The organism is Brevundimonas diminuta (assembly GCF_050310045.1).
Taxonomy (GTDB): domain Bacteria; phylum Pseudomonadota; class Alphaproteobacteria; order Caulobacterales; family Caulobacteraceae; genus Brevundimonas; species Brevundimonas diminuta_F.
Genome location: NZ_CP190005.1, coordinates 2434069 through 2487611, shown reverse-complemented (window position 1 = coordinate 2487611; position 53543 = coordinate 2434069). Strand labels below are relative to the sequence as shown.

At 68.7% G+C, this 53543-nt stretch carries 57 protein-coding genes and 1 riboswitch (2 of these 58 only partly in view); of the genes, 38 read left to right on the top strand and 19 right to left on the bottom strand.

Annotated features, from left to right (window positions below; translation table 11 throughout):
- From ACORJG_RS11945 to lspA, 5 genes are all read right to left on the bottom strand, one after another.
- A protein-coding gene (locus tag ACORJG_RS11945; RefSeq protein WP_427789282.1) for an ABC transporter permease crosses the window boundary here: on the bottom strand, window positions 1-361 show its beginning. 1943 nt of this gene lie to the left of the window's left edge; only the first 361 of its 2304 coding nucleotides appear in the window; the start codon lies at window positions 359-361; the stop codon falls past the left edge of the window.
- On the bottom strand, window positions 358-1413 hold the full coding sequence (locus tag ACORJG_RS11940; RefSeq protein WP_427789281.1) for an HlyD family secretion protein: 1056 nt from the start codon (window positions 1411-1413) through the stop codon (window positions 358-360). The genes ACORJG_RS11945 and ACORJG_RS11940 overlap by 4 nt, the downstream gene beginning before the upstream one ends.
- Entirely contained in the window at window positions 1410-2912 is a 1503-nt protein-coding gene (locus tag ACORJG_RS11935; RefSeq protein ID WP_427789279.1) for a TolC family protein, read from the bottom strand. The genes ACORJG_RS11940 and ACORJG_RS11935 overlap by 4 nt, the downstream gene beginning before the upstream one ends.
- Window positions 2913-3069: 157 nt before the next feature.
- Entirely contained in the window at window positions 3070-3636 is a 567-nt protein-coding gene (locus ACORJG_RS11930) for a DUF3035 domain-containing protein (RefSeq protein ID WP_427789277.1), read from the bottom strand.
- 70 nt (window positions 3637-3706) lie between these two features.
- Window positions 3707-4234, bottom strand: a complete 528-nt coding sequence (gene lspA / locus ACORJG_RS11925; RefSeq protein ID WP_427789275.1) for a signal peptidase II — start codon at window positions 4232-4234, stop codon at window positions 3707-3709.
- 107 nt (window positions 4235-4341) lie between these two features.
- Here lspA and ACORJG_RS11920 point away from each other — a divergent pair, with 107 nt between their 5' ends.
- From ACORJG_RS11920 to ACORJG_RS11910, 3 genes are read left to right on the top strand one after another with little or no spacing between them, the layout of a single operon-like run.
- A complete protein-coding gene (locus ACORJG_RS11920; protein WP_427789273.1) occupies window positions 4342-5211 on the top strand; it encodes a TIGR01459 family HAD-type hydrolase in 870 nt (289 codons plus the stop codon).
- A 38-nt stretch (window positions 5212-5249) separates the two neighbouring features.
- Entirely contained in the window at window positions 5250-5711 is a 462-nt protein-coding gene (locus ACORJG_RS11915) for a MaoC family dehydratase (protein ID WP_087141755.1), read from the top strand.
- Between the two features lie 14 nt (window positions 5712-5725).
- Window positions 5726-6655: a bifunctional riboflavin kinase/FAD synthetase gene (locus ACORJG_RS11910; protein WP_427789271.1), complete on the top strand. Its 930-nt coding sequence runs from the start codon at window positions 5726-5728 to the stop codon at window positions 6653-6655.
- 4 nt (window positions 6656-6659) lie between these two features.
- Here the strand turns inward: ACORJG_RS11910 and ACORJG_RS11905 are convergent, their stop codons facing one another.
- Window positions 6660-7226 (bottom strand): DUF3828 domain-containing protein, encoded by a 567-nt coding sequence (locus ACORJG_RS11905; RefSeq protein ID WP_427789269.1) that lies wholly within the window; start codon window positions 7224-7226, stop codon window positions 6660-6662.
- Window positions 7227-7513: 287 nt separating this feature from the next.
- Here ACORJG_RS11905 and ileS point away from each other — a divergent pair, with 287 nt between their 5' ends.
- Window positions 7514-10435: an isoleucine--tRNA ligase gene (gene ileS, locus ACORJG_RS11900; RefSeq protein WP_427789267.1), complete on the top strand. Its 2922-nt coding sequence runs from the start codon at window positions 7514-7516 to the stop codon at window positions 10433-10435.
- A 219-nt stretch (window positions 10436-10654) separates the two neighbouring features.
- On the opposite strand, the gene ACORJG_RS11895 is transcribed toward ileS, so the two are convergent.
- Window positions 10655-11923: an EAL domain-containing protein gene (locus ACORJG_RS11895; protein ID WP_427789265.1), complete on the bottom strand. Its 1269-nt coding sequence runs from the start codon at window positions 11921-11923 to the stop codon at window positions 10655-10657.
- Window positions 11924-12032: 109 nt separating this feature from the next.
- Here ACORJG_RS11895 and ACORJG_RS11890 point away from each other — a divergent pair, with 109 nt between their 5' ends.
- Window positions 12033-12803 (top strand): SDR family NAD(P)-dependent oxidoreductase, encoded by a 771-nt coding sequence (locus tag ACORJG_RS11890; RefSeq protein WP_427789263.1) that lies wholly within the window; start codon window positions 12033-12035, stop codon window positions 12801-12803.
- Window positions 12793-13755: a lysophospholipid acyltransferase family protein gene (locus ACORJG_RS11885; RefSeq protein ID WP_427789261.1), complete on the top strand. Its 963-nt coding sequence runs from the start codon at window positions 12793-12795 to the stop codon at window positions 13753-13755. The genes ACORJG_RS11890 and ACORJG_RS11885 overlap by 11 nt, the downstream gene beginning before the upstream one ends.
- On the opposite strand, the gene ACORJG_RS11880 is transcribed toward ACORJG_RS11885, so the two are convergent.
- Window positions 13752-14249, bottom strand: a complete 498-nt coding sequence (locus ACORJG_RS11880) for a response regulator (protein WP_427789259.1) — start codon at window positions 14247-14249, stop codon at window positions 13752-13754. The genes ACORJG_RS11885 and ACORJG_RS11880 overlap by 4 nt on opposite strands.
- A 51-nt stretch (window positions 14250-14300) precedes the next feature.
- On the bottom strand, window positions 14301-14504 hold the full coding sequence (locus ACORJG_RS11875) for a DUF2093 domain-containing protein (RefSeq protein WP_427789257.1): 204 nt from the start codon (window positions 14502-14504) through the stop codon (window positions 14301-14303).
- Between the two features lie 86 nt (window positions 14505-14590).
- On the opposite strand from ACORJG_RS11875, the gene ACORJG_RS11870 reads away from it, so the two are divergent.
- The gene (locus ACORJG_RS11870) at window positions 14591-15766 is read left to right on the top strand and encodes a P1 family peptidase (RefSeq protein ID WP_427789255.1); all 1176 of its coding nucleotides are present in this window, start codon (window positions 14591-14593) and stop codon (window positions 15764-15766) included.
- A 63-nt stretch (window positions 15767-15829) separates the two neighbouring features.
- Here ACORJG_RS11870 and xseA read toward each other — a convergent pair whose 3' ends face one another.
- Entirely contained in the window at window positions 15830-17434 is a 1605-nt protein-coding gene (xseA, locus tag ACORJG_RS11865; protein WP_427789253.1) for an exodeoxyribonuclease VII large subunit, read from the bottom strand.
- A gap of 278 nt (window positions 17435-17712) precedes the next feature.
- Between xseA and ACORJG_RS11860 the strand changes: the two genes are divergently transcribed.
- On the top strand, window positions 17713-18102 hold the full coding sequence (locus ACORJG_RS11860; protein ID WP_427789251.1) for a PRC-barrel domain-containing protein: 390 nt from the start codon (window positions 17713-17715) through the stop codon (window positions 18100-18102).
- A 61-nt stretch (window positions 18103-18163) separates the two neighbouring features.
- Window positions 18164-19441, top strand: coding sequence for a phosphoribosylamine--glycine ligase (gene purD, locus ACORJG_RS11855; protein ID WP_427789249.1), 1278 nt, complete (start codon window positions 18164-18166; stop codon window positions 19439-19441).
- A gap of 28 nt (window positions 19442-19469) precedes the next feature.
- Here the strand turns inward: purD and ACORJG_RS11850 are convergent, their stop codons facing one another.
- Window positions 19470-20168: a murein L,D-transpeptidase catalytic domain-containing protein gene (locus ACORJG_RS11850; RefSeq protein ID WP_427789247.1), complete on the bottom strand. Its 699-nt coding sequence runs from the start codon at window positions 20166-20168 to the stop codon at window positions 19470-19472.
- A 127-nt stretch (window positions 20169-20295) separates the two neighbouring features.
- Between ACORJG_RS11850 and ACORJG_RS11845 the strand changes: the two genes are divergently transcribed.
- Entirely contained in the window at window positions 20296-21612 is a 1317-nt protein-coding gene (locus ACORJG_RS11845) for an amidohydrolase family protein (RefSeq protein ID WP_427789245.1), read from the top strand.
- Between the two features lie 29 nt (window positions 21613-21641).
- Here the strand turns inward: ACORJG_RS11845 and ACORJG_RS11840 are convergent, their stop codons facing one another.
- Window positions 21642-22094 carry a DUF983 domain-containing protein gene (locus tag ACORJG_RS11840; protein WP_427789243.1) on the bottom strand — a complete coding sequence of 151 codons (453 nt, stop codon included), beginning with the start codon at window positions 22092-22094 and terminating at the stop codon, window positions 21642-21644.
- A 159-nt stretch (window positions 22095-22253) separates the two neighbouring features.
- Between ACORJG_RS11840 and ACORJG_RS11835 the strand changes: the two genes are divergently transcribed.
- Window positions 22254-25097, top strand: coding sequence for a tetratricopeptide repeat protein (locus tag ACORJG_RS11835; protein WP_427789241.1), 2844 nt, complete (start codon window positions 22254-22256; stop codon window positions 25095-25097).
- Between the two features lie 73 nt (window positions 25098-25170).
- Here ACORJG_RS11835 and ACORJG_RS11830 read toward each other — a convergent pair whose 3' ends face one another.
- From ACORJG_RS11830 to ACORJG_RS11820, 3 genes are all read right to left on the bottom strand, one after another.
- Window positions 25171-25449, bottom strand: a complete 279-nt coding sequence (locus ACORJG_RS11830) for an HU family DNA-binding protein (protein ID WP_003170475.1) — start codon at window positions 25447-25449, stop codon at window positions 25171-25173.
- Between the two features lie 122 nt (window positions 25450-25571).
- Window positions 25572-26378, bottom strand: a complete 807-nt coding sequence (fliP, locus tag ACORJG_RS11825; RefSeq protein WP_427793035.1) for a flagellar type III secretion system pore protein FliP — start codon at window positions 26376-26378, stop codon at window positions 25572-25574.
- A gap of 194 nt (window positions 26379-26572) precedes the next feature.
- Entirely contained in the window at window positions 26573-26851 is a 279-nt protein-coding gene (locus ACORJG_RS11820; RefSeq protein WP_427793034.1) for a FliO/MopB family protein, read from the bottom strand.
- Window positions 26852-27003: 152 nt separating this feature from the next.
- Between ACORJG_RS11820 and flgB the strand changes: the two genes are divergently transcribed.
- The 3 genes from flgB to fliE are packed head-to-tail and all read left to right on the top strand — an operon-like array spanning window position 27004 to window position 28193.
- On the top strand, window positions 27004-27408 hold the full coding sequence (gene flgB, locus ACORJG_RS11815; protein ID WP_427789238.1) for a flagellar basal body rod protein FlgB: 405 nt from the start codon (window positions 27004-27006) through the stop codon (window positions 27406-27408).
- Between the two features lie 13 nt (window positions 27409-27421).
- Window positions 27422-27856, top strand: a complete 435-nt coding sequence (flgC, locus tag ACORJG_RS11810; RefSeq protein WP_427789236.1) for a flagellar basal body rod protein FlgC — start codon at window positions 27422-27424, stop codon at window positions 27854-27856.
- A gap of 13 nt (window positions 27857-27869) precedes the next feature.
- Complete coding sequence (gene fliE, locus ACORJG_RS11805) at window positions 27870-28193, top strand: flagellar hook-basal body complex protein FliE (RefSeq protein WP_427789235.1); 324 nt, start codon at window positions 27870-27872, stop codon at window positions 28191-28193.
- Between the two features lie 13 nt (window positions 28194-28206).
- Here the strand turns inward: fliE and gluQRS are convergent, their stop codons facing one another.
- On the bottom strand, window positions 28207-29055 hold the full coding sequence (gluQRS, locus tag ACORJG_RS11800) for a tRNA glutamyl-Q(34) synthetase GluQRS (protein ID WP_427789233.1): 849 nt from the start codon (window positions 29053-29055) through the stop codon (window positions 28207-28209).
- A gap of 89 nt (window positions 29056-29144) precedes the next feature.
- Between gluQRS and ACORJG_RS11795 the strand changes: the two genes are divergently transcribed.
- From ACORJG_RS11795 to ACORJG_RS11780, 4 genes are all read left to right on the top strand, one after another.
- Window positions 29145-29798 carry a DNA-3-methyladenine glycosylase family protein gene (locus ACORJG_RS11795; RefSeq protein ID WP_427789231.1) on the top strand — a complete coding sequence of 218 codons (654 nt, stop codon included), beginning with the start codon at window positions 29145-29147 and terminating at the stop codon, window positions 29796-29798.
- 61 nt (window positions 29799-29859) lie between these two features.
- Window positions 29860-30522 (top strand): trimeric intracellular cation channel family protein, encoded by a 663-nt coding sequence (locus ACORJG_RS11790; RefSeq protein ID WP_427789229.1) that lies wholly within the window; start codon window positions 29860-29862, stop codon window positions 30520-30522.
- Window positions 30523-30530: 8 nt separating this feature from the next.
- The gene (locus ACORJG_RS11785; protein WP_427789228.1) at window positions 30531-30929 is read left to right on the top strand and encodes an ASCH domain-containing protein; all 399 of its coding nucleotides are present in this window, start codon (window positions 30531-30533) and stop codon (window positions 30927-30929) included.
- A 136-nt stretch (window positions 30930-31065) separates the two neighbouring features.
- On the top strand, window positions 31066-31638 hold the full coding sequence (locus ACORJG_RS11780) for an HNH endonuclease (RefSeq protein WP_427793032.1): 573 nt from the start codon (window positions 31066-31068) through the stop codon (window positions 31636-31638).
- A gap of 11 nt (window positions 31639-31649) precedes the next feature.
- On the opposite strand, the gene cobU is transcribed toward ACORJG_RS11780, so the two are convergent.
- Entirely contained in the window at window positions 31650-32171 is a 522-nt protein-coding gene (gene cobU / locus ACORJG_RS11775; protein ID WP_427789226.1) for a bifunctional adenosylcobinamide kinase/adenosylcobinamide-phosphate guanylyltransferase, read from the bottom strand.
- A 39-nt stretch (window positions 32172-32210) separates the two neighbouring features.
- A riboswitch (cobalamin riboswitch) is annotated at window positions 32211-32419 on the top strand.
- Between the two features lie 131 nt (window positions 32420-32550).
- Here cobU and ACORJG_RS11770 point away from each other — a divergent pair.
- The 14 genes from ACORJG_RS11770 to ACORJG_RS11705 all read left to right on the top strand — a co-directional run bounded on the left by ACORJG_RS11770 (window position 32551) and on the right by ACORJG_RS11705 (window position 46537).
- Window positions 32551-34548: a TonB-dependent receptor plug domain-containing protein gene (locus ACORJG_RS11770; RefSeq protein WP_427789224.1), complete on the top strand. Its 1998-nt coding sequence runs from the start codon at window positions 32551-32553 to the stop codon at window positions 34546-34548.
- Window positions 34549-34552: 4 nt separating this feature from the next.
- On the top strand, window positions 34553-35563 hold the full coding sequence (gene cobD / locus ACORJG_RS11765) for a threonine-phosphate decarboxylase CobD (RefSeq protein WP_427789222.1): 1011 nt from the start codon (window positions 34553-34555) through the stop codon (window positions 35561-35563).
- A complete protein-coding gene (locus ACORJG_RS11760) occupies window positions 35560-36423 on the top strand; it encodes an ABC transporter substrate-binding protein (protein WP_427789220.1) in 864 nt (287 codons plus the stop codon). The genes cobD and ACORJG_RS11760 overlap by 4 nt, the downstream gene beginning before the upstream one ends.
- Window positions 36420-37403, top strand: coding sequence for a FecCD family ABC transporter permease (locus ACORJG_RS11755; RefSeq protein WP_427789218.1), 984 nt, complete (start codon window positions 36420-36422; stop codon window positions 37401-37403). Before ACORJG_RS11760 ends, ACORJG_RS11755 begins: the two co-directional genes overlap by 4 nt.
- Window positions 37400-38191 carry an ABC transporter ATP-binding protein gene (locus tag ACORJG_RS11750; RefSeq protein WP_427789216.1) on the top strand — a complete coding sequence of 264 codons (792 nt, stop codon included), beginning with the start codon at window positions 37400-37402 and terminating at the stop codon, window positions 38189-38191. The genes ACORJG_RS11755 and ACORJG_RS11750 overlap by 4 nt, the downstream gene beginning before the upstream one ends.
- Window positions 38154-39128, top strand: a complete 975-nt coding sequence (cbiB, locus tag ACORJG_RS11745; RefSeq protein WP_427789214.1) for an adenosylcobinamide-phosphate synthase CbiB — start codon at window positions 38154-38156, stop codon at window positions 39126-39128. Before ACORJG_RS11750 ends, cbiB begins: the two co-directional genes overlap by 38 nt.
- Window positions 39116-40588 (top strand): cobyric acid synthase, encoded by a 1473-nt coding sequence (locus ACORJG_RS11740; RefSeq protein ID WP_427789212.1) that lies wholly within the window; start codon window positions 39116-39118, stop codon window positions 40586-40588. The genes cbiB and ACORJG_RS11740 overlap by 13 nt, the downstream gene beginning before the upstream one ends.
- Window positions 40585-41628, top strand: coding sequence for a nicotinate-nucleotide--dimethylbenzimidazole phosphoribosyltransferase (gene cobT / locus ACORJG_RS11735; RefSeq protein ID WP_427789210.1), 1044 nt, complete (start codon window positions 40585-40587; stop codon window positions 41626-41628). The genes ACORJG_RS11740 and cobT overlap by 4 nt, the downstream gene beginning before the upstream one ends.
- A complete protein-coding gene (gene cobS, locus ACORJG_RS11730) occupies window positions 41625-42392 on the top strand; it encodes an adenosylcobinamide-GDP ribazoletransferase (protein ID WP_427789208.1) in 768 nt (255 codons plus the stop codon). The genes cobT and cobS overlap by 4 nt, the downstream gene beginning before the upstream one ends.
- Complete coding sequence (locus ACORJG_RS11725; RefSeq protein WP_427789207.1) at window positions 42389-42901, top strand: tyrosine phosphatase family protein; 513 nt, start codon at window positions 42389-42391, stop codon at window positions 42899-42901. The genes cobS and ACORJG_RS11725 overlap by 4 nt, the downstream gene beginning before the upstream one ends.
- On the top strand, window positions 42901-43296 hold the full coding sequence (locus ACORJG_RS11720) for a DUF1636 domain-containing protein (protein ID WP_427789205.1): 396 nt from the start codon (window positions 42901-42903) through the stop codon (window positions 43294-43296). The genes ACORJG_RS11725 and ACORJG_RS11720 overlap by 1 nt, the downstream gene beginning before the upstream one ends.
- A 68-nt stretch (window positions 43297-43364) precedes the next feature.
- Entirely contained in the window at window positions 43365-45860 is a 2496-nt protein-coding gene (locus ACORJG_RS11715) for a heavy metal translocating P-type ATPase (protein ID WP_427789203.1), read from the top strand.
- Window positions 45860-46279 carry a Cu(I)-responsive transcriptional regulator gene (gene cueR / locus ACORJG_RS11710; RefSeq protein WP_427789202.1) on the top strand — a complete coding sequence of 140 codons (420 nt, stop codon included), beginning with the start codon at window positions 45860-45862 and terminating at the stop codon, window positions 46277-46279. The genes ACORJG_RS11715 and cueR overlap by 1 nt, the downstream gene beginning before the upstream one ends.
- Window positions 46280-46339: 60 nt before the next feature.
- Complete coding sequence (locus ACORJG_RS11705) at window positions 46340-46537, top strand: heavy-metal-associated domain-containing protein (protein WP_427789200.1); 198 nt, start codon at window positions 46340-46342, stop codon at window positions 46535-46537.
- 84 nt (window positions 46538-46621) lie between these two features.
- Here ACORJG_RS11705 and ACORJG_RS11700 read toward each other — a convergent pair whose 3' ends face one another.
- Window positions 46622-47191: an OmpA family protein gene (locus ACORJG_RS11700; protein WP_427789198.1), complete on the bottom strand. Its 570-nt coding sequence runs from the start codon at window positions 47189-47191 to the stop codon at window positions 46622-46624.
- Window positions 47192-47483: 292 nt separating this feature from the next.
- Between ACORJG_RS11700 and ACORJG_RS11695 the strand changes: the two genes are divergently transcribed.
- The gene (locus ACORJG_RS11695) at window positions 47484-48464 is read left to right on the top strand and encodes a hypothetical protein (RefSeq protein WP_427789196.1); all 981 of its coding nucleotides are present in this window, start codon (window positions 47484-47486) and stop codon (window positions 48462-48464) included.
- Here the strand turns inward: ACORJG_RS11695 and ACORJG_RS11690 are convergent.
- Complete coding sequence (locus ACORJG_RS11690) at window positions 48461-49243, bottom strand: prepilin peptidase (RefSeq protein ID WP_427789194.1); 783 nt, start codon at window positions 49241-49243, stop codon at window positions 48461-48463. The genes ACORJG_RS11695 and ACORJG_RS11690 overlap by 4 nt on opposite strands.
- 59 nt (window positions 49244-49302) lie before the next feature.
- Between ACORJG_RS11690 and ACORJG_RS11685 the strand changes: the two genes are divergently transcribed.
- The 5 genes from ACORJG_RS11685 to ACORJG_RS11665 form a co-directional block, all read left to right on the top strand.
- Window positions 49303-49929, top strand: coding sequence for a helix-turn-helix domain-containing protein (locus ACORJG_RS11685; RefSeq protein WP_427789193.1), 627 nt, complete (start codon window positions 49303-49305; stop codon window positions 49927-49929).
- Between the two features lie 67 nt (window positions 49930-49996).
- On the top strand, window positions 49997-50485 hold the full coding sequence (locus tag ACORJG_RS11680) for a hypothetical protein (RefSeq protein ID WP_427789191.1): 489 nt from the start codon (window positions 49997-49999) through the stop codon (window positions 50483-50485).
- Complete coding sequence (locus ACORJG_RS11675) at window positions 50418-50744, top strand: hypothetical protein (RefSeq protein WP_427789189.1); 327 nt, start codon at window positions 50418-50420, stop codon at window positions 50742-50744. The genes ACORJG_RS11680 and ACORJG_RS11675 overlap by 68 nt, the downstream gene beginning before the upstream one ends.
- Window positions 50745-50862: 118 nt before the next feature.
- Window positions 50863-53238, top strand: coding sequence for a TonB-dependent receptor (locus ACORJG_RS11670; RefSeq protein WP_427789187.1), 2376 nt, complete (start codon window positions 50863-50865; stop codon window positions 53236-53238).
- A gap of 214 nt (window positions 53239-53452) precedes the next feature.
- Window positions 53453-53543: the 5' end (the start) of a DMT family transporter gene (locus tag ACORJG_RS11665; protein ID WP_427789185.1), read on the top strand. It continues 230 nt past the right edge of the window; the window shows 91 of its 321 coding nt (coding positions 1-91); its start codon is at window positions 53453-53455; its stop codon lies beyond the right edge, outside the window.

Sequence of the window (53543 nt, the reverse complement as noted above, 5' to 3'; positions counted from 1 at the left end):
GGCGAAAGGCGCTTTCGGTGAAGCCCGAGGGGAAGTGGGCGATGCTGTAGACCTCGCCGCGCCGCATCAGGGCCACAGCCTCGTCCATCGTGGCGGGGGCGGCGACGATGCGCACGCCGGGGCTGGCCTCCATGTTGCGGATGGCGGCGCGGCTGAAGGTCGAGTTGTCCTGATCCACCACGGCGACCGGCGCCTGTCGGATCACGCCGGGCGCCAGCATGGCCGCGATCACCGCCAGCAGGATCAGCGGCAGGCCGAAGGCGACGAAGGCGTCCCACGGCCGGGTCGCAAGCCGCCGCGTCTCGTCCTGAACGGCCGTGAGGAAGGCGGCCGCATGGGAGACGGCCGCGCCGCGCGTCATCGCGACGACCAGTCGAACAGGACGCTCATGCCCGGCCGCAGACCCTCGATCGGGCTGGCGGGCTTGGCCTTCACCTGGAAGCTGCGCACGTCATAGCCGCTGGACTGGCGGGTCGAGCGCCAGGTGGCGAACTCGCCCTGGGGGCTGATGGCGGTGACGCGGAAGGCGGCGCCCCTGACCCCCAGCGCCGGCACGTCGCCGCGCACGGTCGAGCCGATCTTCAGGTCGCGATACTGGTCCTCGCGCACGCTGAAGGCGACCCAGGGATCGGCGATGTCGACGATGGTGAAGACCGGCGCCCCCGTCAGCACCAGTTCGCCGACGTTAGAGAATCGCTCGGACACCTCGCCGCCGTGCGGGGCGGTCAGGCGGGTCTCGCCCTGCAGGCTTTCGACCTCGGCGACGGCGGCGCGGGCGCCGCTGACGTTGGCGTCGGCGACGGACTTCTCCTGCGGGCGGGTTCCGGCCAGCGCCTTCAGATACTGCTGGCGGGCGGCCTCGGTCTGGGAGGCGGTGGCGGCGCGGGCGGCGACAGCCTCGTCGCGGCGCTGGGCCGAGATGACGCCCTCGGCGAACAGGTTCTCGGCGCGGCGGGCGGTCTGGTCGGCCAGTCGGGCCGTGGCCTGCGAGGCGCGCCAGATGGATTCGACCGACTGCACGTCCTCGGTGCGGGCGCCTTCGCGGCTCAGGGACTGGATGGCCTCAGTCGACTGCAGCAGGGCGCGGGCCTGGGCGTCCTTGGCCTCGACCTCGGGGCTGCTCATCAGGGCCAGTTCCTGCCCGGCCTTCACCTGATCGCCCTCGGCCGCCAGAAAACGTTCGACGCGGCTGGGCACCTTGGTGGTGACGGTGAAGGTCTCGGCCTCGACCATGCCCTGCACCTGATCCGGCGCCGGGCGGGCGGCCAGGAACAGGCCCACGACGATGAAGGCGATCAGCAGCGCCACCACCGCCGCGACGATCAGCGTCACGGGCGAGCGGCGCGCCGGTTTGGGCGGCGGCGCCACGGCGGGTTTGGGCGGGGTATAGGCCGAGGAAGGCGTCTCGCTCATGGGGCGCTGATCCGGTCTTCGCGTTGCAGATAGTCGTTCAGGGTCTGACCGTTGCCAGACGCCGCCAGAAGGGCGGCCAGGCTCAGGTCGTATTCATAGGCGGCGGCCGCGCGTTGCAGGCGCGCGTTTCCCAGCAGATTGCGCGCGTCGATGACCGAGGCGGCGGTCGCCTCGCCCTCGCGGAAGCCGACTTCCTGCACGCGCAGATTCTCGCGCGCGGCCTCAAGGCTGCTGTCCATGCTCAGGAACTGGCGCCGCGCCAGCTCGACCTGATTATAGGCGCGCGTGACCATCAGGCGGGCGTCGTCGCGGGCCTTGCGCTCCAGTTCCGACGCGGCAGAGGCTTGAGAGCGCGCGGCGCCCAGCAGGCGGCGCCGGTCCACCGAGGACATCAGGGTGTAGCGGGCGCCCAGACCGAAGGCCCAGTCCGGGTCCGTCGGCAGGGCATTGTCCGGGTTCAGGTTGTAGGTTCCGAAGGCGAAGACCGACGGCTTCAGCCGCGAGGCCGCCAGATCGGCGCCCGCCTCGGCCAGATCGCGTCCGGCCTGCGCCTGGGCCACGCGGGCGTTCGACTGGCCCGCGCTGTCCAGAAACAGGTCTGCCGGACCGACCGGGCCGCGATTGACGAACAGGGGGGTGGTCGGCGTCACCCCGCCCTCCAGATCCGCCACGCGCGCCAGGGAGGCGATGGCGTTGTCATGCTCCAGTTCGGCGCGGTTGACCTGACGCTGGGCGGTGTCGCGCGCCACCTCGACCTGAAGGGTCTGGGCGCGACTGAGCATCCCCTCGGCCTCCATGCGGCGGGCGTTGGTCAGATGCAGGTCGAAGCCGTCGCGGGTGTCGGTCGCGATCTTCAGCGCCTCGGCCGCCAGCACCTGACCGAAATAGGCCTGGGCCAGGCCGACGCCTTCCATGTCGACGGCTTCCTTGCGACGGGCCTCGGCCAGGTCGAGATTGGCGGCCGCAGCGCGTTGCAGGGCCGGAATGGCGCCCCCGGTGTAGATGGGCTGAAGCGCCGTCACCGTCGGGCGGAAGGTGGTGTCGTCCACCTGCAGCCGGATGTCGTGCGGCAGGGCGGCGAAGATTTCCGGCAGGGCGGCCTGGAGCCTCTGCTCCACGGCGCCCACCACATTGCCCGGCAAGCCGGGAATGCCGGATATCAGGCCCGGAATGGCGGCGCTGATGTCGGACTGGGCATGATCCAGCGTCTCGCCCAGCGAGATGTCGAAGGTCTTGCGATAGCGGATCAGCTGGGCGTCCAGCGACACCGTGGGCCGGTTCAGGCCGTCGGCGGCGCGGGCCTGGGCCTCGGCCGCCTCGACGCCATGCCCCGCCGCGCGGCCGAGGCTGGAGGTCGAGCGCAGACGGGCTTCGGCGTCGCTGAAACTCAGCGGGGTGCGGGGGGCCTCGATGGCGCGCGCGGCTTCAACCGGCGCCGAGCCCGCGGCGGCTTCGGGGGACAGGGCGCCGGAAACAAGGACGGCCGACAGTCCGATCATGCTGATTGTCATGGCTTCATCCCCGCAGTCCGCAGCTCCTAACGAACCTGAAGCACGGCCGTTGCGTCAAGCAAGGGGCCGGTCGGCAGGCGCAAAAGCAAAGGGCGCGCCCGCAGCAACGGACGCGCCCTTATAAAGGCCTGCGAATGCTTAAGACTTACAGACCGGGCAGTTTGAAGCGGCCATCCTTGCGCGGGGCGATGGTGATGCCTTCGCGGCCGCCAGTCAGGGCTTCCAGACGGGCGTGTTCGCTGTTGGCGTCGATGACCCTGCCGCCTTCGGATGTCGCGCTGTTGGTCGCGGCCTGGCTGGCTGGATCGTCCTTGCGCCAGAACATGATGCGGTTGGCCCAGCTTTCTTCCTTGTGCGCCAGGCTGCCGAACTCGTCGTCGACGACATAGCGGGCCAGCGGATCGGCGCGGTCGGCGCCGGCCTCGGCGGCCAGAACCTGTTCGCCGGGGGTGCGGGTCACAGCTTGACGCTGGCCCAGCAGAATCTGGCGGGCGGCGCTTTCAGGGGCCAGTTCCTGCGGACGCGGCGCGCCGGGCGAAGGCGGCGTCAGGCCGTATTCCGGCGGCACCACCAGCGGCGCGCTGGCCACGGTGACGAACTCATCCGGGACGACCTTGGACAGGCCGATGCTCTGCTTCATCGATCCGCAGGCGCTCAGGCTCAGAGCGGCGCCGGCGGCCAGGGTCACGGTCAGGGCGGTGCGAATACGCATGTGTCGTTCGGCTCCGGGAGGCGCGCCGCGGCGCGGCGCTGGCTCGGGTCGATAAGTTAAGAGGACGTGATTACGACTTTTCGTGGGCCGCGCCAACTGTCGAACGGCGCTCGGACAGGAAGCTGTCCAGGATCAACAGCAAGACGCCGACGGTGATTCCGCTGTCGGCGATGTTGAATATCCACGGAAACAGGCCCGTGCCGGAAAAGTCGAGGAAATCGACTACGCCGCCGAAACGGATGCGATCGATGACATTGCCGATCGCCCCTCCCATGACCAGGCCGACGGCCGCGACCAGCAGGCGCCGGTTCGCCCGCGTCGCCCACCAGGCCAGCAGCCCGGCGACGATGACGGAGAAGGCGCTCAGGATCCAGCGCCCTGCGCCGCCGCCGAACAGGCCGAAGCTGACGCCCGTGTTCAGCACATAGGTCAGGTTGAATACGGGGGGCGCGACCTCGGCGATGCGATAGCCGTCAGGGATGTTGGAGATATGAGAGGCGTCGATGGCCCCCAGCACCCAGGCCTTGGTCAGCTGGTCCAGGATGATGACGGCCAGGGCGATGCCGTAGGCGACGAGCGCGAGACGGGAAATCTTCATGTCCAGCCGGTTAGCAGGAAGACGTTCGGCGGCGAAGAGGGAAAGCGCAGGAGCGCCGATCGCCGCATGGCCTTCCCCCGCAGTTTTCCCCCGCTATAAGCGGCGGCATGACCCTGCCTCATCCGCTGCCCCGCCTGTCTTCGGTCGCTGACGACTATGACATCCTGCTCTGCGACGTATGGGGCGTGATCCACAACGGCCGCGAAAGCTGGCCGGCGGCCTGCGACGCCCTGACGAAGTTCAATGAGAAGGGCGGCCATGTCGTCCTGATCTCCAACTCGCCGCGTCCGTCGCAGGACGTGATGGCGCAGCTGGATTCGCTGGGCGTGCCGCGCAGCGCCTGGAAGGCCTTCGTCACCTCGGGCGACGCCACCCGCATGGAGCTGGCGCGTCGGGCGCCCGGACCGGCCTGGATCATCGGGCCGGATCGCGACTTCGTCCTCTATGAAGGTCTGGGCCTGACCAGCGCCCATGATGCGCAGGGCGCCGCCTTCATCTCCGTCACCGGCCCCTATGACGACACGACCGAGACGCCTGAGGATTATCGCGAACGCCTGACGCCTGCTGTCGAACGCGGGCTGGAGCTGATCTGCGCCAACCCCGACCGGGTGGTCCAGCGCGGCGATACGATCATCTATTGCGGCGGCGCTATCGCTGACCTGTATGAGCAGATGGGCGGCCGCGTGGTCATGGCGGGCAAGCCGTTCGCCCCCATCTACGCCCTGGCGCTGAAGGAGGCCGAGGCCCTGTTGGGCCGCCCGGTCGACCGCTCGCGCGTGCTGTGCATCGGCGACGGGGTCATCACCGATGTTCTGGGCGCCGCCGAGCAAGCGCTGGACTGCCTGTTTATCGCACAGGGCATCCACGGCGATGTCGCCAAGGGCGCCGACGGCGCGCTGGATCCGGCCCGTGCAGGCGAACTGTTGCGGGCGGAAACAACCTTTGCGCGGTATGCTGCGCTGGAACTGACCTGGTAAGTCTCGCCATTTCGTCGCACCTGCCTTAAAGGCGGCTCATGGTTGATCTGGTCCAAGCGCACCCGTCGGGCGGTTATATCCTCGACGAACTCCACGTCGGCATGGCCGCCGAGAAGACGGTTCACGTCACTGAAGAGCGGATTCGCCTGTTCGCCGAGGCGTCGGACGACTTCAATCCGGTGCATCTGGACGAAGCCTTCGCGGCCAAGACGGCCTATCGCGGCCGGATCGCCCACGGCCTGCTGTCGGCGGCTTTCGGTTCGGCGGTGGTGGGGACCATCCTGCCGGGCGCAGGCTCGATCTACATCTCCCAGACCCTGTCGTTCCACTTCCCCGTGCGGATCGGCGACACGGTGCGCATCGTCATCACCGTCATCGCCCTGGACCATGACAGCGCGCGCGGCGAGCTGCGTTGCGAGGGCTTTGTCGAGGACAAGCTGATCATGGACGGCGTGGCCGTCGTGCGCGTGCCGCGCCGCCGCAAGCCCTCGGCGCGCTGAGAGAGCCGCCCGAAGTGGTCGAAGTCATTCGCGACTGGCGGGGTCTGACCGACGCGCAGCAGGGGGCGGCCGTGGCCGTGGGCGCCTTCGACGGCGTGCACCGCGGCCATCAGGCGGTCATCGCCTCCGCGCGGGATGCAGCCCGGCGTATGGGCGTGCCGCTGGGCGTCGTCAGCTTCGACCCTCATCCGCGCCGCCTGTTCCAGCCCGATGCAGCGCCCTTCCGCCTGATGACCCCGGAACAGATCGCCGCCGCCCTGGCGCCGTTGGGCGTCGACCGCCTTTATCTGCTGCCGTTCGACCGCGAGATGGCGGGCATGACGGACGAGGAATTCGCCCGCCGCGTCCTGTCCGAAGGCCTTGGGATCAAGCACGCCGCCGTCGGCTTCGACTTCACCTTCGGCAAGGGGCGCTCCGGCTCGCCCGCCCTGCTGCAGACCTATGGCGAGGCGCTGGGCTTTACGGTCTCCGTCACCGACCGCATCGACGATGCTTCCGGTCTGAAACTGTCGTCCAGCGCGGTGCGTGAGGCGCTGAAGGCGGGCGACATGGACCGCGCCGCCGCCATCCTTGGCCGCCCCTTCGCCATTCGCGGCGAGGTCATCCACGGCGACAAGCGCGGCCGCACCATCGGCGTTCCCACCGCCAACATCGCCATGGGCGAGTATATGCGCCCGGCCTATGGGATCTATGCGACCCGCACCCGCCTGCCCGACGGCCGGGTGGTCAAGGGCGTCGCCAATCTGGGCGTGCGCCCGATGTTCGAGATCGAAGAGCCGCTGCTGGAAATCTGGCTGCTGGATTTCGACGAGAGCCTTTATGGTCAGGTTCTGGAGACCGAACTGATCGCCTTCCTGCGGGGCGAGATGAAGTTCGACGGTCTTGATGCGCTCAAGACCCAGATCGACGCGGATGCAGAAGCGGCGAGGGCTGTTCTGGGCTGACGCCTCAGCCCGGCGCCTTTTCAGCGATGGCCATCAGGTCGTCGTGCAGCGACTTGCCCTTGTCGTCGATGATGTCGGCGATGCGCCACATCGGGCCTTCTTTCAGCAGTTTCAGCGTTCGGCGCTGATCCTGACCGTGGTTGGTGAAGACGACATCAGCCGTGGCCGCGCGCGGACCGTCGGGCGTCATCGTCACTGTTTTCAGCGCAAAGCCGTTGATGTCCTGACAGGCGCAGATCGGATCGTGGTCGAGGTAGGGGGCGCTGTTCGTGCGCTCGGCCTCGCGGTCGTCGACGCCGATCAGGGCGTTCATCGTGCGCGAATACAGCGGGTCGCGGCCGGGGGTGATGGTCGCCTCGGCCGGGTCGGGCGTATCGCGCGGCTCGGTCACGCGGGCGTAGAGGGCGCGCACGAAGGCCTCTGCGTCCTTTTCGCCAGCCGCATAGACGGCGGCGCGGCCGGTCAGGGCAGGGGCGGCCGTCTCAGCCGCCGCAGGGGCGCTGTTCTGTTCAGAGCAGGCGGCCGCCGTCAGGGCCAGCACCGCCGCCGTCGCCAGAGCTTGAACACGCATCCGATCCGTCTCCCTGTCTGTTGATCTGGACTATGGCGCATGGGGCCGCGGGTCTGCTAGAGCTTTCGCATCATGACCGTTTGCGTGATCCGCTCGATTTCGATTAGCCGCCCGGCGTAGCGCTGCAGGGCTGACAGCCCCGCGCACGTCGGGATTTCTCGAAACATTTCGCCGGCAAGACGCCGCCTTGAGCCATCAGGGCATGGGCCGTCCGGCGCCTTCACGCTAGACTGACGCCCGACGCCGTTTTCAAGACGGCTGTGCGCGCAAAGACGAAAAGACATTCCATGGCCGACGCCGACACCCAGACCCCTTCCGGCCGCGACTATCGCGACACCGTCTTCCTGCCAGAGACGCCGTTCCCGATGCGCGGCGGCCTGCCCAAGAAGGAGCCGGAAATCCTGGAGCAGTGGGGCGACCTCTATGGCCGTCTGCGCGCCATCCGTCAGGAGCAGAAGGCGCCGCTCTATGTGCTGCACGACGGCCCGCCCTACGCCAACGGCGACATCCACATCGGCCACGCGTTGAACAAGACGCTGAAGGACTTCGTGGTCCGCTCGCGTTTCCTGCTGGGCTATGACGTCGACTACGTGCCGGGCTGGGACTGCCACGGCCTGCCGATCGAGTGGAAGATCGAGGAGGAATTCCGCAAGAAGGGCCGCCGCAAGGACGAGGTGTCGAAGGAAGAGTTCCGCACCGCCTGCCGCGAATACGCCGGCAAATACATCGAGACGCAGCGTGATCAGTTCCTGCGTCTGGGCATCACCGGCGACTTCGCCAACCGCTACGCCACCATGGACTTCACGTCCGAGGCGACCATTGTGGCGGAGTTCCACAAGTTCAAGAACTCGGGCCAGCTGTATCGCGGCTCCAAGCCGGTGATGTGGTCGCCGGTCGAGCGCACGGCCCTGGCCGACGCTGAGGTCGAGTATCACGATCACGTCTCGCCCACGATCTGGGTCAAGTTCCCGGTGGTCGGCGCGACCGACAGCCACCCGGACGACCTGCTGACCTTCCGCGCGGCGACGCCCTCCATCGTCATCTGGACGACGACGCCGTGGACCATCCCGGCCAACCGCGCCATCAGCTACGGTCCGGAGATCAACTACGGCCTGTATGAGATCACGGCCCTGGAGGAAGGGCTGGACTATGAGCCGTGGGCCAAGCCGGGCGACCGCTTCATCCTCGCCGACAAACTGGCCGAGGACGTGTTCAAGGCCGCCAAGATCGCTGCCTGGACGCGCGTCTACGACATAGACCCGTCGGGTCTGGAGTGTGCCCATCCGCTGGCGGCGCTGGACAGCGGCTATGGCTTCTCGGTGCCGCTGCTGGCGGGCGACCACGTCACCGACGACGCCGGGACCGGCTTCGTCCACACGGCGCCGGGCCACGGCGCGGACGACTTCGCCGTCTGGCTGGCCCACGGTCATCGCGAGGTGCCGGACACGGTCGATCCCGACGGCGCCTATTATGAGCATGTGCCCCTGTTCGCTGGCCTGAAGGTGCTGGAGACCGAAGGCAAGAAGACCGGCAAGTTCGGCCCCGCCAACGGCGCGGTGATGGAGAAGCTGATCGAGGCGGGCAATCTGCTGGCGCGCGGCCGGATGGAGCATTCCTATCCGCACAGCTGGCGCTCCAAGGCGCCGATCATCTTCCGCAATACGCCGCAGTGGTTCATCCGCATGGATGAGGAACTGGAAGACGGCGCGACCCTGCGCGACCGGGCGCTGAACGCCATCGACGCCACCGCCTTCCACCCGGCGGCGGGCAAGAACCGCATCCGTTCGATGGTCGAGGGCCGCCCCGACTGGCTGATCAGCCGTCAGCGCGCCTGGGGCACGCCGCTGGCCATGTTCGTCGACAAGCAGACGGGCCAGCCCCTGCATGACCCCGAAGTCGACGCCCGCATCGTCAAGGCCGTGGCCGAGGGCGGCGCCGACGTCTGGTTCTCGACGCCCGACGCCGACTTCCTGGGCGCGCATGATCCCGAGCGGTTCGAGAAGGTCACGGACATCCTCGACGTCTGGTTCGATTCAGGCTCGACCCACGCCTTCACTATCGATCCGCGCACGGCGGCGAGCGGCTATGCCGGCGACCGCCCGTCGCACTGGCCCGCCGACCTCTATCTGGAGGGCTCGGACCAGCACCGCGGCTGGTTCCAGTCGTCGCTGCTGGAAGGCTGCGGCACGCGCGGACGCGCCCCGTTCAACGCGGTCCTGACCCACGGCTTCACCCTGGACGAGAACGGGGAGAAGATGTCGAAGTCGCGGGGCAATACGACCGACCCCCTGACCATCATCAAGGAATCCGGCGCCGACATCCTGCGCTTGTGGGTGGCCCTGGTCGACTATTCGGACGACCAGCGCATCGGCAAGCAGATCCTGCAGACCACAGTCGACGCCTATCGCAAGCTGAGGAACACCGTCCGCTATCTGCTGGGCGCGCTGAACGGCTTCGACGAGGCCGAGCGCCTGACCGATTACGACCAGTTCCCGCCGCTGGAGAAGTTTATCCTGCATCGCTTGTGGGAGCTGGACGCCCAGGTGCGTCAGGCCTACGCCGAATACCGCTTCCAGGACGTGGTGCGCCCGGTGCTGGAGTTCTGCTCGGGCGATCTGTCGGCCCTCTATTTCGACGTGCGCAAGGACAGCCTCTATTGCGACCGTCCCGACAGCATCAAGCGCCGCGCCGTGCGCACGGTGATGGACGAGGTGTTCAGCCGCCTGACCGCCTGGCTGGCGCCGCTGACGCCCTTCACCATGGACGAAGCGTGGACGACGCGCTTCCCTGAAGCTGGCACCAACTGCGCGCGGGTGATCCCCAATACCCCCGCCGAGTGGGAAAACGCGGCCGAGGCGGCGCGCTGGGCCAAGGTCGAGACGGTGCTGGAAGAGGTCAACGAGGCCCTGGAAGCCGCCCGTCGCGACAAGGTCATCGGCGGCGCTCTGGACGCCTGGCCGGTGGTCACGGCCCCGGCCGAACTGCTGGCCCCGTTCGAGGGACTGGACGCCGCCGAGGTGTTCCGCACCTCGGGCGCCGAACTGGTCGCGGGCGGCGATGCAGTGACCGTCGAGGTGAAGACGGCGGACTATCCCAAGTGCGCTCGCTCCTGGCGCCGTGTGCCGGACGTCGGCTCCGACGCCGACTACCCCGACCTGTCGGCCCGCGACGCTGACACGGTGCGCTGGCTGGACGCGCGCAAGGCGTAAAGGATCAGGCCCCTCCGTTACGACGGCGGGGCCTTTTTCTTCCTTCTCCCCTTGAGGGAGAAGGTGGCAGGCGAAGTCTGACGGATGAGGGGTGTGTGCGCAGCGGCCTAAAACGACTGTCGCGGCGCCGAACCGCCGGAACTTTAAACGTCGCGCCGACACCCCTCATCCGAGCGCCTCCGGCGCCCACTTTCTCCCTCAAGGGGAGAAGGGAGTGGCCTAGAGCCGCACCCTCTGCTCGGCCGATTTCAGCGTCGAGCGGACGAAGTCGGCGGGCGGGTCGGTTTCGGCCAGGACGGCTTCCTTGATGGCGCGCGGCTCGCCGAACAGGTGGCCCTGGCCCATGGCGATATCCAGTTCGAGGATGTCGACGACCTGTTTCTCGCTCTCGACCTTCTCGGCGATCAGTTCCAGGCCGTGACGGCGGGTCAGGGGGGCGAAGTCCCCTGCGCGGATGTCCGGCTGGCTGGGCAGGGGGGCGGCGCCGTCCAGATCGAGAAGCTGCTCGATGAGCAGGTCGGCCGCCACCTTGATGAAGCGCACGTCCGAGCGCTGCAGGTCGGCGAAGTCCAGATCCAGCGTCTGCACCTTGTCGATGGAGAAGCGGAAGCCCAGGTCGGCCAGCTTGGCCATGTTGCGCGCCTCGACGGCGCCGCGCGCGTCGAACGTCGCCTGGCCCAGTTCGAAGATCAGGGCGTCCTTCAGGTCGCGGTTCTGGCTCAGGAAGTCGAGGAACTGCGGGAAGAAGGTCTCGTCGCCCAGAGACGCCAGCGAGATGTTGCAGAAGACTCCGACCTTGCGGTCCTGCCCGGCCAGACGCCGCACGATCTGGGCGCAGCGGAACAGCAGCAGATTGTCGATGGCGGGCAGCAGGCCTTCGCCTTCGGCCACCGACAGGTATTCGGCGGGCATCATCACCCGGTTGGACGGGTCGCGCAGGCGGGTGAAGCTTTCATAATATACCGTCCGCCGCTGAGGCAGGGTCACGACGGGCTGCAGATACAGGTCGACGCGGTTCTCGCTCAGGGCGTCGTGGACGGTCTTCAGCAGGGTGTTCGACTGGACCTGACGACGGCCCTCGAAGGTGTCGGCGGTCAGGGTGGAGGCGGCCAGCCGTTCTTCGATGGATTCGCTCATCTGCTGGACCAGGCCTTCCAGCATCCGCACTTCGCCGGTCAGGGCGTCGGTGCGCGACAGGGCGCCGGTCTCGATGGCCTGCGCCAGTTCGGTCAGGGCGCCTTGCGTCGACTCCATCGCATCGGCCAGCAGGCGGTGGGCCTCGCGCACCTTGCCGATCTCCAGACGCAGGGCGCGTCGGTCGGCCATGCCGGTGACGATGGCGTGGGCGCCGGTCATGATCCCCAGCGCGCCCAGCACTCCGGCTGCGCCTGCGCCCGCTCCAAGACCGGCGCGCCAGATCATCGCCCCGATGGTCAGGGCGAGGAACAGGTAGCCGAAGAACAGGAAGCCGCCGGTGATCTTTCGCATGGGGCCGGTCAGAACCGCCTTTCCCTATAGAATCGATCAAGTATCACGTTAACGAAGCCTAACGGCTAGGGTCTGCGCGGATAAACGGGCGGTAAAAGGAGGTTAACGCATGGAATTGTTCGATCTGAGCGGCAAGGTCGCCATCATCACCGGCTCTTCCAAGGGAATCGGCAAGGCCATCGCCGAGCGTTTGGCCGAACACGGGGCGCGCGTCGTCATCTCCTCGCGCAAGGCCGGGCCGTGCGAAGAGGTCGCCGTCGCCATCAATGAAAAGCACGGCGAGGGCCGCGCCATCGCCATTCCCGCCAACATAGCCTCCAAGGAAGACCTGCAGCGGCTGGTGGACGACACCCGCGCCGCCTTCGGCCGGATCGACATTCTGGTCTGTAACGCGGCGAGCAATCCCTACGCCGGGCCGATGGCGGGCATCAGCGACGAGCAGTTCGAGAAAATCCTTCAGAACAACGTCATCTCCAACCACTGGCTGATCGGCATGGTCGCACCGGAGATGGTGGAGCGGAAAGACGGGGCGATCCTGTTGATCTCGTCCATCGGCGGGCTTCGCGGGAACGCTTTGATCGGCGCCTACAACATCTCCAAGGCGGCGGACATGCAGCTGGCGCGCAATCTGGCGGTCGAATACGGGCCGTCGAACGTGCGGGTGAACTGCATCGCGCCGGGCCTGGTCCAGACCGATTTCGCCAAATACCTGTGGGAAAATCCGGAGCTGCTGAAGACCGTCACCGACCCCGCGCCGCTGAAAAGGATCGGCCAGCCGGATGAAATCGCGGGCACGGCGGTCTATCTGTGCAGTCCTGCGTCGGCCTATGTGACCGGCCAGACCCTTGTGGTGGACGGCGGACTGACGATTGCCTGGTGAAAACAACAACACGCGTTCAAGCCACCCCAAGGGCGATAGCGCCGTAAAGGTCGGGCAGGACTTCGTCTGGCGACTGGAGGCGGCGGCGTTTCGCGGGCTGTTCGGCTTTCTGCGCCTGCTGGGCGTCGAGGGGGCCTCGGGGTTCGGCGGTTGGCTGTTGCGGACGCTGGGGCCGCTGACCGGGACGCAGAAGACGGTAATGCGCAACCTGCGTATCGCCTTCCCCGACATGGACGAGGGCGAACGCAAGCGTCTGGCCGTGGATCAGTGGGAGCAGACGGGGCGCACCTTCGCCGAGCTGGCGGTCATGGACCGGCTGACGCCTGAGAGCGGCCGTATCGATCTGGTCGGCATGGAGCGGCTGCACGCCATCCGCGACTCTGGCCGCCCAGTGGTGCTGATCTCGGGGCATCTGGCCAATTTCGAGGTCATGGCGGCGGTCATCATGGCGGCGGGGGTGCCGTGTCAGGTGACCTATCGCGCGGCCAACAACCCTTACGTCGACGCCCTGATCCGCCAGAGCCGCGAGCGCTACGGCATCAAGCTGTTCGCGCCCAAGGGCGACGGCACGCGCGAGCTGATGGCGGGGATGAAGCGCGGCGAGTCCATCGCCCTGCTGGTCGATCAGAAATACAGCCAGGGGCCGGAAGTCGAGTTCTTCGGCCAGCCGGTCAACGCCTCGCCCGGCGCGGCGCGCATGGCGCTGAAGTTCGGCACGGTGATGCAGCCCCTGTCGGTGGTGCGCCTGCCCGGCGTGCGGTTCCGCGTCACGGCGCATGAGCCGATCGCCGTGCCTGATACCGGCGACAAGGCCGCCGATGTTCTGGCGGGCGTGCAGGCGGCGAACCGCTTTGTCGAAGACCGGGTGCGCGAATATCCGGTCGACTGGTTCTGGGTGCACAAGCGCTGGCCGCCCCAGGTCTATGAGGCGCTGGCGGCGTCTGACGCCTAATCCAGCACGCCGTCATCCGAGCGGCGGAAGGGACCGGCGTAGCCGACGGTTCCTGTGCGGCGCCGATCCGGGCCGAAATAGCCCGGTGCGCGCACGAAGGGGCGGGGACGCAGGATCACCGCCTCTAGACGCGTCAGCAGGGTCTTGGCCTTTACCGGCTTGGCCACGAACTCGGTGACGCCCGCGTCGCGCGCCTCGGTCACGCGGCTTTTTTCAGAATGGCCGGTCATCATGATGACCGGCAGATAGGGATTGGGGCTGTCCGACTCATTACGGATCGCGCGGGTGAAGGCGACGCCGTCCATCGGCTTCATGCGGAAGTCGACGATGGCGATGTCGACAGCGTCCTGACGCAGGATCTCCAGCGCCGCCGCGCCGTCTTCGGCCTCGGTCAGCCGGCCCACGCCGACGGACTTCAGCATGGCGGCGACGATGGCGCGCATATTGGGGTTGTCGTCGGCCAGCAGGACGTGGATCGAACTCAGGGCGGACATCGGGACCGGCAGGACTGAAGACGGAAGGGAAGACGTGAGGCGCAGACCGGTTCAGAGGGCGGCCAGATATTCCCTCGGCCCGGCATAGGCCTCCTGCTTCTCGACCGACCAGTAGCGCAGGGCGGTCAGGGGAATGGCCGCCCCGCTGACGGCGCAGCGCACGAAGGCGCCGGCGGACAGCACGGCGAACTCGCCGTCGCCATAGTGCAGTGTGGCCGTCTGGCCAGAGGTTGCGGAAGAAGCTTGCGTGTTCATGGCGCCATCATAGCGTGAAGCCCGTGCGGGACGAGAGGCGAATCGCCGTCATCTGAACGTCCGCCGTTCACAAAATCGGAAGTGCCATGTCCCGCTTGCCTGTTGATCTTCTGGCCGCCGCTGTTTCCGCCGCCGTTCTGGCCGCCGCGCCGGGCGCGCTGGCGCAGGAGGGGGCGGCTGCGCGCCCGACCATTCGCGAGTTGGGGCGAGCGCCGGGCATATTGTCGTCGGGCCCGCTGAACGCCATCACCGACGTGGCGGGGGTCAAGGTGGGGCAGGTGACGCTGCGTTCGGGCGACAGCGTCCGCACCGGCGTGACCGCCATCGTGCCGCACGGGGGCTCCCTGTTCCGCGACAAGGTTCCGGCCGGGCTGTCGGTCGCCAACGGCTTCGGCAAGCTGGCGGGCGCGACCCAGATCATGGAGCTGGGCGAGATCGAGACGCCCATTGTCCTGACCAACACCCTGTCCGTGGCGCGGGGGATCGACGGGGTTCTGGACTGGACGCTCAAGCAGCCGGGGCATGAGGACGTCCGCTCGGTCAACGCCGTGGTGGGCGAGACGAACGACGGCGGGCTGAACGACATCCGCGCGCGCGTCGTGACGGCCGCCGATGTGGTGCGGGCCATCGAGACGGCGACGCCAGGGTCGGTCGAACAAGGCGCGGTCGGCGCCGGGACGGGCACCATCGCGTTCGGGTTCAAGGGCGGGATCGGCACGAGTTCGCGAAAGCTGCCCGACAGTCTGGGCGGCTTCACCGTGGGTGTGCTGGTGCAGTCGAACTATGGCGGCGCATTGAGCATCGACGGGGCGCCGGTCGGGGTGCGGCTGGGCCGCTACTACCTGCGCGAAGAGGTGGAGAATGAGCGCGCCGACGGCTCCATCATGATCATTGTGGCGACCGATGCGCCGCTGTCGGACCGCAATCTGGAGCGGCTGGCGAACCGCGCCTTCGCCGGTCTGGCGCGGACGGGGGCGGCTTTCTCGAACGGGTCGGGAGACTATGCGATCGCTTTTTCGACGGCGGAAGGCGTGCGGCGCACGCCTGAGCGCCGGGCGGGGCAGGCGATGGTCGCGGACTGGCCCAATGACCGGATATCGCCCTTGTTCGTCGCGGTCGCCGAGGCGACGGAGGAGGCCATCCTCAACTCCCTGCTGAAGGCGCAGACGACGACCTCGGTGATCGACGGTAAGACGGTGACGGTCGAGGCGCTGGACATCGAGGCGGTGAAGGCGGTGCTGGGCGAGACGGCAAATCCTTAGAGCGCCGCCCCTGAAAACTCCGCTCATCCCGGCGTCCGCCGGGATGAGCGGAGTTTTCAGGGGTCAGAACAGGTCGCCCTGACCCGCAGGCGGGGCCTTTGGACGCGGTGCTGTCTTGGGCGCAGGCGTCGGGCGCGGCGTTGAACCTTCGCCGTCGATGGTCGCGTCCTTGGCTCCGTCGCTGAAGACGATCCGCACCGCCTGCCCCGGCGACAGGGCGGAGGCTGAGGCGATCATGGCGCCGTCGGCGTCCTCGATGCGGGCGAAGCCGGGCTTGGGCGTCTTGGGGTTCAGCGTCGTCAGGGCGCGGGACAGGGCGGCGAGGCGGTCCTCGGCGCGCTCCAGCCGACGCGGCATGACGCCGTCCAGACGCACGCTCAGCGCCTCCAGCCGCGCCTGTCTCTGATCGAGGCGGCGGTGCAGCGGCGCGGGGCTGAGGCGGCCCGCCGTCTGCAACAGGCGGCGCTCGTTGCGGGCGACTCCGGCCTGCAGCGCGGAAGTCAGACGGTCGGCGGCGCCGCGCAGGCGGTCCTGTCCGCGCTCGACGCGGGCGCGCAGCAGGCCGGGCGTCAGCCGGCCAGCCGCGACCGCCAACTGCCGCTCATGCACGGCGACGTTGCGGTGCAGCCCCGAACCGAGGCGACTGGCGGCGAGGTCCAGCCGTTGCTGCGGCAGGGCCAGCAGATCTTCGGGCCGGGCGGGAAGGCCACGTGCGACGGCGCGCAGGCGGGTGCGGCGGTCTTCCAGCATCCGCGCCCCGGCGCGCGACAGCCGCCCTTCCAGATCGCTGAGCGCCCAGCGCAGGTCGGCCAGCACCGGCGTCGCGATCTCGGCCGCCCCGGTCGGGGTCGGCGCCCGGCGGTCCGACACGAAGTCGATCAGGGTGGTGTCCGTCTCGTGTCCCACGGCCGAGATGATGGGGATGCGGGCGGCCGCGACCGTGCGGGCCAGCGCTTCGTCGTTGAAGCACCACAGATCCTCGACCGAGCCGCCGCCGCGCGCGACGATCAGCAGGTCGGGGCGAGGGATGGAGCCGTCCGGTGTCATCTGGTCAAAGCCGCGGATGGCGTTGGCGACCTGACCGCTGGCGGCGTCGCCTTGAACCACCACCGGCCAGACGATGACGCGGCAGGGCCAGCGTTCGGCGATGCGGTGCAGGATGTCGCGGATGACGGCGCCGGTCGGGCTGGTGATGACGCCGATGGTGGCGGGGAAGGTCGGCAGGGCCTTTTTCTTCGCCGGGTCGAACAGGCCCTCGTCGCGCAAGCGGACCTTCAGCCGCTCCAATTGGGCCAGCAGGGCGCCCGCGCCTGCCGCCTCCATGCTCTCGATCACGATCTGATAGGAGGACCGCGCCGGATAGGAGGTGATCTTGCCCGTGACGATGACCTCCAGCCCCGTCTCGGGCTGGACGCCCAGGCCGCGCACCACGCCCTTCCAGATCACGCCGTCGATGGCCGACTTGTCGTCCTTCAGCGTCAGATAGACGTGGCCCGAGGCGTGGCGGTTCACCTTGGAGATCTCGCCGCGCAACCGCACATGGCCGAAGCGTTCCTCCAGCGTGCGCTTCAGCGCGAAGCTCAGCTCCGAGATCGACAGCGGCGGATTGTTGTCGCGGGCGGGCTGCGGGGGCGCGCCCTCGAAGGGGTAGTCGTCGTCGGAGGTCATGAAGGCACCCTAGCCGTCGCCGTCGCGCGGGCAAAGACGGCTCGCAGCAAAGAGGGATAAGCGGAACAGGCGGCCACGGCCGCGCGTTCGCCTGTCATGACCATGCCGTCTGAACCCCCGCCGGAAGACGACACGCCCGCCGATGAGGCGGAAGAGCGTGAACTGGCCCGTCGCAGCAATAATCCAGCGCTCAGTCCGTGGCTGGTGCTGGGGCTGTCCTGATGCTCGGGGTGGGCGTTTATGTAGTTTCGGCCCTGATCTAGAGACAGGAGAGCGTGATGATGAAGACTTTGTTCGCCGCCGCCTCGGCCGCCGCGCTGCTGGCGGCCTGTTCGCCGGCGCCGTCCGCAGAAACTCCGGATGAAGCGACGTCCGACGCCGCCTCGGCCCCTGCGGGACCCAAGGCGCTGGGCCTGACGGAGGCGCAACTGGAGGGCGCCGACATCATTACGCCGCGCGGCGTTGATCTGGGCGAGGTGCAGCGGGTCGACGTGGATTCCTCGGGCGTCATCACCGGCCTGATCGTCGAGCCGAAGGGCGAGGGCGGGCCGCGCTGGGTCCGCATTCCGCTGGATGGTCTGACGCCCGTAAAGGAGGGCTCCGACTATGATCTGGAGGCGAACATGACGCTGGAGCAGTTGAAAGCCATGCCCGCCTGGGCGCCCTGATCCGAGCCCATCAGCCCTTCCGGCGCTTGACCCCGGCGGCGCGTGCGGCCATTCCGCGCTCATGAACATTCTGCTCGTCGGATCGGGAGGGCGCGAACACGCCCTGGCCTGGAAAATCGCCCAATCGCCGCTGACGACGCGGCTCGTCATTGCGCCCGGCAATCCGGGCATGGCCAGGCTGGGCGAGATGCGCCCGGATCTGAAGGCGACCGACGCCGAGGGTCTGGCGGCGCTGGCGCGTGAGATGAAGGCGGAACTGGTCGTGGTCGGCCCGGAATCGGCGCTGGCCGAGGGGCTGGCCGATCAGCTGGACGCGGCGGGCATCCCCTGCTTCGGCCCGACGCAGGCGGCGGCGCAGCTGGAGACGTCCAAGGCCTTCTCCAAGGCCTTCCTGCAGCGTCACGGCATCCCGACGGCGGGCTATGGCGTCTATGAAGACGTCGCCTCGGCCAAGGCGGCGCTGGATCAATATTCAGCCCCCTATGTCATCAAGGCCGACGGTCTGGCGGCGGGCAAGGGCGTGGCCATCAGCCCTGATCGCGCCGACGCCGAGGCCGAGATCGAGCGGATGCTGGGCGGCCGGTTCGGCGCGGCCGGTTCGCGCGTGGTGATCGAAGAATTCATGGACGGGGAGGAAGGCTCCCTCTTCGCCCTGTCGGACGGGACGCGGGCCGTGCTGTTCGGCGGCGCCCAGGATCACAAGCGCGCCTTCGACGGCGATCTGGGCCCGAACACCGGCGGTATGGGCGCCTATTCGCCCGCGCCTGTCTTCACGGCGGACTTCACCGAGGCGGCCAACGACCGCGTTGTCGTCCCCACCATTCAGAAGATGGCCGAGGAAGGCGCGCCCTATCGCGGCGTCCTCTATGTCGGGCTGATGGCGACGGCCGAAGGCCCCAAGGTGGTTGAGTTCAACGCCCGCTTCGGCGACCCGGAATGCCAGGTGCTGATGATGCGGCTGGACGGCGACGTCGTGCCGCTGCTGCTGGCCTGCGCGCGCGGCGACCTGACCCAGGCGCCCGTCCCGGTGTTCAAGCCGGGCGTGGTGATCTGCGTGGTGCTGGCGGCCAAGGGCTATCCCGACAGCCCGCTGGAAGGCTCGGTCATTCGCGGCGCCGATCAGGACTTCGGCCCGCACGTCCAGGTCTTCCATGCCGGGACGAAGCGGCGCGATGACGGAACGCTGACGGCGGCGGGCGGCCGGGTGCTGAACGTCTGCGCCTATGGCGACGACGTGGCCCAGGCGCGTGAACGCGCCTATGGGGCGATTGCGAAGATCGACTGGCCGGGCGGTTTCCACCGCACCGACATCGGCTGGCGGGCGCTGGAGCCGCGCTGACGCGGCCCGGGCGGCTTCCTGGGCGGCTTCAGGTCATCGCGAACAACAGCCGCCCTTCGCCCATGCGTTCGCGCAGGGGGACCAGGTCGGCGTGGGACACCGAGAAGCAGCCGTAGGACCGGCCCAGCTTGCCCTGGCGCGCCAGGAAGGCCGGGTCGGCGTAGTCGGCGCCGTGGATGATGATGGCCCGCTCGCGCGCCAGATTGTTGGAATACTCCAGCCCGTCCAACAGGACGTTCGGCCCCTGTTGGCTGCCCCAGCTGGCGCCCGCCGTGGCATAGGCGCCGATGGATGACATATGGCTGTCGGGCCGGTTCGAGAACTGCTGGGCGAAGCCTGAATGCGCGGGGTCCGAGCCGCGTCCGTGGCTGGTGCGATAGGCCGTGACCCAGCCGCCTTCCAGATCGACTTCATACAGGCGGTCCTCGCCCGAGAACTTCTGGAAATCGACCAGATACATCCGGTCGCGCTTCGAGATCTTGTGGCTGTGCACGTCCATGGAAGCGCGGGCGCGTTCGATCAGGTCCGGGCGGACGACGCCATGCGGATCGATCAGCGTTCCCGCCTCGGCGACGCGAACATGGGCCGGTGCAGGCCGGTCAGGCAGGGTGGGCAGAACCGGGGCCACGGCTCCGGCGAGATGCAGGTTTGAGGTCGAGGCGGCGGATGAACACCCCGCCAGCAGGGCGGAACCGCCCAGGATCAGTCCTCGTCTGGAAAGCCGCATGCGACGCCCCTCGCACGGTTAAACAACTGTATCGACTTGTTTCATGAAGCGTCGTTGGAACGCAACCTTGGCCTTGGCGCGAAGCGTGGAACGGTTATGTTGCGCGCCTCAGTAACGGGAGGGATAAATGAAAAAGCTTGCCCTGATTGTGACCGCGGCCGTTCTGGCCGCTACCGGCGCCCAGGCGCGCCAGGCCCCGCCGCCAGCAGCGGTTTCGGCCGAACAGCCAACGAAGTTCGTTCAAGTGGGGCGGCTTTTGGCCGATCCGGCCAGCGGTCGGGTTCTGCGCGATAAAACTCTCGTGATCAGAGGGAACCAGATCGTCGAGATCCGCGACGGCTTCGTCGGCGAGGGGAACGTCGTCGACCTGCGCTCGGCCTTCGTCCTGCCCGGCCTGATCGACAGCCACGTCCATCTGACGTTCGAATCCAACCCGAATTCGCGCTTTGAGGGACTGGTTCAGTCCAATGCGGCACAGGCCATGGTCGGCGCCCGTTATGCGCGCCGCACCCTGAACGCCGGCTTCACCACGGTGGCCGATCTGGGCGCGACCAATGAATCCATCTTCGCCCTGCGCGATGCGATCCGCAGCGGCGACGTGCCGGGTCCGCGCATCATCGCCGCCGGTTCGGCCGTTTCGGTCCACGGCGGCCACGGCGACGTCAACGGCTATCGCGACGACATCATGCACATGATGTCGCCCGAGAGCATCTGCTCGGGTCCGGAAGACTGCCGCCGCGCGGTACGGATGCAGGTCCGTTCAGGCGCCGACATCATCAAGATCACGGCCACGGGCGGCGTCCTGTCGAACACGGCTGCGGGTCTGGCCCAGCAGTTCACCGAGGACGAGCTGGCCTCGATCGTCGAAGTGGCGCACCGCATGGGCCGTCAGGTCACGGCGCACGCCCACGGCGGCGACGGCGTCAACGCCTTCCTGAAGGCAGGCGGCGACTCGATCGAGCACGGCACCTATCTGGACGATGAATCGATCCGGATGTTCAAGGCGAACAACGCCTGGCTGGTGCCGACCCTGATGGCCGGGGACTTCGTGGCCCGCATCGCGTCCAGCCCGGACAACTTCTTCACTCCGGCCCAGACGGCCAAGGCGCTGGAAGCCGGACCCAAGATGCTGGCCATGGCCGGTCGCGCCCACCGCGGCGGGGTCAAGATCGCCTTCGGCACCGACTCGGGCGTGTCGGCGCACGGGGACAATGCTCAGGAGTTCGCCCTGCTGGTCCGCGCCGGTCTGACGCCGCTGGAAGCCATTCAGGCCGCCACCACCGGCGCGGCTGAACACCTGCGTATTCAGAACGAAGCCGGTCGTCTGGCGCCGGGCATGCCCGCCGACCTGGTGGCCGTTTCCGGCGATCCGCTGACGGACGTCACCGAACTGGAGCGCGTGCGCTTTGTGATGAAGGGCGGGCAGGTCTTCCGGGCCGACTGATCCGACTGCCGTAAAAAAGAGGTCGCCGCTTAGACCTTGTCGCGAGCGGCGACCTTGGCGGCGCGTTCGGCCTGACCGCGCCAGCCATAGCCTTCGCCATGCTTGCCGACGCTGACGAAGGTGGCTTCCTCCGCCTTGTGGAAATACTGTTCGGCCACCATCCAGCCCTTGAAGGGTCTGAGCACCCACAGGCACATCGCCGCCAGGATCGGGAAGGTCACGGCGAAGTGGACCCAGATCGGCGGGTGCAGGCTGAACTCGAAGATCATGAAGGCGATCATGCCGACGACGCCGACCGCACACATGACGAAGAAGGCCGGACCATCCGCCGGATCGGCGAAGCTGTAGTCCAGACCGCATTCGGGGCAGGTTTCGCGCAGCTTCAGATACCCCGTGAACACCGGACCTTCGCCGCAGCGGGGGCAACGGCCGCGCAGGCCGGTCTTGAGCGGGCTGAGCGGGGGATAGGCAGGTTCGGACACGGGATGGTTCCTGAAAAGAACAGTGGCTGCTGATGTCGGCCTTCGGGCGGGCGGAAGCAAGCGGGTGTTTTGTCCTAGTCGCGTAGGAAGCTTGCTTCGTTCGGCGATTTAAGCCCCGTTAACTGCGATTAAAGCCCTTCGCGCGAGCATACGCGCGATATGTCCGGGGCCTCCGCCAAGAAGCGCGTTCTGCAGACGACCGTGGCGGCCGCCGCGGCGGGCGTCGTCGTCTTCGCGCCCCTGGCCCCCGCGCCTTCGCTGGCCGAGGGCGCCTCTGCATCGGGCGCGCCGGTGGACATCCGCATCGGCGCCAATGCGGGCTTCACCAGGATCGAATTCGCCGGCGCCGTCGGGTCGCGTGCGCGGGTGCGCCAGGACGGCCGCACCGTCGTCGTCCGGATCGGCACGACGGCCGCGCCTGACGTCAGCCGCCTGCGCGTCGATCCGCCCAAGGGTCTGGAGAAGATCGAGACCCGCGCCGCGCAGGGAGCGACCGAACTGGTCCTGACCCTGGCCGAGGGGGCGGGCGCCACCAGCGGCAGCGCCGACGGCGCCGTCTGGCTGAACCTCTATGCGCCCGGCCCGCGCGGCGACGGCCTGCGTCGTTCGCCCGTGCCGATCGGCGGCGCCCTGCCGGTGACGGCCGAGATCAAGGGCCAGCAGACGGTGCTGCGTTTCGCCTGGACCGGGCCGGTCGGCGCCGCCGTCTTCCGGCGCGGGGAGGCGGTCTGGGCCGTCTTCGACCACGCCGCCCGCATGGAGATGAAGGGCGAGGGGCTGAACGGCGCCCGCTGGGCCGCCGGGCCTGACTTCACCGCCGTTCGTATTCCGGTCGAACCGGGGCAGGCCGTGGCCGCCCGCGCCGACGGCTCGACCTGGGTCGTGACGCTGGGCGGGACCGCGCCTGCGCCTGACGGCGTGGATATCCAGCGCGACGATACGGTCAAGGCGTCGCTGACGGCGCGCATGGCCGGGGCGACGCGCGCGGTCTGGCTGACCGACCCGATGATCGGCGACCGTTTCGCCGCTGTCACCGCCCTGGCCCCCGGCAAGGGGCTGAAGACCGGGCGGCGTACGGTGGAGGCGGGCTTCCTGCCGACCGCCCACGGTCTGGCGGTCGAGACGCCGACCGATGATCTGAGCGTCACGGCGGACGGCGATCTGGTCACGGTGACGCGCCCGCGCGGCCTGACCCTGTCCTCGCCGACCGCCGGACTGGAAAAAGCGACTGAGGGCGTCGACGCCCCGCGCGCCGCGTCACGCCCGGCCTTGATTCTGGCCGACTGGTCCGCCGATGCGGACGAGGGCGGCTTCACCGCTCGCCACCGCGCCCTTCAGGACGCAGCCGAGCGCGAGAGCGGCCGCGCGGTTGATGACCCCCGCGCCCCGATCGAGGCGCGGCTGGCCTATGCGCGTTTTCTTGTCGGGCATGGTCTGGGGTTCGAGGCGGTCGGGGTGCTGAATGCCTTGATCAAGCAGACGCCCGCCATGCAGGGCGTGGCCGAGGTGCGCGGTCTGCGCGGCGCGGCCCGCGCCTCCATCGGCCGCTTCGCCGAGGCCGAGGCTGATTTTTCGTCCGGCGCTCTGGCGGGCGATCCCTCGACCAAGGTCTGGCAAGGCTACATCGCCGCCCAGCAGGGCGACTGGACCAATGCGCGGCGGCTGTTCGCAGCAGGGGCAGGCGTCGTCGACGCCTTCGCCCCAGAGTGGCGCGCCCGCTTCGGCGCCGCCCACGCCATGGCGGCGGTCGAGACGGGGGATGCGGTCGCTGCGCGCGACCTGCTGGCCTATGTCTTCAGCCAGCCGAACGTTTCAGCGCCTGACCAACTGACCGCCCGCCTCGTGCAGGCGCGGCTGTTCGAATTGGATCAGAACCCTGACCGGGCGCTGGCGGTCTACAAAGCCGTGGCCCGCGCACCGCTGGACGGCATCGCCACGCCCGCGCGTCTGGGCGTCATCAAGCTGGAGATGGCCAAGGGGGCGCTGAAAGCCGACGCGGCCGCCGCCCAGTTGGAGGCGCTGAAATGGCGCTGGCGCGGGGATGCGACCGAGCTGGCGGTGATCCGCACTCTGGGCGAACTCTATCTGTCGCAGGGCCGCTATCGCGAGGCCCTGACCACGCTGAAGGCGGCCGGGCCCAAGATCGTCACCCTGCCGGGCGGCGATCGGCTTCAGGCCGATCTCGACAACGCCTTCCGCGCCCTGTTCCTGGAAGGCGCGGCCGACGGCCTGCAGCCGGTGCAGGCGCTGGCCCTGTTCTTCGACTTCCGCGAACTGACGCCTGTCGGCGCCGACGGCGATGAGATGGTGCGGCGTCTGGCCCGGCGCCTGATCGACGTCGATCTGCTGGATCAGGCGGCGGAGCTGTTGAAATATCAGGCCGAGAACCGGCTGGACGGGGTGGCCAAGGCCCAGGTTTCGACCAATCTGGCCGCCGTCTATCTGATGAACCGCCAGCCGGAAGAGGCGCTGAAGGCCCTATGGTCGTCGCGAACGACCCTGCTGCCTATGGCGATGAACCTTGAGCGCCGTGCGCTGGAGGCCCGCGCCCTGATGGAGCTGGGCCGTTACGATCACGCTCTGGAGGTGCTGGGCAAGGACACCTCGCCCGCCGCACGCGACGTGCGCGCTGACATTCTTTGGAAGCAGCAACAGTGGGGGGCGGCCGCCGCCCTCTATGAACAACGCCTCGGCGATCGCTGGAAGGAGACGGCCGTGCCGCTCAGCGAGGTCGAGGAAACGCGCCTGATCCGCGCGGGCGCAGGTTATTCGTTGGCGCGGGACGCCGGGGCTCTGAACCGACTGTCGAAGAACTACGCCCGGTTCGCCGAAGGAGCGCGTTCGCCCGGCGCGATCCGGGTGGCTTTGGCGGGGCTGGATGGCGCCGACGGCTCAGGCCGCCCGCAGGACTTCGCCGCCCTCAGCGCCGGGGCCGACGCCTATGCCGGATGGATCACCCAGACCAAGGCTGAGTTCCGGGCCAAGACTGGCGCGGGCCAATAAAAACCCCCCTCCCGACGGGAGAGGGGTCTTTTGCGTCTATCCTCGCAAGGAGGATCGAACGCGCCTGTAAGGCTTAGCCGTTGACGGCGTCCTTCAGAGGCTTCGACACGCGGAAGCGCACGGCCTTCGAGGCCGGGATCTTGATCGTGGCGCCCGTGGCCGGGTTGCGGCCTTCACGCTCGGCGCGCTCAGCCGTGTCGAACACGCCCAGGTTCGAGATGCGGACGTCGTCGCCCGACTTCAGGGCCTTGTGGATGTTCTCGACAATGGCGGTCAGCACCTTGCCGGCGTCAGCTTGCGACACGCCCGCGTCTTTGGCGACGGCGGCGATCAATTCAGCTTGAGTGGTCATGAGGGTATTTTCCCAGTGGTGGTCGCCCGGAAAAAAGCGCCGGACGAGGACCGGGGGATCAACGACGGTTTTGGGGGGCTTGGCAAGCCCGCATTGGCGCACAGGCCTTGCAGGCTGGGGATTTATCCGGCGCCGGACGCTCTCTGGAAGCTCTCGACAAGGCTGCCTGCGACCAGTCGCCACCCGTCCACCAGCACGAAGAAGATCAGCTTGAACGGCAGGCTGACCACCACCGGCGGCAGCATCATCATACCCATGGACATCAGCACGCTGGCGACCACCAGATCGATCACAAGGAACGGAACAAAAAGAAGAAATCCGATCGTGAAGGCGGTCTTCAACTCACTGATCATGAAGGCCGGAGTGACCACGCGCAGGGGCAGGTCCTGCAGGTCCGCCGGGGCCTCTACGCGCGACAGGCGGGTGAACAGCGACAGGTCGTCCGGCTTCACCTGCGCCAGCATGAAGGTTTTTACAGGTTCTGACGCTGCATCGAAGGCTTGAGGCAGCTCCATCTGCTGATCCATCAGCGGTCGGATGCCCGAATCATAGGCGTCCTGCCACGTTGGGCCCATGACGATGGCGCTCAGGAACAGGGCCAGGGACACCAGCACGGCGTTCGGCGGCGACTGCTGCATCCCCAGCGCCGTGCGCAGCAGGGACAGCACCACGACGATCCGCACGAAGCTGGTGGTCATGATGACGATCGACGGCGCCAGCGACAGCACCGTCATCAGCCCAACCAGTTGCACCACGCGCTGCGTCAGGCCCGCGCCGCTGCCCAGATCGATGTTGATGGCCGATCCGCCCTGCGCCGCCTCCTGCGCCAGGGCGCCCAGCGGCCAGATCAGGCACAGGGCGGTGGTGATGAGGGACAGCAGGGCCGCGCGCTTCAGTTCGTCGCGCGTGGGTATGGTGAAGAGGCGCAGCTTCTCCCTCCCCGTCCCGGGGAGGGTGGCTGAGCCCGCAGGGCGAGGCCGGGTGGGGAGGGCGGGGCGGTCCCGGATGCGGGTTGAGGTCAGTGACGACAGAAGGCGCCTGAATGACCCAGCCGCCCCCACCCGGTCGCTGCGCGACCACCCTCCCCATGAAGGGGAGGGAGAGGCGCTGTGCTTGCGCCCCTTCACTTCACGCCTCCCGGCTGGCGCGGTTCGATCAGTTCGCGGCCTTCGCCCAGCAGGATCAGCCGTTCTTCCTCGTCTACGCGGATCAGCACCAGGCGGCGCGAGGGGTCCAGCACCAGGGTTTCGACCACCTTCATGCGCCGCACCTGGCCCTGCTGGCCCTGAAAGCGAGCCAGAATCTCGGGCGCATAGCGGCGCGCCGCCCAGGCGGCCAGGCCGATGATGCCCAGGGTGATGGCCAGGCCGAAGATCGCCCGGAACAGATCGAGGAAGTTCATGCGGATGCAGCCCCAGACGCATACGGCGGCGGCGCGCGGACGCGGCGCTTCACGGCCATGTTTCAACGGACGTGGTTAACGGCGCGTTTAGGGATACGGGATATTAACCATGCAGGCGGCAAATTCTGCCGATCACCGTCCGAGGGATTCGCGTGTCCGTCACCGACCTGCCGCTGCTGAATCAGATCAAGGGCCGCCTGGGCTGGCTGGACGACCGCCAGCGGGTGATCGCCCAGAACGTCGCCAACTCGGATACCCCCGGCTATGTCGCGCGCGACCTGAAGACGCCGACCGATTTCGCCGAGGCGATGCGGACGGGCGGCGGCCTGCGCATGATGGCCACCAACGCTCGCCACATCTCGCCGCCCGGTCAGGCTGCGCGGTTCGAGGCGACGAATACGCCGGATTCCGAGACTACGCTGGACGGCAATTCGGTCGTGGTCGAAGAGCAGATGCTCAAGATGGCCGAGAGCCGCATGGCCTATGACGCCGCCATCGGCTTCTACCAGAAGTCGATGCAGATGATCCGCATGGCCGCCAAGAAGCCCGGCGCCTGAAGGGGACTGAACCATGCCTGATCCGATCAACGGCCGTCCTGTCACGCCACGCAACACCGCCATGGCCGTCGCCTCGACGGCGCTGAAGGCGCAGCAGTCGCGGATGCGCATCATCGCCGAGAACATCGCCAATGCGGAATCCACCGCCAATGTCGCGGGCGGCCAGCCGTATCGTCGCCAGACCCCGGTGTTTCAGACCCGCAACGTCGACGGGGCGACCGGCGTGGTTCTGGCTGAGGTGCGGCCCGATCAGGGCGACTTCCGCATGGACTACGACCCCTCGCACCCGGCGGCCAATGCTGATGGCTACGTCATGCGGCCCAACGTCGACACCCTGGTCGAAGCGATGGACATGCGCGAGGCGCAGCGCGCCTATGAGGCCAACCTGAACGTCATCGAGACGGCGCGGAACATGGAGTCCCGCACCCTCGACCTCATCAAGAAATAAGAGGGCTTAGGGCATGAACCCCATCATGGCCGCCCGCGCCTATGCCGCCGCACAGGGCGGAACTGGCGTCAGCGTCACCACCTCGGCCAATGCGGCTGCAAGCACCGGCCCGAACGCGGCGGGCGGGTTCGCCGACCTGCTGCAGAACGTCATGACCCAGACGACGCAGGCGACCCGCGCGGCCGAAACCCAGATGGCCCAGTCGGTTCAGGGGCAGGGCAATCTGATCGACGTCGTCACAGCCATCTCCTCAGCCGAGGCCTCGCTGGAGACGGTCATGGCGGTGCGCGATCAGGTGATTTCGGCCTATCAGGAAATCATGCGAATGCCGATCTGACGGCGGTTCGGTCTCAGAACCCCAGTTCCGCCCTCAGCGTTTCAGGCGTCAGCCCGCCCTCTCTCAGTTCCGCCAGAGTGACGGAGCGGTCGCGCTTGGCGTAGCGGCGGCCGTCCGGCCCGGCCAGCAGGCGATGGTGACGATAGGCCGGCGCGGGCCAGTCCATCAGCGCCTGGATCAGCCTTTGGATATGCGTCGCCTCGAACAGATCCTGACCCCGGATGACGTGGCTGATCCCCTGCAGGGCGTCGTCGTGCGCGACGGCCAGATGATAGGCGGTCCCGGCGTCCTTGCGCGCCAGAACCACGTCGCCCGCCGTCTCGGGGCGCGCCCTGACCACGCCGGTATCGCCGTCGGGGCCTGAGCCTTCCTCGATGAAGCTCAAGGCGTCCCACGCCGCGCCGCCCAGCGCCTCCTTCGCCCGATCCAGCGACAGACGCCAGGCGAAGGGGCGCCCTTGGGCCAGCAGACGCGCCTCTTCCTCGGGCGGATGCGGACCGGGGCGGGCGGCCTCGGCGGGGCCGTGAGGCGCATCGCCGATGGCGTCCAGTATCTCCTTGCGGGTGCGGAAACAGCGATAGAGCAGGCCGCGCCCATCCAGCGCCGCGACCACGGCCGCGTAGTCGGCCAGATGATCGGACTGGCGCCGCACCGGCGTCTCCCAGTCCAGTCCCAGCCAGGCGAGGTCTTCGTAAATCGCCGCCTCGAACTCGGGCCGGCATCGCGTCGGGTCGATGTCCTCGATCCGCAGGATGAAGCGCCCGCCCGCCTCCTTCGCCGCCCGCTGCGCCGTCATGGCCGAGAAGGCGTGCCCCCTGTGCAGGCGTCCGGTGGGCGAGGGAGCGAAGCGGGTGGCGAACATGGCGACAGACTAGCGGTTTCCGGCCGTGGTCAGAACCGGGCGGCGAACGGCTCTTTTCGAGGGATGGGGCGCAGGCCTAGCATGGGATCATGGCTCTTGCTCCGTCTCCCGCTTCCGTCGCCGCCGCCCGTGAGGCGCTGGCCGCCGCCGACCCGGCGCTGGCGCGCGCGCACGCCTCGACGCCCGTGTTCGAGTGGCGGCTGCGGCCCGGCGGCTATGAGGGGCTGTTCCGTATGATCGTCGAGCAGCAGGTATCGGTGGCGGCGGCAAACGCTATCTGGAAGCGGGTGGTCGAGGGACTGGACGGGCAGGTGACGCCCGACGCCGTGCTGGCGCGTGACGTCGAGACGCTGCGGGCCTTCGGCCTGTCAGCCCAGAAGGCGAAATACGGCCATGAGATCGCCCGCGCCCATGCTGACGGCCACATCGATTTCGACCATCTGGAGCGGCTGGACGACACACAGGCCATCGCCGCGCTTGTGGCCATCAAGGGGGTGGGCAAGTGGACGGCCGAGACCTTCCTGATGTTCTGCGAGGGGCGGGCGGATGTCTTTCCGGGCGGAGACGTGGCCTTGCAGGAGGCGATGCGCTGGGCCGACCGCGCCGAGGACCGCCCGAACGAGAAACAGGCCTATGCCCGCGCCGAGATCTGGCGCCCGCATCGCGCGGTGGCGGCGCATTTGCTCTGGGGGTGGTATGGTGGCGTTCGGCGCGGCGAAATCGCGCTGGACGAGGGCGTTTAGTCTTCGGCGTTCATGAAGGCTGGGGGAGACCCCAACGACGGCGCCCGGCGGCGCCCTGGGGATGATGACGATGTTGGAGCCGATCGCGGGCGCAGACCTGGTTCGTCCGGCTGCGGTGCTGCCGTTGCTGGATTTCGCTGGCGTGGCCGTGTTCGCCGCCACCGGCGCCCTGGCCGCTGCGCGCGAGAAGCACGACGTCATCACCTTCGCCTTCTTCGCCGCCGTCACCGGCATGGGCGGCGGCACCCTGCGTGATCTGCTGATCGGAGCGCCGGTCTTCTGGGTGCAGGACTGGCGTTATGTCGCGGTATGTATGGTGGCGGCGGTCGGCTTCTGGATGCTGGGGGCGCGGTCGTGGCGGTTTCGCGCCCTGCTGTGGCTGGATGCAGTAGGGCTGGCGGCCTATGGCGTGATGGGGGCGGCCAAGGCGGCGACCTATGGCGTGACGCCGCTGATCTGCATCGTCATGGGCGTGCTGACCGCCTGCTTCGGCGGCATCGTGCGCGACGTGCTGGCGCACCAGCCCTCCATCCTGCTGCGGCGCGAGCTGAACATCACCGCGGCCCTGGTGTCGGCGGCCCTGTTCGTCGGGCTGAAGGCCGTCAGCATTCCGACGTGGCCTGCGGTGGCCGTGGCCGTCGTGGCCGGGTTCGGCGTGCGCGCGGGCGCCCTGAAGTGGGGCTGGAGCCTGCCGGCCTTCCCGACCGCCGCCTCGCGTTACTGAGGGACAGGATGAGCGATATTCCCGCCGCCTATGCGGATGCGCCCCGTTGGCCTTTTGGCGACAGCCCCGAACTGGCCGACGAACTGCTGGCTCTGGTGCTGGCGGGCGGTAAACGCGCGACCTGTTCGTCGCTAGAGTCGTGCGAGGCTGACATCATGCCGACGGTCGGCGAGGTCAGCGTCATTCTGGACGGCTCCGGCGCGCCTCGTTGTGCGATCCGCACGACCGAGGTCGCGATCATGCCTTTCGAGCAGGTCAGCGAGGACTTCGCCCGCGCGGAAGGGGAGGGCGACCTGACCTACGAATGGTGGCGCGACGCCCATGAGGCCTATTACCGCCGCGAAGGCACGTGGGCGCCGGGCATGAAGGTGGTTTGCGAGCGCTTTGAACTGGTCGAGGTCTTCTAGAGGCGCGTCACGAAAACGCGCCGTATCTGTCATGGCGATGCGGGAGAATCAGGCGTAGGGTTTCGCCATCAGACCAAGGAAGGAGACGTGTCTTCAGTCCTGTCGCGTCGATAACCCCCCGTATGAGCGGGAGGGCCTGATGCAGGTCCTGTCCCGTCCGCCGTCCGGCTTTCCGGCCCTGGTGCTGAACGCCGATTTCAGGCCCTTGTCCTACTTCCCCCTGTCGCTCTGGCCCTGGGAAGAGGTGGTCAAGGCCGTGTGGCAGGACCGCGTCGACGTGGTCGCCACTTATGACAAGGTCGTCCGCAGCCCCTCGCTGGAGATGCAACTGCCCAGCGTGGTCTGCCTGAAGTCCTATGTGGACCAGGACCGCAGACCGGCCTTCACCCGTTTCAACGTCTTCTTGCGCGACGGTTTCGCCTGCCAGTACTGCGGCGAGCCGGGCACGTCCCAGGACCTGACCTTCGACCACGTCATCCCGCGCTCACGCGGCGGGCGCACCACCTGGCAGAACATCGTCGCCGCCTGCGGTCCCTGCAATCTGCGCAAGGGCGGCCGCACGCCCGGTCAGGCCCACATGCCCCTGCGCCGCATCGCCCACCAGCCCAGCGCCTGGCAGCTTCAGCAGGCAGGACGGCGCTTCCCGCCCCACTTCCTGCACCAGAGCTGGCTGGACTATCTGTATTGGGACATTGAGCTGGAGCCGTAGGGCGGTCTGGGTCAGATCCGCTCCAACGGCAGCCGCATCCCTGCAACGATCAGGCAGGCGGTGTCTGCGATCCCTGCGGTGCGCTGGTTCAGATGGCCGGCTTCGTCGCGGAAGCGGCGGCCCAGCGGGTTGTCGGGGACCAGGGACCAGCCGACTTCGTTGCTGACGACCCATAGCGTGGCCGGACAGGCGCTCAGGGCCTGCGCCAGGTCATCGATGGCGGCGTTCAGGTCGCGCTCGTTCAGCATCTGATTGCTGAGCCACAGGGTCAGGCAGTCGATGACGGCCACGTCTTCAGACGACAGGGCGCGCACGGCCTCGGCCAGCTCCAGCGGCGCTTCGATCTGGCGCCAGGCGTCGCCGCGCTCTTCCTGATGGCGGGCGATGCGGTCGCGCATCTCGTCGTCGAAGGCTTCGGCCGTGGCGATGAACAGGGGCGTGCGGCCTGCGGCTTCGGCGGCCTGTTCGGCCTGCGTCTGCGCATACCGGCTCTTGCCCGAGCGGGCGCCGCCCAGAACCAGCGTCAGGGTCATGCGTCGTCTCTCCGGTTGACCTGGAGGGAGCGCGGTCCTATCGCCACGATCGCGTCAGGTTCCCCATCCGGGGATTGAAAGGGAATGGAGTTTAACGCTCCGGCTGTTCCCGCAACTGTAAGCGGCTAGCCCGCGCGTCATACGCCACTGGCGGTCCCGAAGGCCACGGCCTCAATGGCCGCTGGGAAGGCGACGCGCACCGGCCCTGATCCGCGAGCCAGGAGACCTGCCTGTCGCCGTCGTTCTCCGCGCGGTCGGGATGTGCCGGGCGGTCGAGGCAACTCGTGTGACGACAATCGCAAACCCCGCCGTGCGGGGCCGCCTTCGTCCGTCCGGGCGCAGGCCGGTCCGGCGTGGCGTCGTCACATGGAGAAACCGGATGAACCGGACCGCCTTTGCTACCCTGGCCGCCGCCAGTCTTCTGGCCGCCGCCCCTGCTTTTGCTGACGCCGCCGTTGATCAACAGGCCGCCGCGCCCGACGTCGCGGGGCGCGCAGGCGCCTCTGCGGTTGAAGACGTCGTCGTCACCGCCAACCGTTCGGCCCAGCCGATCGAGCGCGTCGGCGCCTCGGTCACGGTGCTGACCCAGGCCGCCATCGAGGCGCGCCAGACCCCCGCTGTGGTCGAGCTGTTGTCTCAGACGCCGGGCGTCAGCTACACGCGCAACGGCGGCCCCGGCACGGCGACCACCCTGCGCATCCGCGGCGCCGAAGGGCACCACACCGTCGTCCTGATCGACGGGGTCAAGCTGAACGATCCGTCCTCGACGCAGGGCGGCTTCAACTTCGGCAATCTGCTGATCGGCGACACGGCGCGCATCGAGGTGCTGCGCGGCGCCCAGTCGACCCTGTGGGGCAGCCAGGCCATCGGCGGCGTGGTCAACATCGTCACGGCCGAGCCGACCGAGGCGCTGCAGGGCAGCCTGAACGCCGAGGCCGGTTCGCACGGCACGACCTATTTCCGCGGCGGCGTCGGCGGGGCCAATGAGCGCGTCATCTGGCGTCTGGCCGCCAGCCGCTATGACACCGACGGCTACTCCAGCTATGCGGCGGGCAAGGAAGACGACGGTTACAGCAACACCGGCCTGTCGGGGCGGCTGAACATCAAGGTCACGGATGCGGTGTCGCTGGACCTGCGCTCGGTCTGGTCCAGCGGGCGCCATGAGTTCGACGCCTATAACGGCGACAGCCGCGAATATGGCCGGACGCAGGAACTGGTCGCCTATGCCGGCGTCAACTTCGACCTGCTGGATGGCCGTTTCCGCAACCGCATCGGCTATGCTCATACCGATACCGAGCGTCGCAATTTCAACCCGGACAACAAGATCCAGACCCTGACCTTCGACGCCGAAGGCCAGAACCGTCGCTGGGAGTATCAGGGCGCCTTCGCTGTGACCGAGGCGCTGAACGCGACCTTCGGCATCGAGCATGAAAAGTCCGAGATGAAGACCCGTTCGCCCGGCGACTGGAGCCCGAACCCGGCTTACGGCCGTGGCGAGGCCGAGTTGAACAGCGCCTATGGTCAGGTCCAGTGGACAGTGCTGAACGGCCTGACTCTGACCGGCGGCCTGCGCTATGACGACCACGATCAGTATGGCGACAACCTGCTGGGTCAGGTCGCGGCGGCCTGGGCGCTGAACGAAGGCGACACTGTCCTGCGCGCCAGCTGGGGGCAGGGGTTCCGCGCGCCGGGTCTGTATGAGCTGTACAGTGAATACGGCAACCTGAACGTTCAGCCCGAAGAGTTCGACAGCTGGGAGATCGGCGTCGAGCAGCGCCTGTTCGACCGCGCTGTCGTCTCGATCGCCTACTTCAACCGTCAGGCCGACAACGAGATCAACTACAACGGTTGTGTGGAGGCCAAGGACAAGCCGAACGACCCGCTGTGCGTCATCGGTAAATACATCGACGACAAGGGCAAGGAGCGCGATCTGCTGCGCTACGGCTATTATCGCAACCTGCTGAAGACCGAGGCGCAAGGGGTCGAACTGATCGGCCGCGTCGATGTGACCGATCGTTTGAACGTCAGCGCCAACTACACCTGGACCGACGCCAAGAACGCCTCGGGCGACTATGATGGCAAGCGCCTGACGCGCCGTCCCGAGCATATGGCCAACCTCGCCGCTGACTATGACTGGGCGTTCGGCCTGAAGACCGGCCTGTCGGTGCGCTATGTCGGCGAAACCTTCAATGACGGGGCCAACAAGGTGAAGGTCGACGCCTATACCCTGGTCGACATCCGTGCTTCCTATCCGATCGACGATAATCTGGAAGTCTATGGCCGGATCGAGAACGCCTTTGACGAAGAGTACCAGACCGTCATGGGCTACGGCACGGCGGGGCGCGGCGTCTTCGGCGGCGTGCGCGTCCGGTTCTGATGTGATGAAGGACGCCGGGTTCCTGACGACGGCGACCCGGCACGGCGGCGGCCTGATGACGGCCGCCGCCGCCTTTCCTGATGCGCCCCTGCCGTGGCTGGACCTGTCCACCGGGATCAATCCCGAGCCGTGGCGAGGCCCGCGCGCGACGGATGAGGCGCTGAACCGTTTGCCCGACCCGGCGGCCCTGATCCAGTTGGAAGCTGTTGCGGCGGCGGCGTTCGGCGCGGCCCCGGAACGCACGGCGGCGGTCGCCGGGGCTGAGGCGGCGATCCGTCTGCTGCCCCTGTTGCTGGGCGTACGGGCGGTCGAGGTGGTCGGCCCGACCTATGGCGCCCACGCCGAGGCATGGCGCGCGGCGGGCGTGGCGACGCGCCTGATCGCGCCGGATCAGGCGGCGGCCTCGCGGGCGGGCGTGCTGGTCATCGTCAATCCGAACAACCCGGACGGCCGGTTGGCCCGACGGGCCGATCTGGCCGCCATCGCGCAGGCGCGCTCCCGCGCGGGCCAGTGGCTGATCGTCGATGAGTCCTTCATCGAGTGCGCGCCGGAAGACAGCGTCTCGGACCTGACCGCGCCGGGGCTGATCGTGCTGCGGTCCTTCGGCAAATTCTATGGTCTGGCCGGGGTGCGGCTGGGCTTTATGCTGGCGGCGTCGGAGCTGATCCGGCGCCTGCGCGCGCTTCAGGGCGACTGGCCGGTCGGCGCCGACGCCTTGGCGCTGGGGTGCGGCGCCTATGCCGATTTCGCGTGGCGGCAAAGCACGCAGGCGACGCTGGTCCAGCGGGCGGAACGACTGGATGCCTTGCTGACGCAGGCGGGGTTTCAGATCACCGGCGGGACCAGCCTGTTCCGTATGGCGCACACGCCGCAGGCCGATCAGTGGTTCCGTCATCTGTGTCGGATGGGCATCCTGACCCGACCGTTCGATCATACGCCCGACGCCCTGCGGTTCGGCGTGCCGGGCGAGCGTGACCTTCCTCGCTTGCAGGCCGCGCTGGAGAGCTTCGCATGAGAGTAAACCGGCGACAGGCGATGGGGCTGGCGCTGACCAGCGCAGGCGCAGTGCTGGCGGCCGCGCCCGTCATGGCGAGCGCCGGGCCGCGCCGGGTCGTGTCGCTGAACGCCTGCCTCGACGCCATTCTGGTCCATGTCGCCGACCGGGGTCAGATCGCGGCGCTCAGTCACTATGCGCGCGAGGAAACCGGTTCGACCATCGCCTCGATCGCCCGGACCCTGCCCTTCACCTGGGAGACGGCGGAAGAGGTCATCGCCCTGCGCCCCGATCTGGTGCTGACCAGCCGCCACAGCGCGCTGGCGACGCGCAATGCGCTGGACCGCCTGAATATCCCGACCGAGCTTTTTTCTGTGCCCGACAGCATTGAGACCAGTCTGGATCAGGTGCGCGAGGTCGCCCGTCTGGTCGCCCGCCCGGCGCGCGGAGAGGCCCTGATCGCGCGCATCGAGGCCGCCATCGCCGCCTCGGCGCCGCCGCCGGGATCGACGCCGCTGAAGGCTCTGGTGTTCCAGCCGAACGGTTTCAGCGCCGGTTCCGGCACCCTGATGGATGAGATGATGACCCGCGCCGGGTTCGAGAACGTCGCCGCCCGCTATGGTCTGGGCAAGTGGGGCAATGTGGCGATCGAAAACCTGCTGGCTGACCCGCCGCAGGTGCTGCTCAGCGGCGTGCCGTCGCGCAATTCGCGCACCTGGGCCGACCGGGTGATGCGTCACCCGGCGCTGAAGTCGCTGTCCGGGCGGATGGTGCAGGCGCAACTGGAAGAAAAGCTGCTCTATTGCGGCGGGCCGGTGCTGATCCAGACCGCCGCCGCCCTGGCGAACGCGCGTCGCATGGCGCAGGAGACCCTTGCATGACCCTGCCGCGTCCTCTGGTCCTGATCGGGCTTCTGGCCCTGATCGCCGTCCTGTCCGTGGCCAGCATGAGCGCGGGCCGCGTGTGGATTCCGTGGAGCGAATGGGCGGCCGAGCGCGGCGATCCGGCCTGGGCCATCCTGTTCGAGTTGCGCCTGCCGCGCACGGTTCTGGCCCTGATGGTCGGGGCGGTGCTGGGCCTGACCGGGGCGGCGCTGCAGGGCTATACCCGCAACCCTCTGGCCGATCCGACGATCATGGGCGTGTCGACCATGGCGGCGCTGGGGGCGGTGCTGACCTTCTATATGGGGACGGCGGCCAGCGCGCCGTGGGTGCTGCCGATCGCGGCGATGATCGGGGCGGGCGTGGGCGTGCTGCTGCTGCTGGCGTTGGCGGGGGCGACCAGCAGCGTCGTCACCTTCATTCTGGCCGGGGTGGTGATCCAGACCATGGCCGGGGCGGGCGTCGCGCTGGCGCTGAATCTGGCGCCCAATCCGTGGGCGGTGAACGAGATCGTCAACTGGCTGATGGGGTCGCTGGCCGACCGCAGCATCATCGAGCTCAGGCTGGCGGCGCCCGGCATGATCCTGGGATGTCTGCTGCTGTTGACGCAGGGGCGGACGCTGGACGCCCTGACGCTGGGCGAGGCGGGGGCGCGATCGCTGGGCGTGAGGCTTGACGTCGGGCGGGCGATGCTGGCGATCGGCGCCGCGCTGGCCGTCGGATCGGCCGTGGCGGTGACGGGGTCGATCGGCTTCGTCGGCCTGATCGTGCCGCACCTGCTGCGTCCGTTGATCGGGGCGCGTCCGGGCGGCCTGCTGCTGCCCTCGGCGCTGGGCGGAGCAGCCCTGACGCTGGCGGCGGATATTCTGGTGCGGATGACGCCTGCCGCCGCCGAGATCAAGCTGGGCGTGGCCATGGCGGCGTTGGGCGGTCCCTTCTTCCTGGCCCTGTTGATCAGCATGAGACGGAGGCTGGCGTGAACACACCGGGCATGAGCCTTCTGGGCGCGGAAAACCTCTCGGTCCGTCTGGGCGAGAAGGTGGTGCTGAACGGCGTCGGCGCCGTGTTCCAGCCAGGCCGGGTGACGGCGGTGGTCGGGCCGAACGGCGCGGGCAAGTCGACGCTGCTGGACTGTCTGGCGGCGCTGCGTCGCCCCGACGCCGGGCGGGCGACGCTGGACGGACGCGACCTGCGCAGCCTGCCGGCGCGCGAGCGGTCTCGCCGCATCGCCTATCTGCCCCAGAACGCCGAGATCGCCTGGGCCGTCGACGGCCGCACCTTCATCGGCCTGGGTCGCACGCCATACGTCGGGGCATGGGGACTGACGGCCGAGGATCGCGCGGCCGTCGACCGCGCCATGGCCGTGGCGGGCGTAGAGGCGTTCGCCGACCGCATCGTCTCGACCCTGTCGGGCGGCGAGCGGGCGCGCGTCCTGATCGCTCGAGCCCTGGCCGGAGAACCGCAGTGGCTGCTGGCGGACGAGCCGTTGGCGGGCCTCGATCCGGGCCATGTGCTGGACGCCTGCGACCTGTTCCGACGGCTGGCGGATGAAGAGGGGCGCGGCGTCGTCCTGACCCTGCACGATCTGGACGCCGCCCTGCGCGTGGCGGATCGGGTGATTGTTCTGGCCGAAGGGCGGGTGCTGGCCGACGCCGCCCCGGTCGAGGCCCTGTCGCCCGCCGTGCTGAAGGCCGCCTATGGCGTCGAGGCGCGCACGCTGGACGGCGTGCATGGCCCGGTGCTGGAAATGGTCGGTCGTGCCCGTTAGCAGCCTGTCGCCGCCGTGGATCGTCGCGGGCGCGTTGGCGGTGGAAGGCGTCTTCGGCTGGCCCCGGCGCCTGTTGCATCCGGTGGCGTGGATCGGCGCCCTGATCGCCCTGCTGGAGCGACGTTGGAACAGGGCGGAACGGCCCGAAAGCGCGCGCCGCGCTTTGGGCGTTGTCACCGTGCTGATCCTGATTGCGGTCGCGGGCGGGGCGGGCTGGGGCGTGCAGGCGCTGGCTGCCGCCGCGACGTTCTGGCCGGGGTTGATGCTGTTGCTGGTCTGCGGCGCGGCGGGGCTGGCGACGCGCAGCCTGTTCGATCACGTCCGCGCCGTGGCGCGTCCGCTGAAGGCGGGCGACCTGCCCGCCGCGCGTCTGGCGGTCGGCATGATCGTCGGCCGCGACGTTGAGACGATGGACGAGGGCGAGGTCGCAATCGCCGCACTGGAAAGTCTGGCCGAGAGCTTCTGCGACGGCGTGGTCGCGCCGGTCTTCTGGTTCGTGATCGGCGGCCTGCCGGGCCTGTTCGTCTATAAGGCGATCAACACCGCCGACAGCATGATCGGCCACAGGGAGCCGCGCTGGCGTGCCTTCGGCTGGGCCGCGGCGCGAACCGACGATGTCATGAACTGGATACCGGCGCGTATCGCGGGCGCCCTGATCGCGCTGGCGGGCGCAGGCGGCTGGCGCGTGATGCTGCGCGACGCGGGCAAGCACGCCTCGCCCAACGCCGGATGGACCGAGGCGGCCATGGCGGGCGCTCTACGGGTTCGAATGGGCGGGCCGGTCCGCTATGGCGGGATCATGAGCGAACGGCCCTTCTTCGGCGATGGCGCGCGACCGTCTGCGGCTGACCTGACGCGCGGTCTGAAGGTCTATAGCGTCGCCTGCGTCCTGTTGCTGATGCTGCTGATCGGCGGAGGTTTCGTATGGCCGCGCTGATGATTCAGGGCTGCGGCTCGGACGTGGGCAAGTCGGTGCTGGTCGCCGGGCTGTGCCGCGTCTTCGCCAATCGCGGCCTGACGGTGCGGCCGTTCAAGCCGCAGAACATGTCGAACAACGCCACCGTCACCGCGCCTGATGAAACAGGCCGCACCGGCGAAATCGGCCGCGCTCAGGCGCTTCAGGCGCTGGCCTGCCGCACGCCCGCGACGGTCGACATGAACCCCGTCCTGCTGAAGCCGCAGAGCGACACCGGCGCCCAGCTGGTCGTGCGCGGTCAGGTGGAGGGCGTGTGGCAGGCGAAGGGCTATCAGGACCGCAAGGCCGCCCTTCTGGACGTGGTGCTGGACAGCTTCCGCCGCCTTCAGGCCGAAGCCGATCTGGTGATCGTCGAAGGGGCGGGCAGTCCGGCCGAGACCAACCTGCGCGCCGGGGACATCGCCAACATGGGCTTCGCGCGCGCGGCGGATGTGCCGGTGGCGCTGGTCGGCGACATCGATCGGGGCCATGTGATCGCCTCTCTGGTCGGCGCCCACGCGGTGCTGGACGACGAGGACCGGGCCATGATCCGGGGCTTCATCATCAACAAGTTTCGCGGCGATCCGGCCCTGTTCGATCAGGGCCGGGCCGAGATCACGCGGCGCACGGGCTGGGCGGATCTGGGCATGGCGCCTTGGCTGGCGGACGCGCGAGCGCTTCCGGCCGAGGACGCCGTGGTGCTGGAGCGGTCGGGCGACGGGCGCGGCGGAAAGGTGCGGATCGCCGTGCCCATGCTGTCGCGCATCGCCAATTTCGACGATTTCGATCCGCTGAGGCATGAGCCGGGCGTGGACTTCGGCTTCGTGCCGCCAGGGCAGGCCCTGCCGGGGGACGCGGACCTGATCGTCCTGCCGGGCACCAAGGCGACGCTGGCCGATCTGGCCTTCCTACGGGCGCAAGGCTGGGACGTGGACATCGCCGCCCATGTGCGACGCGGCGGGCGGGTGCTGGGCGTATGCGGCGGCTATCAGATGCTGGGTCGGACGATCAGCGACCCGGACGGCGTCGAGGGCGTGGCGGGATCGGCGCCGGGGCTGGGCCTGCTGGACGTCGAGACGGTGCTGGCGGGGGTCAAGACCTTGCGCCGGGTCGAGGGGAGGCTGACGCCCTCGGGCGCGGCGGTCGAGGGCTATGAGATTCACATCGGCCGTACCGACGGCCCGGATGCGGCGCGTCCGGTCGCCATGATCGACGGGACGGCGCATGGCGCACGCTCGGGCGATGGACGGATTGCGGGCCTCTATGTCCACGGCCTGTTCGACCGGGCCGAGGCGCGGGCGGCCCTGCTGTCGGAGGTCGGCGCCGCGTCCGACGGCGTGGATCAGGGCGCGCGCGTGGATCGGGCGCTGGACCGCATCGCCGCCGTTCTGGAAACCCATTTCGACATTCCGGCGCTGGCCCGGATCGCAGGACTGACATGACCGAACTGACTGACCTTCTTTCCGTGCAGCCCGTGGATCAGGGGCTGCGCGAGTCTCTGCGGCAGGCGCTGGATGGCAAGGCCAAGCCGGTCGGCGCCCTCGGCCGGATCGAGGATCTGGCCCTGACGCTGGGCCTGATCCAGCAGACTCTGCGTCCGACCGTGACCAAGCCGGTGCTGCTGGTCTTCGCCGGGGATCATGGGCTGACGCGCTCGGGCGTGGCGGCCTATCCGGCGGGCGTGACGGTGGCCATGGTCGACACCCTGCTGACGGGCCGGACCAGCGCCAACGCCTTCGCCAAGGTCGTCGGCGCGCAGGTGCAGGTGATCGACGCGGGCGTCGCGGCCGACCTGTCGGACCGCGCGGGCCTGATCCACGCCAAGGTCGCGCCGGGCACGAAAGACGCCTCGGTCGAGCCCGCCATGACACGCGATCAGGCCGAGACCGCCCTGCTGGCCGGCGCCGCCACGGCGCGGGCCGCCATCGACGACGGCGCCGACGTGATCGCGCTGGGCGAAATGGGCATCGGCAACAGCGCCTCGGCCGCCCTGTTGATGCACCGGCTGGCGCCTGCGCCTCTGGCCGACTGCGTGGGGGTGGGGGCAGGACATTCGCCCGAGGGCATGGCGCGCAAACAGGCTGTGTTGGCCAAGGCCGCCGCCCGTTCGGACGCGACGGCGCCGCAGGACGCGCTGACCCAGTTCGGCGGGTTCGAAATCGCCATGATGGCCGGGGCCCTGCTGGGCGCGGCGAAGGCGGGCGTTCCGGTCATCGTCGACGGCTTTATCGGCTCGGCGGCGGCCCTGCTGGCGATCCGGCTGGCGCCGAACGCGCGTGACTACTGCATCTTCGCCCACGCCTCGGCCGAGGCGGGGCATCGCCGGATGCTGGAGGCCGTCGAGGCGCAACCCCTGCTGGGTCTCGACATGAGGCTGGGCGAGGGAACGGGCGCGCTGCTGGCCGTGCCGCTGCTGAAGGCGGCCTGCGCCCTGCTGTCCGACGTGGCCGAGTTGAAGGACATATTGGAGGCCGCGCGATGATCGGGCGCGAGGCGCGGCTGTTCGTCTGCGCCCTGCAGTTCCTGACGCGCCTGCCGACGCCGCCGCTGCGCGATTTCCAGCCGGAGTGGATCCAGCAGAGCGCGCGCTGGTTCCCGCTGGTCGGACAGGTCGTCGGCCTGATCGCGGCGGCGATCCTGTATGGCGCGGCGCAGGTGTGGAGCCCGTGGATCGCGGCCCTGCTGGCCGTGGCGGCGGGCGTGGCGATGACGGGCGGCTTCCATGAGGATGGGCTGGCGGACACCGCCGATGGTCTGGGCGGCGGCCAGACGCGGGCGCGACGGCTGGAGATCATGAAGGACAGTCGTCTCGGCTCATACGGCGCGCTGACGCTGGGGCTGACGCTGGCCCTGCGGGTCGCCGCGTTGGCGATGCTGGCCGCCCTGTCGCCGTGGCTGGCGGCTGTGTCGCTGGTCGCCTCGCACGGGCTGGGCCGGGCGGCGGCGGTGGGGGCGATGGCGCTGATGCCCTATGGCGGCGACCCCGGCATGGCCAAGGAAGGCAAGCCGGACCGGGCTTCAATCGCGGGCCTGGCGGTCGCTGTTCTGGTCGCCCTGTGGCCGCTGGCCCTGCTGCCGGTTATGGCGGGCGCGGTCGGCGTGGCGGCGGGGCTGGTCGTCGGCGCGGTTCCGGCGTGGCAGGCGCAGCGGCTGATCGGCGGGCGCACCGGCGATGTGCTGGGCGCGGTCGAACAGGCGTTTGAGGTCGGCTTCCTGCTGGCCGTCGCCGGGGTTCTGGCGGCATGAGGCTGATCGTCTCGCCTCTGCCGCAGGTCGAGCAACTTCTGGCCGAGCATCAGCCGTCGCATCTGGTGACGCTGGCTTCTCCGGGGGCGGAAGCGGCCTTCGACGCCGAGCATCGGCTGGACCTGCGCTTCAACGACATCGCCGCCCCGCGCGAGGGGCTGGTCGCGCCGTCCCTCGAACACGTCGAGGCTTTGCTGGCCTTTGCGAAGGGATGGACCGGCGCACGCCCCTTGCTGATCCATTGCTGGGCGGGAGTCAGCCGCTCGACGGCGGCGGCCTATGTCGTCGCCTGCGCCCGCACGGCGCCGGGACGCGAGGGCGAGTGGGCCGCGTGCCTGCGTGACGCCGCGCCGACCGCCACGCCGAACCCGCTGATGATCGCGCTGGCTGATCGCCTGCTGAATCGCGACGGCGCCATGATGCGCGCCGTCGAGGCCATCGGTCGGGGCGCGGAGACAGACTGGGGCGCGCCGTTCGCACTGGACCTGACCGCTGAAGGAGCCGACTGATGAACGCCGCAATCGAGGCTGAACCCAGGGCGCGCGTGGTCGTCTGCTCGACCTGCCGTCATTCGGCGGAGGAGGCCGTGGACGCCGAGGGCGTCACTGGCGGTCAGCGTCTGCGTGAGGCGGTGAGAGCGGCGGCGGCCGATGCGCCCGAACTCCAGATCGAGGAACAGGCCTGTCTGTGGGCCTGCCGCAGCCACTGCACCGTCTATCTGGCTCAGGCCGGAAAGCCTGCCTATCTGGCCGGGACCTTTACGCCGACCGCCGACGCGGCCGAGGCTATCGTGGACTTCGCTCGCCGTTACGCCGCCAGCCCGTCGGGCGCCGTGCCCTATCGGGACTGGCCGCATGGCATCAAGGGTCACTTCATCGCCCGCCTGCCGAAAGGCGTCGGATAGGGCGCTTGACCTTCCCTTGATGGGAAGGTTTACAGGTGTCGTCGTCAAGGGTTTGCGAGGACGACGCCATGGCCGCCGAAGGCTTCAGAACACTGGATCTGCCCGTGCTGGGCATGACCTGCGCCAGCTGCGTGGGCAGGGTTGAAAAGGCCATCCGCGCCGTGCCGGGCGTGACGCAGGCGCAGGTCAATCTGGCCGCCGAGCGGGCGCAGGTGTCGCTGTCGCCCGACGGTTCCGCCGCTGCTGTGGCCGCCGCCATCAAGAGCGCGGGCTATGAGCCGATGGAGGAGGAGGTCGTCTATCCCGTGCGGGAGATGACCTGCGCCTCCTGTGTCGGCCGGGTCGAAAAGGCGTTGGCCGCTGTGCCGGGCGTGCTGTCGGCCAGCGTCAATCTGGCGACCGAGCGGGCGACGGTGCGCTTCCTGTCGGGGGCGACGACGTTCCAGGATCTGGCCGCCGCCGTCGGACAGGCCGGCTATGTGCTGGAGGCGCCCGAGGACGCCGGGCCGGACGCCAGCGACCGCGAACAGGCCGCCCGCCACGCCGAGATCAGGAAGCTGGGCCGCGCGGTGCTGATCGCGGGCGCGGCGACCCTGCCGCTGTTCGTGCTGGAGATGGGCTCGCACTTCGTGCCGGGGATGCACCACTGGATCAGCGAGACCATCGGCGCCTTCAACTGGAAGGTCATCAACTTCGTGCTGGCGACCTTCGTGCTGTTCGCGCCGGGGGCCGTTTTCTTCCGGAAAGGCGTGCCCGCCCTGCTGCGCGCGGCGCCGGATATGAACTCTCTCGTCGTGCTGGGCGCGACGGCGGCCTGGGCCTTCTCGACGGTTGCGACCTTTGCGCCGCAGTGGCTGCCTGAAGGCACGGCCAACATCTATTTCGAAGCGGCGGCGGTGATCGTCACGCTGATCCTGGTCGGGCGCTGGATCGAGGCGCGGGCCAAGGGCCGAACCGGGCAGGCGATCCGTCGCCTGATGTCGCTTCAGGCCAGGACCGCCCGCGTGGTGCGCGACGGCGTCGAGCAGGACGTGGCCGTCGATGCGGTCAAGGTCGGCGACGTGGTCGTGGTGCGCCCCGGCGAGCGGGTGCCGGTCGACGGCGTGGTCACGGACGGCGCCTCCTTCGTCGATGAATCCATGCTGACGGGCGAGCCGATCCCGGTCGAGAAGACCGCCGGAGCCGATGTCACGGGCGGCACGCTGAACACTACGGGCGCCTTCCGCTTCGAGGCGCGTCAGGTCGGCGCGCAGACCGTGCTGGCCCAGATCGTCAAGATGGTCGAAGCCGCGCAAGGGGCCAAGCTGCCCATTCAGGCGCTGGTGGACAAGGTGACGGGCTGGTTCGTGCCCGCCGTGATGGCCATCGCCGCCCTGACCTTCGTGGTGTGGTTCCTGTTCGGACCTGATCCGGCGATGGGGATGGCGCTGGTGGCGACCGTGTCCGTGCTGATCATCGCCTGTCCGTGCGCCATGGGTCTGGCGACGCCGACCTCCATCATGGTGGGCGTGGGGCGTGCGGCCGAACTGGGCGTGCTGTTCAGAAAGGGCGAGGCGCTTCAGGCCCTGCAGGGCGTGGACGTCGTCGCCTTCGACAAGACCGGCACCCTGACTGAAGGCAAGCCGACGCTGACCGATCTGGTCACGGCCGAGGGTTTTGACGAGGCGACGGTTCTGGCCCAGGTGGCGGCGCTGGAGATCCGCTCTGAGCACCCGGTGGCTCGCGCCCTGGTCGCGGCGGCCGAGGCGCGCGGCGTGACGGTGGTCGATCCGCAGGACTTCGCCTCCATCCCCGGCAAGGGTGTGACGGGTCTGGTCGACGGGGCGCGCGTCGCCGTCGGCGCCGACCGCTATATGGCCGAGCTGGGCTGCGACGTGGCCGTGTTCGCCGAGGCGGCGGCCCGTCTGGGCGACGAGGGCAAGACGCCGCTCTACGCCGCCGTGGACAGCCGACTGGCCGCCATCATCGCTGTGGCCGATCCGGTCAAGGCGACGACGGCCGAGGCCATCCGCGCCCTGCACGATCTGGGGCTGAAGGTCGCGGTCATCAGCGGCGACAATCGCCGCACCGCCGCCGCCGTGGCGCGTCGTCTGGGTATCGACGAAGTTCACGCCGAGGTCATGCCGGACGGCAAGGTGGCGGTGATCGAAGAGCTGAAGAAGGGCGGGCGCAGGGTCGCATTCGTCGGCGACGGGGTGAACGACGCCCCGGCTCTGGCTGCGGCGGATGTCGGTCTGGCGGTCGGCGGCGGCTCGGACGTGGCGATCGAGAGCGCGGACGTGGTCCTGACCGGCGGCGACCTGCGCGGCGCGGTCAGCGCCATCGGCCTGTCGCGGGCGACGATGAACAACATCCGCCAGAACCTGGCCTGGGCGTTCGGCTACAACGTCCTGCTGATCCCGGTGGCGGCGGGGGTGCTGTATCCAGTCTTCGGCGTGATGCTGTCGCCCATGCTGGCGGCGGGGGCGATGGCCCTGTCCAGCGTCAGCGTGGTGTTGAACGCCCTGCGCTTGAAGACCTTCAAGCCCCATATTGGTGCGAACAACCTGAAGGGAGCCGCGTGATGAACATCGGCAAGGCGGCCCAGACGACCGGCGTCTCGGCCAAGATGATCCGTTATTATGAGGCGCAGGGGCTGATCCGCCCGGCGGACCGGACCGAGGGCAATTATCGTGATTTCAGCGACCGCGATCTGAACGACCTGCGCTTCATCCGTCGGGCGCGCGGGCTGGGTTTCTCGATTGAGGAGATCAGTCGCCTGCTGTCCCTGTGGCGCGACAACGCCAGGCCCAGCCGCGAGGTCAAGGCGATGGCGCAGAAGCATCTGGAGGATCTGGACGCCCGGATCCGCGAAATGCGCGAGATGGCCGACACCCTGCGCCATCTGGCCCATTGCTGTGCGGGGGACGAACGGCCCGACTGCCCCATCCTGTCCGATCTGGCGGGCGATGCGTCGCAGGCCGCCCATGCTGCAAACGCTTGACCCTGCCACGGCGGCAAGGGGTCGAATGATGTGTCGCGTATCAAGAAAGGGAGCGTCGTCATGATCTCGCTCAACATTCCGAAAATCCGTTGCGGCGGCTGCGTCGTCTCGGTCGAAAAAGCCGTCCTGTCGGTCGATCCGGCAGCCACGCTGACGGCTGACATCCCGGCGCGTCGTGTCGAGGTCGAGACGACGGCGTCCCTGCAATCCCTGTCCGAGGCGCTGGCGGCGGCGGGCTATCCTGTTCAGCTGACTTGAAAAGACGACGGCGGCGCCCCTTTCGGAGCGCCGCCGTTTCTCTTTTGCGGCCGGGGCTTGAGGCCGAAAAGAAAGCGGTTGGCGTTAGGCCAGCACCATCACCGCCACGCGGCGGTTCTGGGCGCGGCCCTCGCGCGTGTTGTTCGGGGCGACCGGCTTTTCGGCGCCATAGGAGATGGTCGCCATGCGGTTAAGGGCGATGCCCTGATCGCTCAGGAAGCGGCGTACGGCTTCGGCGCGTTCCTGACCCACGCGCTCATTGATCTGCTTGGTGCCCGTCGCGTCGGTATGACCCTGGATTTCCAGGTAGACGTTGGCGTTTTCGGCGCGCAGACGCTGGACCAGTTCGGCCAGACGCTGCTCGGCTTCTGGCGACAGTTCGGTGTGATTGACCGGGAACTTCACCGAGTCGTCCGACAGGACGACTTCATACAGGAACTTGCCCTGCGCCAGTTTGTGCGCGGCGTTGGCGCGGGCCAGGGCTTCACCGGCCGTGCCTTCCACCTGGCTCAGGTGCGCATCGACGCCGTCGACACGCTGGTCGACCACCTGCAGGTTGTCGCGGACGAATTGGTGGCTGGCGCAGCCGCTGGCGGCGAGGCCCAGCACGGCGACGGCGCTGACGAGCGCGGTCCGGGATGCCAATCTTATCAAATCAAGTCTCCTTCATGCCCGGCCCATCCTCCGGGTGATGCTACGCGCCGTATCCAATCTCGGTTGCACAACGGCGCAGCTAAAGACGCGCGAAGATGTGAAAAGGTTCAGCTTGACTGTAAAAAAGTTCAATAATCGATGTTCCGTTTCTTCTCGATGGGCGTTGTAGGCCGAATTGGGGCGCCTTTTTCCTGACGCGCTCCGATGGTGAGCTTTAAATTCCAGCGTCCGAGGAGCGTTTGTTGCAAGCTTTGCTGTTTAGGGGTGCGTGCGGCGATAAAAGAGGGCTTGCATGAGCGCGGCTCGTCGTCGCAGGCGGCGCGCGGTTTTGCCGGTGTTGGGCAGTCTGGTCGCTCATGGCGCGATCCTGGCGCTGATCTGGTCCACGCCGCGTGAACAGCTGCTGGCGCCGCCCGCTGTTCCCTATGTCGAGGTGAGCCTGATCCAGCCGCCGCCTCCACCGCCTCGGCCGCCGGAACCGGCTGCGGGGCAGGCGCCCGCAGGCGGGGCCGAGGCCGGGTCCGCGGCGCCTTCGCCTGATCCTGCCCCCGCACCGGAACCCGCCGCGCCTGTTCCGGCCAAACCTGCTCCGCAGCCGACGCCTCAGCCCGTCCGCCAGCATGCGCCGTCGCCTGCGCCTGAGCCGGTCAAGACGCCGGAGCCGGAGCGCCCCGCGCCGCCCGCGCCGCCGACGCCGCGCCGGGTCCGACCGACGCCGATTCCGCCGACGGTGACGCCGCTGACGGTTGTGGCGCCGGAACCGGCGGCGTCCTTCATCCTGCTGGGCGACGGCGCCTTGGGCGGCGCGCTGACGGCAGGGCAAGGGGTAGGAGCGGGCGCTGGTTCAGGCCAGGGCGTCGGCGCAGGACTGGGGCAGGGCAGCGGCTCGGGGTCGGGAACCGGCTCAGGCTCAGGATCGGGCGTCGGCTCCGGCGTCGGTCAGGGCTGCGACATGGTGCGGCGGATACAGGATGCTCTGCGCAATGACGCCCGCATCACCGCGACGATCGATCAGGCCTATCGCACGTCCGGCGCCTCGGGCCGGGCGATCCTGATGTGGAACGGCGACTGGCTGCAAAGCCCGGGCGAGGCGGGCAAGGGGCTGGCGGGCGTGCGTCAGGCCATCGCCGTCACGGTCGGCTTCTCCCCGCGCGAATGCAAGGCCGAGCGGGTGAACGGCTATGTGCTGCTGACGCTCAGCGACCGGCCGGGGGCGCCGCGCGTGGCGCTGGGCGGCGGCGCCTGGCGGTGGTCGGACCTGCTGTCGCTCTAGCCGCCGAAGCCGAGCGGGCCGTACAGCCATGTCAGCCAGGCGCCGATGGCCAGGAAGACGCCGAACGGCAGCCGGTCCGTGGCTGTCACGGGACGGCGCAGCGCCAGCTTGGCCGCAACAAGACTCAGGCCGGAAACCGAGGCCCATAACAGCACGCTGGGCAGGCCGATCCAGCCGACCCACGCCCCGATCGCGCCCAGCAGAATGGGGTCGCCGCCGCCCAGACCGTCGCGGCCGCGCACCCGCTTGTAGAGGAAGGCCAGCAGCCACAGCCCCACGAACCCGGCCGCCGCCCCGATCAGGGGCGTCTTCAACGGGCCGATCAGCGACCACTGCATGCCGCTCTGGATATTGGCGGGGTCCAGCGCCACGGCGGCGAACAGGCCGCTGAGCAGCAATGGCATGGTCAGCTTGTCCGGAAGCCAGAAATGCTCAGCGTCCACCACGGCGATCAGCAGCAGCTGCCAGCCCAGCACGGCCGTCGCCAGCGCCTGCGCCGGATCGGGGAAGCACAGCGCCGCCCAGACGCCGATCGCGCCCGAGCCCAGTTCGATCAGGGGATAGCGTCGGGGGATGACGGCGCCGCAGTCGCTGCATTCGCCGCGCGACAGCGTCCAACTGAGGACGGGGATCATGCGCCAGGGCTTCAGCGGGCGCTCGCAGCCGCCGCATCGCGACCGGCTGATAACGATATCCTCGCCGCGCGGCAGGCGCAGGCTGACCAGACCCAGGAAGCTGCCGACGATCAGCCCCAGACCCCCCATCAAAAGCGCCAGCATCCGCAGTTCCCCTCAGTCCGTGTCCGGCCGCTGTCCGGATTGCGGACCCTAGTGCGTCGATGAATACGCTCGATGCAACCGAATTGCTCGGGTGCGGCGACGTGTGTCGCGGCTGTGCGACACTCACAGGCTGTTTCGCGTTGCGCGTGTTTCCGGACTGGACGACAGGTGTTTCAAATGGATATTCGGGTTTTGTGACCCTAGCTTCGCCGATCGACAAATTGACGCCGCGTGAACGGGAAATCCTCCTGCTTGCGTCCGAACGTCTGGGCGATAAGGAAATCGCCCTGCAGTTGAACCTGTCGCCGCGCACCGTTCAGAACCACCTGCACCGGGCCTATGAAAAGCTCGGCGTGTCGGATCGCCTTCAGGCGGCGCGGGTCATGAGTAATTGCTACTCAGGGCGACCGGCGCCCCTGTTCCCGATGCCTCCGGTCGGGGCAGACAGGAGCGTCGTCGAGCGTGCGGTCGCGCATCTTGAGGGCGGGAAGACATCTCCGGGCGATGCGTTTCGGGGGTTGGCAGGCGGACAGGCGGCGGCTTTGAAGGCGTGGCCGCGTCCGCCCAGGCTGGGCGGTTCGGTTCTGTGGCTGATCCTGCTCTGGGCCTTGGCCTGGGTCATGGTCGCCGTAATCGGCGCAAGTCTGATCAATCCCGTTCTTGAGGTGATCGAGCGCCTGCGATGACGCTGTCGTCGCCGGAGCCGCCCATGAACCATCACAGCTAGAAGACTGTCCCGCAGGATGGTGATTCATGCTCGCCAAACAGCTCATCCTCATCGCCTTCACCTTCAGCGCCTTCGCGATCCTGATCTGGCGCGGGCGAATGTGGGACCGCGCGGCGGTGGCGACGATGGTGGTCGTGACCGGGGCGTCGTTTGCAACCCAGGGCCTGATCTGGCGCGGCGCACACATTGGCGTCATGGCGGCGGACGTGATCGGCTTTCTGCTGCTGTGGCTGATCGCAGAGCGCGCCGGGCGCTGGTGGATCATCCAGATGGCGGGGTTTCAGCTGATCGGGACGGTCGCGCACTTCGCGCCCTTTCTGTCGCATCAACCGCTGACCTGGGCGCTCATCTCCCTGATGTGGGGGGTGTGGTTCCTGATCGGCCTGTCTGCATACTTCGGCGTTTGGGAGGTTGAGGCCGACCGGCGCCGCGCCCTTGGGGGGCAAGATGGCTCAAAAATGGTCGTTGGAGGCGGCGCAGGCGCTGCTGAAGGATTGGAGCATCCGCACGGTTGACGTGTCGGTGCGGGCGGGCGGCCTGACCGCTGATCTGGACGCGGTCGAGGCCTGGTTGCTGGATCAGAGGCCCGAAACCCTGGCCGAGGCCGAGCGCCTGCTGGACCTGATCGTCTCGTATCAGGCGGGCGGCGGACGCGGGCTGGAGGCTCTGTGCCGTGTCGGCGGCGCGATCCGTAACGATGTGGACGCCCACCGCAGCCGCATTGAGCACAGCTTTGCGCCGCGCGCCTCTGGGCCGTTGGCGGGGCGGGCCTGAAAGTCATCACAGGATGATCCCCAAGGCGGGGTTTCTCCGCCTTGGCTTGACTGTTACATCCGCTGACAGTCCGCGACGAAGCCTTGCGCCGTCGCTCCGCAAAGCGGTTTTTCCTCCCATGAATTTCGCTGTCCGCGCCACGTCTCTCGCGTCCGCCTCTGTGTCCGTGCTCGCTTTCGCCGCGCCTGTTCTGGCGGATGCGCCCGCCGACGCCGGACCGACCCAGGTGTCCGAGATCGTCGTGACGGCCGAGCGGCGCGAGGCGCCCTTGGCGGCGACGCCGCTGTCGCTGACCGTGGCGAGCCAGCCCCTGCTGGACGGCGTCGGCGTGCGCGACATCAAGGATCTGCAGATCCTGGCGCCGGGCCTGATCGTGGCCTCGACCTCGAACCAGACCTTCACAACCGCCCGTATCCGCGGCGTCGGCACGGTGGGCGACAATCCGGGCGTGGAAAGCTCGGTCGGCGTCATGATCGACGGCGTCTATCGCCCCCGCAACGGCGCCGCCCTGGGCGATCTGGGCGAGGTCGAGCGCATCGAGGTGCTGAAGGGCCCGCAGGCGACCCTGTTCGGCAAGAACACCTCGGCGGGCGTCATCAATGTCGTCACCGCCGCCCCGTCGTTCGACGCGCGCATGGCGGGCGAGGCGACGTTCGGCGACTATGGGACGCATGGCGGTTCGGTGTCACTGACCGGCCCCATCGTGGATGAGGTTCTGGCTGGGCGGCTGTATGTCGCCGCGCGCCGCCGCGACGGCCTGTATGACGTGAAGACCGGGGAGGGGCCGCGCACCTCAACCGACGATCAGACTGAAAACTATGACACTGTGCGGGGCCAGCTGCTGTGGCGCGCCACGCCGAACCTGACCGCCCGCCTGACCGCCGACTGGACCGAGCGGGACGAGCGCTGCTGCGTCGGCGTGCAACTGGTCAGCGGCGATACGGCGCCCCTGCTGGCGACCTTTGCACCCGACGGCGGCGTGGCCGCGTCGCCGAAGCCGTGGGATCGCGTGGCCTGGTCCAACCGCGACACCAACAGCCGCATCCGCGACAAGGGCCTGGCCCTGCACCTGAACGCCGACCTGGGCTGGGCGACGCTGGAAAGCACCTCGGCGGTGCGCGACTGGCGCGGCGTCATCAGCCAGGACTGGGACTTCACCTCGGCCGATCTGGCCTATCGCCCCGACGACGGCAGCTGGTCGAACCGCTTCCGCACCCTGACGCAGGAGTTCCGCCTGTCGGGCCAGCGTGGAAAGCTGGACTGGTCGGCGGGCGCCTTCTTCGCCGATGAGAAGCTGACCCGCCGCGACAGCCTGTTCTACGGCGCCGATTACGAAGGCTATGTCAGTCGCCTGCTGTCGCGTTCGGCGTCGAACCCGCTGGGCGATCCGGCCTTCGTGTCGAGCATCACGGGGCTTCCTGTCGGCGCGAGCTTCGTCGAGGGCGAGGGGCAGCTGGATCGCTACTGGCAGACCGCCCGCAGCGCCGCCCTGTTCGGTCAGGCATCCTACGCCGTGACCGACCGGCTGACCCTGACCGGGGGCCTGCGCCGCACCCATGAGAAGAAGGAGATGACGGCCGCCTACCACAACACCGACGGCGGGCGGGCCTGCGCGGCGGCGCTGGCTAACGGCGTCAGCAATGTCATGCTGTGCCTGCCGTGGTCGAACCCGGCCTTCAACGGCCTGAGCCAGTCCGAGACGGTCAAGGACGAGGCCTGGACCGGCATGGCCCGCGCCGAGTTCAAGGCGGTCGAGGGCGTGCGCCTGTATGCTTCATGGTCGCGAGGGCGCAAGAACGGCGGCTTCAACCTGGACCGGGGGCAGACCAATCTGGTTCCTGACGCCTCGCGCGCCTTCCCGGCCGAAAGCGCCGACGCCTTCGAGGCGGGGGTGAAGAGCGTGATGCTGGACCGGCGCCTGCTGGTCTCGGCCGCCGCCTTCCGCCAGACCTATGACGATTTCCAGCTGAACACCTTCCTGGGCACGACCTTCCTGGTCCGCTCCATCCCCGAGGTGCGGGCCAAGGGCGTCGAGGCGGACTTCATGTTCCTGCCGTTCGAGGGCCTGTCGCTACAGGGCGGCCTGACCTACGCGCAGACGGAATACGGCCACGACGCCGTGCCGGGCCTGCCGCTGCTGGCGGGCAAGCGGATGAATTTCGCGCCGCTGTGGAGCGGATCGCTGGCCGGAACCTATGAGCGGCCGGTGGCGGCGGGGCTGACCGGGCGGGTGACGCTGGCGGCCAAATATTCGTCGGAATACAACACCGGCTCGGATCTCGACCCGGCCAAGAGCCAGCCCGGCTTCTGGCTGGTCGACGGCCGCATTGCTCTGGCGCGTGACGAGGCGTGGAGCGTCGAACTGTGGGGCCGTAACCTGTTCGATCAGGACTACCGCCAGGTGGCCTTCGGCGCGCCGTTCCAGACGGGCACGCTGGGCGCCTTCCTGGGTGCGCCGCGCACGGTGGGCGTGACCTTGCGCGTCATGCGCTGATGGCGGGCGGGAGCAGGCGAGGGCCGCCTGCTCCCCCTCCACTGATGCAAAATGGCCTCCGCCGGAGGGCATTTTGCGCCTGCGAAAGCCCTCACGGTATGCAAGCCTTGACTTGAAACCCGCCTGTCCCAGATAGGCGGGGTCAGAGGACGACCTCTCCCGTTATTGGGCATGACGCCGGGACGACCCGGCACGCCATGCAAGGGAGCACGTCATGGCCTGGATATTCCTCCTTCTCGCCGGTCTGTTTGAGATCGTCTGGGCCTTCCTGATGAAGGCGTCCGAGGGCTTCACCAAGCCCTGGC

What these genes read in the sequence shown, in the direction of transcription:
- ACORJG_RS11940 (WP_427789281.1), bottom strand. Translation starts at nt 1,413, where the DNA reads ATGAGCGAGACGCCTTCCTCGGCCTATACCCCGCCCAAACCCGCCGTG.
- ACORJG_RS11935 (WP_427789279.1), bottom strand. Translation starts at nt 2,912, where the DNA reads ATGATCGGACTGTCGGCCGTCCTTGTTTCCGGCGCCCTGTCCCCCGAA.
- ACORJG_RS11930 (WP_427789277.1), bottom strand. Translation starts at nt 3,636, where the DNA reads ATGCGTATTCGCACCGCCCTGACCGTGACCCTGGCCGCCGGCGCCGCT.
- lspA (WP_427789275.1), bottom strand. Translation starts at nt 4,234, where the DNA reads ATGAAGATTTCCCGTCTCGCGCTCGTCGCCTACGGCATCGCCCTGGCC.
- ACORJG_RS11920 (WP_427789273.1), top strand. Translation starts at nt 4,342, where the DNA reads ATGACCCTGCCTCATCCGCTGCCCCGCCTGTCTTCGGTCGCTGACGAC.
- ACORJG_RS11915 (WP_087141755.1), top strand. Translation starts at nt 5,250, where the DNA reads ATGGTTGATCTGGTCCAAGCGCACCCGTCGGGCGGTTATATCCTCGAC.
- ACORJG_RS11905 (WP_427789269.1), bottom strand. Translation starts at nt 7,226, where the DNA reads ATGCGTGTTCAAGCTCTGGCGACGGCGGCGGTGCTGGCCCTGACGGCG.
- ileS (WP_427789267.1), top strand. Translation starts at nt 7,514, where the DNA reads ATGGCCGACGCCGACACCCAGACCCCTTCCGGCCGCGACTATCGCGAC.
- ACORJG_RS11895 (WP_427789265.1), bottom strand. Translation starts at nt 11,923, where the DNA reads ATGCGAAAGATCACCGGCGGCTTCCTGTTCTTCGGCTACCTGTTCCTC.
- ACORJG_RS11890 (WP_427789263.1), top strand. Translation starts at nt 12,033, where the DNA reads ATGGAATTGTTCGATCTGAGCGGCAAGGTCGCCATCATCACCGGCTCT.
- ACORJG_RS11880 (WP_427789259.1), bottom strand. Translation starts at nt 14,249, where the DNA reads ATGTCCGCCCTGAGTTCGATCCACGTCCTGCTGGCCGACGACAACCCC.
- ACORJG_RS11875 (WP_427789257.1), bottom strand. Translation starts at nt 14,504, where the DNA reads ATGAACACGCAAGCTTCTTCCGCAACCTCTGGCCAGACGGCCACACTG.
- ACORJG_RS11870 (WP_427789255.1), top strand. Translation starts at nt 14,591, where the DNA reads ATGTCCCGCTTGCCTGTTGATCTTCTGGCCGCCGCTGTTTCCGCCGCC.
- xseA (WP_427789253.1), bottom strand. Translation starts at nt 17,434, where the DNA reads ATGACCTCCGACGACGACTACCCCTTCGAGGGCGCGCCCCCGCAGCCC.
- ACORJG_RS11860 (WP_427789251.1), top strand. Translation starts at nt 17,713, where the DNA reads ATGATGAAGACTTTGTTCGCCGCCGCCTCGGCCGCCGCGCTGCTGGCG.
- purD (WP_427789249.1), top strand. Translation starts at nt 18,164, where the DNA reads ATGAACATTCTGCTCGTCGGATCGGGAGGGCGCGAACACGCCCTGGCC.
- ACORJG_RS11850 (WP_427789247.1), bottom strand. Translation starts at nt 20,168, where the DNA reads ATGCGGCTTTCCAGACGAGGACTGATCCTGGGCGGTTCCGCCCTGCTG.
- ACORJG_RS11845 (WP_427789245.1), top strand. Translation starts at nt 20,296, where the DNA reads ATGAAAAAGCTTGCCCTGATTGTGACCGCGGCCGTTCTGGCCGCTACC.
- ACORJG_RS11835 (WP_427789241.1), top strand. Translation starts at nt 22,254, where the DNA reads ATGTCCGGGGCCTCCGCCAAGAAGCGCGTTCTGCAGACGACCGTGGCG.
- ACORJG_RS11830 (WP_003170475.1), bottom strand. Translation starts at nt 25,449, where the DNA reads ATGACCACTCAAGCTGAATTGATCGCCGCCGTCGCCAAAGACGCGGGC.
- ACORJG_RS11820 (WP_427793034.1), bottom strand. Translation starts at nt 26,851, where the DNA reads ATGAACTTCCTCGATCTGTTCCGGGCGATCTTCGGCCTGGCCATCACC.
- flgC (WP_427789236.1), top strand. Translation starts at nt 27,422, where the DNA reads ATGCCTGATCCGATCAACGGCCGTCCTGTCACGCCACGCAACACCGCC.
- fliE (WP_427789235.1), top strand. Translation starts at nt 27,870, where the DNA reads ATGAACCCCATCATGGCCGCCCGCGCCTATGCCGCCGCACAGGGCGGA.
- gluQRS (WP_427789233.1), bottom strand. Translation starts at nt 29,055, where the DNA reads ATGTTCGCCACCCGCTTCGCTCCCTCGCCCACCGGACGCCTGCACAGG.
- ACORJG_RS11795 (WP_427789231.1), top strand. Translation starts at nt 29,145, where the DNA reads ATGGCTCTTGCTCCGTCTCCCGCTTCCGTCGCCGCCGCCCGTGAGGCG.
- ACORJG_RS11790 (WP_427789229.1), top strand. Translation starts at nt 29,860, where the DNA reads ATGATGACGATGTTGGAGCCGATCGCGGGCGCAGACCTGGTTCGTCCG.
- ACORJG_RS11785 (WP_427789228.1), top strand. Translation starts at nt 30,531, where the DNA reads ATGAGCGATATTCCCGCCGCCTATGCGGATGCGCCCCGTTGGCCTTTT.
- cobU (WP_427789226.1), bottom strand. Translation starts at nt 32,171, where the DNA reads ATGACCCTGACGCTGGTTCTGGGCGGCGCCCGCTCGGGCAAGAGCCGG.
- ACORJG_RS11770 (WP_427789224.1), top strand. Translation starts at nt 32,551, where the DNA reads ATGAACCGGACCGCCTTTGCTACCCTGGCCGCCGCCAGTCTTCTGGCC.
- cobD (WP_427789222.1), top strand. Translation starts at nt 34,553, where the DNA reads ATGAAGGACGCCGGGTTCCTGACGACGGCGACCCGGCACGGCGGCGGC.
- ACORJG_RS11760 (WP_427789220.1), top strand. Translation starts at nt 35,560, where the DNA reads ATGAGAGTAAACCGGCGACAGGCGATGGGGCTGGCGCTGACCAGCGCA.
- ACORJG_RS11755 (WP_427789218.1), top strand. Translation starts at nt 36,420, where the DNA reads ATGACCCTGCCGCGTCCTCTGGTCCTGATCGGGCTTCTGGCCCTGATC.
- cbiB (WP_427789214.1), top strand. Translation starts at nt 38,154, where the DNA reads ATGGCCCGGTGCTGGAAATGGTCGGTCGTGCCCGTTAGCAGCCTGTCG.
- ACORJG_RS11740 (WP_427789212.1), top strand. Translation starts at nt 39,116, where the DNA reads ATGGCCGCGCTGATGATTCAGGGCTGCGGCTCGGACGTGGGCAAGTCG.
- cobT (WP_427789210.1), top strand. Translation starts at nt 40,585, where the DNA reads ATGACCGAACTGACTGACCTTCTTTCCGTGCAGCCCGTGGATCAGGGG.
- cobS (WP_427789208.1), top strand. Translation starts at nt 41,625, where the DNA reads ATGATCGGGCGCGAGGCGCGGCTGTTCGTCTGCGCCCTGCAGTTCCTG.
- ACORJG_RS11725 (WP_427789207.1), top strand. Translation starts at nt 42,389, where the DNA reads ATGAGGCTGATCGTCTCGCCTCTGCCGCAGGTCGAGCAACTTCTGGCC.
- ACORJG_RS11720 (WP_427789205.1), top strand. Translation starts at nt 42,901, where the DNA reads ATGAACGCCGCAATCGAGGCTGAACCCAGGGCGCGCGTGGTCGTCTGC.
- ACORJG_RS11715 (WP_427789203.1), top strand. Translation starts at nt 43,365, where the DNA reads ATGGCCGCCGAAGGCTTCAGAACACTGGATCTGCCCGTGCTGGGCATG.
- cueR (WP_427789202.1), top strand. Translation starts at nt 45,860, where the DNA reads ATGAACATCGGCAAGGCGGCCCAGACGACCGGCGTCTCGGCCAAGATG.
- ACORJG_RS11705 (WP_427789200.1), top strand. Translation starts at nt 46,340, where the DNA reads ATGATCTCGCTCAACATTCCGAAAATCCGTTGCGGCGGCTGCGTCGTC.
- ACORJG_RS11695 (WP_427789196.1), top strand. Translation starts at nt 47,484, where the DNA reads ATGAGCGCGGCTCGTCGTCGCAGGCGGCGCGCGGTTTTGCCGGTGTTG.
- ACORJG_RS11690 (WP_427789194.1), bottom strand. Translation starts at nt 49,243, where the DNA reads ATGCTGGCGCTTTTGATGGGGGGTCTGGGGCTGATCGTCGGCAGCTTC.
- ACORJG_RS11685 (WP_427789193.1), top strand. Translation starts at nt 49,303, where the DNA reads ATGAATACGCTCGATGCAACCGAATTGCTCGGGTGCGGCGACGTGTGT.
- ACORJG_RS11680 (WP_427789191.1), top strand. Translation starts at nt 49,997, where the DNA reads ATGCTCGCCAAACAGCTCATCCTCATCGCCTTCACCTTCAGCGCCTTC.
- ACORJG_RS11675 (WP_427789189.1), top strand. Translation starts at nt 50,418, where the DNA reads ATGGCTCAAAAATGGTCGTTGGAGGCGGCGCAGGCGCTGCTGAAGGAT.
- ACORJG_RS11670 (WP_427789187.1), top strand. Translation starts at nt 50,863, where the DNA reads ATGAATTTCGCTGTCCGCGCCACGTCTCTCGCGTCCGCCTCTGTGTCC.